We start from the raw sequence: 57,671 nt of genomic DNA on the forward strand, positions 1-57,671 counted from the left end.
ATCGCAATGGCGTCGATCCAGTCAGGAGCTTCTCTTGCCAAAAGCATGTTTCCCATCGTAGGCGCTCAAGGCACAACCACCCTGCGCCTGACGTTCGCCAGCGTGATCATGCTGGTATTGCTGAAACCCTGGCGGGCGAAGCTGTCCGCCAGATCTCTGCGCACGGTCATTGTGTACGGAATGGCACTGGGCGGCATGAACTTCCTCTTCTATATGTCTTTGCGCACTGTGCCACTGGGCATTGCGGTTGCACTGGAGTTTACCGGGCCGTTGGCTGTCGCAATCTACGCGTCCCGGCGTGCGATCGACTTTCTCTGGATCTCCCTGGCCGCAGTCGGGTTGTTGCTATTAATACCAACGGGCGCAACAACGGCAGGTATCGACCTTACTGGCGCAGCCTATGCACTGGGCGCTGGTGTTTGCTGGGCTCTTTATATTCTCTTCGGCCAGAAGGCCGGCGCTGACAACGGCGTGACGACAGCAGCATTGGGAGTGATGATCGCTGCGTTGTTCGTCGCACCCATCGGGATCGTCCATGCAGGCGCTGCCTTGCTGACGCCGTCATTGATCCCGATAGCCATTGGAGTTGCCATTCTCTCCACAGCCCTGCCTTATACCCTGGAAATGGTCGCCCTCACCCGCATGCCGGCTCGCACTTTCGGCACGCTCATGAGCATCGAGCCGGCATTTGGTGCGCTATCAGGCCTACTGTTCCTGCAGGAGTACCTCTCCTTGTCACAATGGATGGCGATCCTGTGCATTATTCTGGCTTCCGTCGGAGCAACGATGACCATGGGCAGCCATGCCAAGCCCGCGATTGCAGCGGATTGATAGCGGTTGTAACGAAGGTCTGGCATTTGCCGCTCATTTAGGCCATGTTTAGCTTCGCAACTCAGTGCCATATATGGACTTTTTCGGATAAGGACATCGGAACGCGTCAAGCGAGAGCGAATGCAGGCAGACCCGAGCGCCAGACTCGAGGCCGCCATAAGGACTGTAATGAAACGATTTTTAATACTGATCGCCGTACTCGCCATTTCGGGATGCGCGGCGACATCCACATCTCAGGTAAAGCACGGCAAAAAGGGACTGCACATTAACTGTTCAGGGCTCTCTTCCTCCTGGGACAAGTGCTACACCAGTGCCGCCAACTCCTGCGCGCCGAAGGGTTATAAAGTCATTGCCAAATCCGGTGATGCGGTAGAAGAGCCGGGTGATTATCCCTTCGGTCTCAACCCAGCTGGCTATACCAGCCGTAGCATGATCGTCATCTGCAAATAAACCGCCGCCGCTATTGCGCTCGCTGAACGGCGAGCTGGCGGCCGATTTCTTCGTGACTGGACTCCAGCACCCGCTGTTGGATCTGCGGAGACGCCAACATCCGCGCCACCACCAACGCCCCCACACATTGCGACAGAATGGCCCAGGCCAAGGTGTCGCTCTCCAGAATCTGCGCCCAACTTTCCTGAAGCCGACAAATCCACAACTCGGCCTGTTCCCGCACAACAACATCCGAGCGCGCAATCTCAGCGCCCAGCGCAGGTAACGCGCAACCCAGCTCAGGTTGCTCGACATGAGCCATGTTCAGATACAGCTTCAGGCATCGCTCCAACCGCTCACGATCCTGCTCCCCCCGCCCGCCCAGCCGCTCCAGGCTTTGGCACAACTCGCGCTCGACGATAGCGGCGAACAAGGCGTCCTTGGACGAGAAATGACTGTAGAACGCCGCGCCACTCAGACCGATCGTCTTCATCAGACCATCGACACCCATCGTTGAAAATCCGCTTTTTTTCGCAGACAGCGAGCCGCTTTGCAGCAGCTTTTCTTTGGTTTCAAGCTTGTGACCGGCGGAGTACCGCATGCATTCATCCTCGCAATTGACTGCCTTGACGCTGAGTGAATCCTAGCATAACGTTCGTTCACTTAACGATCGTTTACTAAAGGGCTCCACCCATGAATAACAAGAAGGTCGTATTGGTTGTCGGTGCAGGTGATGCCACGGGCGGCGCCATCGCCAAGCGGTTCGCCAGGGAAGGTTTCATCGCTTGCGTCACACGGCGCAGCGCCGACAAATTGCAGCCATTGGTGGACGCCATCCAGGCAGACGGCGGGGAAGCCAACGGTTTTGCCTGCGACGCGCGTAAGGAAGAAGACGTGATTGCGCTGATCGAAGATATCGAAACCCGCCTCGGGCCGATCGAAGCGTTTGTTTTCAACATCGGCGCCAACGTGCCTTGCAGCATTCTGGAAGAAACGGCACGCAAGTATTTCAAGATCTGGGAAATGGCCTGTTTCTCCGGATTCCTCAATGCCCGCGAAGTCGCCAAGCGCATGGTCACACGCAAGCGCGGCACCATTTTGTTCACTGGTGCTACCGCCGGACTGCGTGGTGCTTCCGGTTTTGCCGCATTCGCCGGCGCCAAGCATGGCATCCGTGCACTGGCGCAGAGCATGGCTCGGGAACTCGGCCCGATGAACATTCACGTCGCCCACATCGTGGTCGACGGCGCCATCGACACCGACTTCATCCGCAGCCATTTCCCCGACAAGTACGCCACCAAGGATCAGGACGGTATTCTCAATCCAGAGCACATCGCCGAGAACTATTGGTACCTGCACAGCCAGCCAAAGGACGCCTGGACCTTCGAACTGGATCTGCGCCCCTGGAACGAACGCTGGTAATCCTTTCCAATAACAACAATGAGTGCAGCGACCATGAGCAAAACCGTGGAGTTCTACTTCGACCTCGGCAGCCCCGCCACCTATCTGGCGTACACCCAGCTGCCAGGAATCTGCGCCAAGACCGGCAGCCAGTTGATCTATATCCCGATGTTGCTGGGCGGCGTGTTCAAAGCCACCGGCAATGCTTCACCAGCGATGATCCCGGCCAAGGGCCGCTACATGTTTCAAGACCTGAACCGCTACGCCAAGCGATACGGCGTGCCCCTGAAATTCAACCCGCATTTCCCGATCAATACCCTGATGCTGATGCGGGCGGTGACCGGCATTCAATTGCACCACCCGGAGCGCTTCCTGGCGTTCATCGATTGTCTGTTCACAGCGCTGTGGGTTGAAGGGCGCAGCCTTGATGAACCGGCAACGGTTGCAGCGGTGCTGACCGAACACGGCTTCAATCCTGAGCAGGTACTGGCACTGACCAATGATGAAGCGGTCAAGAGCGCCCTCAAGGACAACACCGAGACGGCCGTCAAACGGGGCGTCTTCGGTGCGCCGAGCATGTTCATCGACAATCAGTTGTTCTTCGGTCAGGACCGGCTCGACTTCGTTGAAGAAGCCCTGCGCTAGATCTCTACCACCAGACGTCCCCGGGCTGCTTTGGATGAAAGCAGCTCATGGGCTTCACTGGCCGACTCAAGCGTAAACCGACGCGCATCAAGCAACGGCTTGACCTTCCCGGCCTCAATCAACAGCGCGGTATGGCGCAAAATCTCGCCATGGTGCTCTCCGCCCTTCCCGGTCAGCAGAGGCATCAAGGTAAACACACCAGAGTAGGTCGCGCCGCGAAAGGACAGCGGCGCCAGACTATGCTGCCCCCAGCCCAGGCAACTCAAGACATGCCCGTGGTAGATCCGAGCAGCCTTGAAGGACGCATCCAGCGTTTCACCACCTACCGTGTCATAAACAATGTCGAACCCCTCCCCGGCCGTGTACTCACGTACATAGTCGTCAACCGACATTTCTCGGTAATCAATGAACGTTGCGCCATACCCTTCGATGATCCCTCGTTGCCCTGCAGATCCCGTCGCAAAAACCTCGGCACCGAACGCCTGGGCAATTTGCACCGCCACGTGTCCGACCCCACCCGCCCCACCATGAATCAATACCTTTTGCCCGGCACTCACCCGTGCCCGATCAACCAGTCCTTCCCACGCCGTAATCAACACCAGCGGTAAAGCCGCCGCCTCACGCATGCTCAGATTGGTCGGCTTGCGCGCCAGAAGTCGCGCATCAACTACTGCAAATTCGGCCAGCGAACCCTGCTCGCCGCCAATGCCGGTCGCCAACGCATAAACCTCATCGCCCGGTACCCAGCCCTGCACCCCCTCACCCACCGCTTCAATCACACCCGCTAGATCCAGCCCCAACACTGCCGGCAACGGCTGTCGAGCATGGGCGGCCTGCCCCGCACGGATTTTCAGATCCAGCGGATTTACACCACTAGCCTTGATCCGTACCAATACCTGTCCGGCACCCGCCACGGGGCGTTCAAGAGAAACCAAGCGTAGCGGCCCTTTGGCGGTGTCCACTATCAGGGCATTCATGTGTTGTGAGTCAGTCATTTCGGTCATTCCTGTGGGAGAAAGTGAAGCCATGTTCTCCCAACCGACTCATGCCGATAAGAAGCCTAAAGACTATAGTGATCATGCCAATCCGGCATGAATGAGGCGCTTCGTGGACAAGCTAAACGCAATGGCAATCTTCGTCCGGGTGGTCGAGCGCGGCAGCTTTTCTGCCGTGGCCCGAGAGCTGCAGACCACCCAACCCACCATCAGCAAAGTTCTGCGCGCCCTGGAAATCCAGCTGGGTGGAAAGCTGATTGCCCGCAGTACACGCAAGCTATCGCTGACCGATGAAGGTCAGCGGTACTACAACGAATGCCGGAATATTCTTGCAGCGGTGGATGCCGCCGAACACAGTTTCCAGTCCGGTCGGGAAACTGTCGCCGGGGCATTACGAATCGGCTCATCAGTCAGCTTCGGCCGCCTGCAGATCGCTCCAAGACTCCCCGATTTTCTCCAGCAATACCCACAGGTTCAGGTCGACCTGCACCTCAACGATCAGAATCTGGATCTGGTCAGCGAAGGCCTGGATGTCAGCCTGCGCATTGGCGAGTTGAACGACAGCGGCATGATCGTCCGACGAATCGGCACCACCCACCGCGTCACCGTTGCGGCGCCTGCCTACCTGCAACGCCATGAGCATCCGCAATCGCCGCAGGATCTCGCGCAGCACAACTGCCTGCAATTCAACCTGCTCGAATCGCAAAACCTGTGGACTTACGAAAAGGACGGCCAGCGCCACGAGGTGCGCATCAAAGGCAACGCCCAGAGCAACAACTCCGAAGCGATCCGCGAAATGGTCCTGGGGGGATTGGGGATTTCGCTGTCACCGGTCTGGCTGTTCAGCGAGGATTTGAAGGCCGGTCGAGTGATCGCCCTGTTGCAGGACTACCAGACCCGATCACTGCCGATACATGCCGTGTCCCCTGCGAACCGTCGCCAGTCCGCCAGGGTCAACGCGTTTGTCGAGTACATGACCCGGGCGCTGGCAGGAGCGCCCGAGCTTCAACCCATCAAATAGCGGCAGTGCGCGTATTCAGCCACGCCAATGCCTCACCGCTGAGCAACGGGCTCAAACGCTCGCGCACTTCCGCGTGATAGGCGTTGAACCACTGCTTCTCTTCCTGCGTCAGCAAGGACGGTTCCAGGCAACGGGTATCGATCGGGCACAGGGTCAGGGTTTCGAACTTGAGGAACTCACCGAACTCGCTGCTTCCGGCAACTACGTTCATTGCCAGGTTCTCGATCCGTACACCCCAGCGGCCCGGACGATAAGTACCCGGTTCGATGGAGGTGATCATCCCCGGTTGCATGGCGGTTTGTGGCGCCGGCGCAGCCTGGTAGGCGATCACCTGCGGACCTTCATGCACGTTGAGGAAATAACCTACGCCGTGACCGGTGCCATGGCCATAATCGACGTTTTCGGCCCAGATCGGCGCACGGGCAATCGCATCCAGCAGCGGCGACAGAATGCCTTTCGGGAAATGCGCGCGGGACAATGCGATCACGCCCTTCAACACGCGGGTGCAGTCTCGTTTCTGTTCTGCGCTTGGCGTGCCGACCGCCACCATGCGCGTGATGTCGGTGGTACCGCCCAGGTATTGCCCACCGGAATCGATCAACAGCAAGCCATCACCTTCGATCACCGCGTGCTCTTCCGGGGTGGCGTGGTAGTGCGGCATCGCACCGTTGGCGTTGTACGCGGCGATGGTGTTGAAACTCAGCGACACATAATCCGGGCGACGCTCACGGGCCGCCGTGAGTTTCTCGTCAATGGTCAGCTCGGTAATACGCTCGCGCCCCCAGGCCGATTCCAGCCAGGTGAAGAACTCGCACAGCGCCGCGCCGTCCTGCTCCATCGCCTGACGAATGTGCTCGGCATCCGCCGGGCTTTTTTGTGATTTGGCCAACGTAGTCGGGTTCAGGCCTTCGACCAGTTTCACGCCATTGTCGAGATTGCCCAGCAGCCCGCTGGTCACCCGCGCCGGGTCCACCAGCAGGCTCGCGCCGTTCGGGATAGCACGCAAGGCGTCACCAACTTCGCTGTAGTCGCGCAGTGTCACGCCGTCCTTTTCCAGGACTGCGCGCAGCTCAGCATCAATTTTGCTCAACGCCACAAACAGCGTGGCCTGCTGCTGATTGATCAAAGCGAAGGAAACAAATACCGGGTTGAACGACACATCGCCGCCGCGCAGGTTGAACAGCCAGGCGATGTCGTCGAGGGTGGCAATGAAGTGCCAATCGGCGCCGCGTTCCTGCAGGGTTTCACGCAGCTGGGCGAGTTTCTCGCCACGGCTGACGGTCGCCTGCGGCGGCAAGTGTTGATAGATTGGCGCGTTCGGCAGGCCCGGACGGTCGCTCCAGACTTCATTCAGCAGGTCGAGGTCGGTACGCAGACTGGCGCCCCGAGCTTCAAGCTTGCTGCCCAGCGTACGCGCCGACGCAACGGCCATCACCGCGCCATCGACCGCAACCACGCCACCTTCCGGTGTCTGCTCGGCGAGCCAGTCCAGCGGGCTCGGCTGACCCGGTTGCAGTTTCACCAGTTCGATACCGCTGCCCTTGAGCTCCTTGGTCGCCTGTTCCCAGTAACGACTGTCGGCCCAGACCCCGGCGAAATCGGTGGTAACAATCAACGTGCCGACCGAACCATGGAAACCCGACAGCCACTGCCGCCCCTGCCAGTAACCCGGCAGGTATTCCGACAGGTGCGGGTCGGCGGACGGCACCAGCAGTGCGTGAATGCCTTCGCGACGCATCAGTTCACGGGTGTGCGCCAGGCGCTGGGGAACCGTTCCTTCGGTCAAAGTCTGGGTACTCATCATGTCTCCTGCCAATCACTTCATCGTTATTGTTCGGTGCCGTTCGAAGCCGGCTCGTTAAAGCCCCGTCGCCCAGAATGCCGGAGCACTGGCGCAGGCGGTCTTGATCAGATCTACAGCCTTGTCGATGTCCTCGGCGGTGGTGAAACGACCGAGGCTCAGACGAATGGTACGGCCGGCCAGATGCGCGTCGTGCCCCAGTGCCAGCAGCACGTGGGACGGTGTGTTGCTGGCGGAATTGCAGGCCGAAGTCGCGGAAAACGCGATCGAATGGCTCAGCGCCGCCGGGTTGAACTCGCCTTCGCTGAAGGTCAGGCTCAAGGTGTGCGGGATACGCTGGGTAACGCTGCCGTTGAGTCGCACGCCGGGCAGGCTCAACAGTTGTTCGAGCAGACGCTCGCGCAGCGCGACGATGGTTTTCTTCTCGTCATCAAAAGCCTCGGCGGCCAAGGCAAAGGCCGAGCCCATGGCAGCAATCTGGTGAGTCGCCAACGTCCCGGAACGCAAGCCGCCCTCGTGGCCGCCACCGTGAATCTGCGCCTGCAAGCGCTGCTGCGCACGCGGGCCGACGTACAGCGCACCAATGCCTTTGGGACCGTAGAGTTTGTGCGCCGAAAACGACATCAGGTCCACCGGCCATCGCGCCAGATCGATCGCGACCTTGCCGGCGCCCTGGGCCGCATCAACATGGAACAACGCCCCGCGCCCACGCACCACTTCGCCGATGGCCGGGATGTCGTTGACGGTGCCGAGTTCGTTGTTGACCAGCATCAGCGACACCAGAAAGGTGTCATCGCGCATCGCTTCGCTGACCGCTTGCGCAGTGATCAGACCTTCAGCGTCCGGCACCAGATAGGTCACGGCGACACCGGCGTCCTGCAATTGCCGGGCGGTGTCGAGGATGGCCTTGTGTTCGATCTGACTGGTGATGATGTGGCCGCCGGACACACCACGGGCCTGGGCCACGCCTTTGAGGGCGAGATTGTTGGATTCGGTGGCGCCGGAGGTCCAGACGATCTGTTGCGCCTGGGCGCCGACCAGTTCGGCGACTTGCCGGCGAGCGTTCTCGACCGTTTGCCGGGCCTGCTGGCCGAAGGCGTGGGAACTGGAGGCCGGGTTGCCGAAGTTACCGTTGAAACCCAGACACTCGATCATCACCTGGATGACCCGCTCGTCCACCGGGGTGGTGGCGGCGTAATCGAAATACAGCGGACGTGTGTTCATAAAAAGACTCGCAGAGCGTGTTCCGGGATCAGGAAGCTCGTGTCTACAAACGGCACGACGCAGCCTTGTGAGCTGCGTCCGGGTTCGAGAGCGTCATCAATACCTGATCGGATGCCGTTAAAGAAGAACAACTTCATTTAAAAGTGCGTAGGAACGCTCCTGAACGCGACTTTAACAGGCATCGGGCCGACGGTTGTAGCACTGCGTCAGCTAAAGCTTTCCAGGAGTAACGGGTACAGCGAAATCACCAACAGCGCCGCCATGCCCCAGTTGAACACCCGCAACCAGCGGCGATCCTTGAGCACATTGCGCAACAAGGTCCCGCACGCCGCCCAGACGCCTACGCTCGGCAGGTTGATGATGGCGAACACCGCAGCGATCACGATCACATTGGTGAAGTAACCCTGCATCGGCGTGTAGGTGCTGATGGCTCCGATTGCCATGATCCACGCCTTGGGATTGACCCACTGGAAGGCGGCTGCGCCGAGGTAGCTGATCGGTTTCGCCTCGCCGGATTCGCTTTCGCCAACCGGGCCGGAATGGGCGATTTTCCACGCCAGGTACAGCAAGTACGCCGCGCCCACATAACGCAGAACCGTGTAAAGCAGTGGATAAGTCTGGAACACCGCGCCCAGACCAAAACCCACCGCCACCACCAGCACAAAGAAGCCGCAGGTAATGCCGAGCATGTGGGGAATGGTGCGGTTGAAGCCGAAATTCACGCCCGATGCCAGCAACATGGTGTTGTTCGGCCCCGGTGTGATCGAGGTGACAAGGGCAAACAGGGCAAAGCCCAGCAACAGGTCGAGCGAGAGGGTCATGGCAGGCAATCCGTCAGGGTCATTCAGGTGTTGACCCTATCCCAAGGCGCCGCGCAAACCCATGGACAGCTGGGTAAAACTTCGAGCAGTACAGTTGCGAATCAGCTAGGACGTCCGTGCAGCTGTATGGTTCGCTCCGCGCTCATTTCACCCTTGTTATCAAACCCGAAAGGCTTCTGTGGCTGGCCGAGCAATTCGGCTTTTTTCACTTGGTATTCCTCGAAGGACAAGCCGCGACGGTTCAGGCTTTCGAGGGCCAGTTCGCGAGTTTCTTCCGCCGTGTAGGGGCGAAGTTCCGGGGAAACGTGGCTCGCGCAACCGGCGAGAACGGAGACAGCGAGCATCAGGGAAACAGTCAGTAAACGATTCATGGGAGCGTCCTGGCGTGGCGGGTGTTGGTCGATGGAGAAAGGCTACGCCCGGGCTCGTCGTGGCAGAAATCAACGCTCTCAATAGTGGCTATCAGGTTTCCGACAGATCGGTTTCGAATATTCTAAAATAATCTATCAATATCAATTAACAGTCTTTTACGGAATAACAGACAGCCTTTATAAATCCTTCATCGCGTTCGGCACTGTTGCTCCAGCAACTGTTTCCCAGGCAACAGCGGTTCAACAAACCAGCCTGAAAGTCACAGGACCACAGCCACCGACAACGCTCAAAGCGCCGGAATACGGGCCTTACAGGAATTGGTACAGCGCTTGCTCTGCTCCGGTGACTACTCACTGCTCGCCGAGCAACTGTTGAAAAAGGAACTGACCATGTCGCGTCCATTGAAAGTCGTCGCCCTGTCCGGCGGAACCTGGCGTCCATCGCGCACCCTGGTGCTGACCCAGGCTCTGCTGAGCGAATTGTCCGGGCATTTGCCCGTCGAGAGCCATCTGATTGAACTCGGCGACATCGCCCGCCCGCTCGGCGCCGCACTGTCCCGTCAGGAATTGCCGGCAGAAATCGAGACCGAGCTGCAAGCCATCGAACAGGCTGACCTGTTGATCGTTGCCGCGCCGGTGTATCGCGGCTCCTATCCGGGACTGCTCAAGCACCTGTTCGATCTGATCGATCTCAATGCGTTGATCGACACACCTGTGCTACTCGCTGCCACCGGTGGCAGTGAACGCCATGCGCTGGTCCTCGATCACCAGTTGCGCCCCCTGTTCAGCTTCTTCCAGGCCGTGACCCTGCCGATCGGCGTGTACGCCACCGAAGCCGATTTCGCCGATTACCAGATCACCAGCGAGCCGCTCAAGGCACGCATCCGTCTGGCCGCCGAACGCGCCGCGCCGTTGTTCGGTGCACACCTCAAACCGTTGCTGAAAATCGCTTAAGGAGCTGTTCATGGATGTTTTCTGGTTCCTGCCGACTCATGGCGACGGCCACTATCTGGGCACCACCCAAGGCGCGCGTCCGGTCACCCTCAATTACCTGAAACAGGTGGCGCAAGCCGCTGACAGCCTCGGTTACCACGGTGTGCTGATTCCGACCGGGCGTTCCTGCGAAGATTCGTGGGTGATCGCTTCGGCGCTGGTGCCGCTGACCGAACGCCTGCGTTATCTGGTGGCGATCCGTCCGGGGATCATCTCGCCGACGGTCTCGGCGCGTATGGCCGCGACCCTGGATCGACTGTCCAACGGACGCTTGCTGATCAACGTCGTGACCGGCGGCGACCCGGACGAAAATCGTGGCGACGGCAGTTTCCTCAGCCACAGCGAACGCTACGAAGTCACCGATGAATTCCTCAAGATCTGGCGCCGGGTGTTGCAAGGCGAGGCGGTGGATTTCGAAGGCAAACACCTGAAGGTGCAGAACGCCAAAGCCCTGTATCCACCGGTGCAGAAACCCTATCCACCACTGTATTTCGGCGGTTCCTCCGAAGCGGCCCACGATCTGGCTGCCGAGCAAGTCGACGTGTACCTGACCTGGGGCGAACCGCCGGCCGCCGTCGCCGAAAAACTTGCCGACGTACGTGAACGCGCCGCCCGTCACGGCCGCAAAGTGAAGTTCGGCATTCGCCTGCACGTGATCGTGCGCGAGACCGCCGAAGAAGCCTGGAAAGCGGCGGACAAACTGATCGAGCACATCAGCGACGAAACCATTGAGGCCGCACAGAAATCCTTTTCGCGCTTCGATTCCGAAGGCCAGCGACGCATGGCTGCCTTGCACGACGGGCGCCGCGACAACCTGGAAATCGCCCCCAACCTGTGGGCCGGCGTAGGTCTGGTGCGCGGCGGGGCCGGCACTGCATTGGTCGGCGATCCGCAGCAAGTGGCAGCGCGAATCAAGGAATACGCAGACCTTGGCATCGAGAGCTTCATCTTCTCCGGTTACCCGCATCTGGAAGAGGCCTACCGCTTCGCCGAGCTGGTCTTCCCGCTGCTGCCCAAGCCGTATGCAAGCCTGGCCGGACGCGGCATGACCAACCTCACCGGGCCGTTCGGCGAAATGATCGCCAACGATGTTCTGCCCGCCAAAGCCAACGCCTGAGGAAGACCGAGTGACTGCCAAACCGCAAAGCACCCTGCTCTCCCCCTTGCAGACCGCCCGTCAACTGGCTGCCGAATTCGCCCTGACCGCCGTCGAACGCGACGAACGTGGCGGCACGCCGAAAGCCGAACGCGATGCCCTGCGCGACAGCGGTCTGCTGGCCCTGAGCATTCCTGCCCGTTACGGCGGACTCGGCGCGCGCTGGAGCGAAACCCTGGAAGTCGTGCGCGAATTCGCCAAGGTCGATAGCTCGATCGCCCACGTCTTCGGTTTTCATCACTTGATGCTGGCCACCGTGCGCCTGTTTTCCCGCCCGGAACAATGGCAACCGTGGTTCGAACAGACCGCGCGACAGAACTGGTTCTGGGGCAACGCGCTCAATCCGCTGGACACCCGCACCGTGGTCAAGGATCTCGGCGGCTGGCGCGAGTTTTCCGGCAAGAAGAGCTTCTGCTCCGGTGCCAGCGATTCGCAGATGCTGATCGCCTCGGCGGTGGATGAAAGCAACGGCGGCAAACTGCTGATCGCAGCGATCCCCAGCGGCCGTAGCGGCATTACCCTGCACAACGACTGGAACAACATCGGCCAGCGCCAGACCGACAGCGGCAGCGCCACGTTCGAACGGGTGCGGGTCGAGGAATCGGAACTGCTGCTGGATCCGGGCCCTCTGAGCACACCATTCGCCTGCTTGCGCCCATTGATCGCGCAACTGACGTTCACCCACATGTTTCTCGGCATCGCCGAAGGGGCCTTTGAAGAGGCGCGGCAATACACCCTCAGCGAAACCCGTGTCTGGCACAAATCCTCGGTGCGCGAGGTGCGCGAAGACCCTTATGTGCTGGCCCATTACGGCGAGTTCTGGGTCGCCCTCGAAGGCATCCGTCTGCTGGTGGAACGCGCCGCTGCGTTGCTCGACGAGGCCTGGGCCAAAGGCCCGAATCTGAGCGCCGAAGAGCGCGGTCACCTGGCCACGGCGATTGCCACGGCCAAGGTCGCCGCCAGCCGCCAGGGCCTGGAGATTTGCAGCCGACTGTTCGAAGTCACCGGCGCCCGTTCGACCCACGCGTCGCTGCGCCTAGACCGCCACTGGCGCAACCTGCGCACACAAACCCTGCACGACCCGCTGGATTACAAACTCCATGAGCTGGGCGACTGGGCGCTGAACCAGTCCCTGCCGGTGCCGACGTTCTATTCCTGATTTCCTTTCGTGGAGCGAGACCCATGCAACTGCTGACCCTGCCGCCCTCACCCGCCCTGGCCACTTCGATACGCGCCACTGCCCAGGTCTTCGAAGACCCGAAGTCCCAGGCGTTACTCGCGCATCTGCAACAAGTTGCGCCGAGCGAAGCCAGCGTGCTGATCATCGGCGAAACCGGCACCGGCAAAGAGTTGGTGGCGCGGCACATCCACAACCTGAGCAACCGGCGCAACCGGCCATTCATTGCGGTCAACTGCGGGGCGTTTTCCGAATCGCTGGTGGAGGCCGAATTGTTCGGCCATGAAAAAGGCGCCTTCACCGGCGCCCTCAGTGCCAAGGCCGGGTGGTTCGAAGAGGCAGATGGAGGCACCTTGTTCCTTGATGAAATCGGCGATCTGCCGATGGCGATCCAGGTCAAGTTACTGCGGGTGCTGCAGGAACGTGAAGTGGTGCGCCTGGGTTCGCGCAAGAGCATTCCCATTGATGTGCGGGTGCTGGCGGCGACCAACGTGCAACTGGAGAAAGCCATCAACGCCGGGCATTTTCGCGAGGATCTGTATTACCGGCTGAACGTGGTCAATCTGGAACTGAGCCCGTTGCGCGAGCGGCCCGGCGACATCCTGCCGCTGACCCGGCATTTCATCGAGGCCTACAGTCAGCGCCTGGGTTACGGGCGCATAACCATCAGCCCCGGAGCCGAGCACAAACTGCGCGGCTACAGCTGGCCGGGCAATATCCGCGAACTGGAAAACGTCATCCATCACACACTGCTGATCTGCCGCAACGGCGTGATCGAGCGCGACGACCTGCGCCTGTCCAACTTGCGCATCGACCGTCCCGACGATCAGCACGGCAGCGTCGACGATTCACCGGAAGCGCTGCTCGAACGCGCCTTCCAGAAACTCTTCGAACAACAGGCCGGCGCCCTGCATGAAAAGGTCGAGGACGCGTTGCTGCGTTCGGCCTATCGCTTCTGCCACTACAACCAGGTGCACACCGCCGCGCTGCTCGGCCTGAGCCGCAACGTGACCCGCACGCGGCTGATCAAGATCGGCGAACTCGCGGTGAACAAGCGGCGACCCACGGAAAACCTGCAGGGCGAGCGCTTGATCCAGCTGTCGATCTAGCCCACCAACTGGCAGTGCAAGCCGTCGTCGTGACTGCGGGCGATGCTGCTCAGCACCTGGAATGAACCGAAGGTCACGGTTCGCGCCTGATGGGTGCGGATCAATTGCCAGAAATCCTGCTCGCCGGTTTCGAAACTCTGGAACGCCGCCTCCCCCGCCTCGCGAGATTGCCATTGCAGGAAACCCAACACCCGCCGGCCATCATCGCTGGCCTGAACGCTGGCGCTGACGAAACCGGCATAACGCTGGGCCAGACGCTCGGTCTGTACGGTCAGTGCCGAGACCAGCGCCGATTGTTGGCTGGGCTCGATTTCGAATTCGATCAATTGGGTGAAGCTGCGGTTTTTCGCTGGTGCTTGCATGACATCCCCACTCTGTCAGGTGAATCTTGCGATTCGAAGGTCTGCAGGGTAAAACCTCTAGTTAACTAGAGGTCAAGGAACAATTTTCAGATGATCACTGCGGAAAACCTGCACAGGCAACTGACCGTCGGCGAAGTCGCGGCCCGCAGCGGTGTGGCGGTCACCGCGCTGCACTTTTATGAATCCAAAGGCTTGATCAAAAGCCAGCGCAATGCCGGCAATCAGCGCCGTTATCCACGGGAAGTGTTGCGCCGGGTAGCGCTGATCAAGGTGGCGCAACGACTGGGCATTCCGTTGGCGGAAATCGGCGAGGCACTCAAACAGTTGCCGGACAACCGCGCACCGACGGCAGCGGACTGGAAAGTGTTGTCGGAACAGTGGCGACGGGAGCTGGATGAACGAATCAATCAGCTGATGCTGCTGCGGGATCGGCTGACCGGTTGCATCGGCTGCGGCTGCTTGTCGATGGAAGCCTGCCCGCTGCGCAATCAGGGCGATGTGCTGGGCGAGCAAGGGCCGGGAGCGCACTTTCTCGATGTCCCGGATTGACGGTTCCCTCGGCGTGGGAACCGTCGGTTCGATCAATCAGAAGCCCGGTGCAATCTGCCCTTTGTAGCGGGTCAGAATGAACTGGCGCACTTCATCGGAGTTCAACGCCTTGGCCAGTTTCTGCAGGCCCGGGTCGTTGATGTTGTCAGGACGCGCGACCAGAAACTCGATGTACAGGCTTTTGCCCTTCTCGACGATCAGCGCGCTGTTGGTGTCGATCCCGGCTTCCAGCGCGTAGTTGGCGAACACGAAAGCCAAGTCGACCTGGCTGACGGAGCGGGCCAGCAACGCACCTTCCAGTTCACGGATTTTCAGGTGTTTTGGGTTTTCGACGATGTCACGCTGGGTGGCCAAGGTGTTGCTCGGATCCTTGAGTTTGATCAGCCCCGCCTCATGCAACAGCACCAAGGCGCGACCGGTATTCACCGGGTCGTTGGGGATCGACACACTGGCGCCGTCCTTCAGCTCCGAGATGTTCTTGATCTTGGTCGAGTAGGCGCCGAACGGTTCGATGTGCACGCCGACCACCGGCACCAGATTGGTGTGGCGGGTCTTGTTGAAATCATCGAGAAACGGCCGGTACTGGTAGTAGTTGGCGTCGAGGTTTTTCAGCGCCAATTGCTGGTTGGGCTGGATGAAGTCGGTGAAGACCTTGATGTCCAGATCCACGCCTTCCTTGGCCAGGGTCGGTTTGACGAACTCGAGGATTTCCGCGTGTGGTACCGGAGTGGCGCCGACGATCAGTTTTTCGTTGGCGTGAGCGCCGAACGACAGCACGGCAGCCAGAACGGCCAGGGTCTTTTTCATGGTTTGCTCCAAGGCAGATTTGAGTGGCCGTCGTGGGGTGGACGTGGGGCCTTTATGGGATGAATTGTTTTTTTCAGCGGCGGCTGTAATGCGCCACCAGTCGATCGCCGGTCATTTGCAGCGCTTGCACCAAAATCAGCAGCAACACCACGGTGACCACCATCACGTCGGTCTGAAAGCGCTGATAGCCGAAGCGAATCGCCAGATCGCCGAGCCCGCCGCCACCGATCACGCCGGCCATCGCCGTGTAATCCACCAGCACGATGGCGGTCACCGTCACCGCCGCCAGCAACCCGCCGCGGGCTTCCGGCAACAGGGTGTGGCGGATGATCTGCCAGGTGTTGGCGCCCATGGCCTGGGTCGCCTCGACCACACCGCGATCGACTTCGCGCAACGCGGTTTCCACCAGCCGCGCAAAGAACGGTGTGCAGCCGACCACCAGCGGCGGAATGGTTCCGGGCACGCCCAGCGAGGTGCCCACCAGCAACGTGGTCAGCGGAATCAGCACGATCAGCAAAATGATGAACGGCAGCGAACGCAGCATGTTCACGATCACCGACAGCACCCGGTACACGCCGACTGTTTCATGCAACTGGCGCTTGCCGGTGAGAAACAGCAACAGCCCCAGCGGCAGGCCCAGCAACACCGTGAACAGCAACGCCGCGCCGAGCATGCTCAACGTATCGAGACAGGCCTGGGCGATGTCGGCCCAGTAAATGTGTTTGAACCACTCGGCCATGATCAGGACCAGTCGTGGCGCGGTGGTTTGACGCCGTTGAGCAGCCAGTTGCCGACCACGTGGTATTTCCAGCGCACCGGGTCATGCAGGGTGTGGACCCGGGCATTGCGCCAGTGGCGGTCGAAGTTGTGCTTCTTCAGGGTCGAGCGGGTGCCACCGAGTTCGAACAACTTGTTGCTGGCCTCGATGGCGATTTCGGTGGTCAGCACTTTGGCCTTGGCCACGGCGAGGGACGCCAGCGCGACGTTGTCTTCATCGGGTACAGGGCGCGCGGCGTCGAGCGCCCAACCGGCACGTTCGAGCAGGGCTTCGGCGGCCTCCAGACGGATTTCCAGTGCGCCGATCTGAATGATCGTCAGCGGATCTTCACTGGCCTTGTCCACACCCGCATCGATCCATGGCCGGGCAAACTGACGGACGAATTCAACCGTGTCCCGCAGTGCAGCCCGGGCGATGCCGGCGTCGATTGCGGCGGTGGTCAACTGGGCGAATGGCCCGGCCAGGGTCGGGCTCTCGTAGGAGCGATACGTCGGGAACAGATTGAACGGCGCCACGTGAAGATCTTCCGCCAGCACGGTGCCGCTGGACGTGGTGCGCTGGCCGATGCTGTCCCAGTCGTCGACGATCACCAGCCCTTTCGTGCCGCGCTGGACGAAAGCCAATTGGCCTTTCTGTTCCTCATCCAGCGCCAGCACCGCCAGCCAGTGGGCGTAGAGCGAACCGGTGCAGTAACCCTTGCGGCCGTTGATCACAAAGCCATCGCCATAACGACGGATCGTTGTCTGGATGTCCTGCACATTCTTGCCGCCGGTTTCCGACAGTGCATTGGCGAAGCGATGACCTTGCAGCGCCAGTTCAAAAAAATGCGCCTGCTGCGCGGGCGTGCCTTGCAGACGGATGTCTTCTAGCAGGCAGTAGTGGTTTTGCGGAATCTGTCCGAGGGACGGATCGGCGGCGGAAATGATCGCGATCACCTGCGCCAGCACCGCACTGGACACCTGCGCGCCGCCGTACTCCTTTGGCACAGTGATGCCCCACAGGCCACTGCTGGAATACAGGTCGACGATTTCGGCGGGCACTTCACGGTGGCGGTCACGCTCGGCGGCGTGTTCCTGCAGGACGGCGGCAACCTGTGCGGCCACGCGCAAGGCTTCGGCGTCGTCGGCGATCCGATGGGCGGCCGGCGGGTTGATCGGATAAACGGCAGATTCAGACATGGATGACTCTCGGTATCGGTGTTGTACCGGGTCATTGCACCTTCTGTGCCTGACTGGCAGCCCTTGTCTGACGCGGCTTTCAATGGCTATCAACAGACTCCGGCAATAAAAACCCGCGCATTCTGTTGCTTCACTGTCCATGGCTGAACACTGCTCGTCGGCTACTCGTTCATGGCAGCGCGACGGATCTATAGTTGAGCGACCGGAAACCCCGGCGAAGGCAAACCTTCAGTCACTCATAAAAAAAGGGAGTACCGCCATGAGCGTCCAACCCATCCCGGAGGGGTACCACAGCGTGACCCCGTATCTCGGCATCCATAAGGCCGCCGAGGCCATCGATTTCTACAAGAAGGCATTCGGTGCCACCGAAGTCATGCGCCTGAGCATGCCTGACGGCCGCGTCGGCCACTGCGAACTGCGCATCGGCGACAGCGCGATCATGCTGGGCACACCGTGCGACCAAGGGCCATTGAGCAATCCGGACAGCGCCGTGTCCGTCGGTTTACATCTGTATGTAACCGATGTCGACAAGTCGTTCCAGCGCGCACTGGATGCCGGGGCGAAGGCAGTGTCCGAGGTCAAGGATCAGTTCTACGGGGATCGCAGCGGTACGTTGAAGGATCCCTATGGGCATCTGTGGTTCCTGGCCACGCGCAAGGAAGACCTGACCCAGGAGCAGATCGAACAGCGGGCGAAGGAAATGTTTCAGCAGTCTCAGTAACGACGATTCTCCATTCCCGCGCAACGCGCGGGATGGACGAACACGATTCATGAACCGTCGAACCACGCTTCACGCCTTGTCATGAACGCCCGGCGATTTCAGGATGCAGGCCAACCGCCTGAATAAAGGATCACCCCCGATGTTTGCCGGATTCGTCAAAGACCAGCGCCACGTCAACGGCGTGGACATCACCTACCGCATCAAAGGCTGCGGGCCGGGCCTGCTGTTGTTGCACGGGCACCCGCAGACTCATGTCATCTGGCACAAGGTCGCCGAGCAGTTGGCCGAGCACTTCACTGTAGTTGCCGCCGACCTGCGCGGTTACGGTGACAGCAGCCGACCGCCGGCCAATGAGCGGCATGCCAGCTATTCCAAACGCGAAATGGCCCGCGACGGTGTGGAATTGATGCAAGCGCTGGGCTTTACGCAATTCTCGATCCTCGCCCATGACCGTGGAGCGCGGGTCGCCCATCGCCTGGCCCTCGATCATCCCGCCGCCGTGCAACGCATGGTGCTGTTGGACATCGCACCGACCCTGGCGATGTACAGCCAGACCAACGAGACCTTCGCCCGGGCCTACTGGCACTGGTTTTTCCTGATCCGCCCGGCGCCGCTGCCGGAAACCCTGATCGAGGCCGATCCCGAAGGCTATCTGCGCAGCGTCATGGGCAGCCGCAGTGCCGGGCTCAAGCCGTTCACTGACGAAGCGTTCGCCGAATACCTGCGTTGCCTGAGCCTGCCCGGCAGCGCCCGTGGGATCTGCGAAGACTACCGGGCCAGCGCCGATATCGACCTGGAACATGACCGCGCCGACCTCAAGGCCGGCCATCATCTGAGCTTGCCGCTGCTGGTGCTGTGGGGCGCCGAAGGTACGGTCGGTCGTTGCTTCGACCCGCTCAGGGAATGGCAACAAGTGGCCACCAACGTACGCGGCAAGTCTCTGCCCGCCGGCCACTACCTCGCCGAAGAAGTCCCAGAACTGTTACTCGCCGAAGCGCTGGCGTTCCTGCGCTGAGCCATCCCTCCATCCGCTCATCACGACTCCAAAAGGTGTCGTGATGAGATTGCGGTCGCGAAACATTTACTTTCACATCCTTCATCGGGATTTGCTTCGGTCATCCGTCTTATAGAGATGCGGGCCAGTCGCGTAGGCAAAAGCCACGACCGGCCCTTTTGGGACTCCCGTGCTGCGAAGCCCGTAGCACCCAGTCCTCTCACCGAACCAAGACTCGTCATCATGTCGAAGAAATCCCGCTCGAAACTATGGTTCCTCATACACAGCTGGTTGGCGTTGCCGATCTGGTTTTTTGTTCTGATTGTCTGCGTCACCGGCACCCTGGCAGTGGTCAGCCAGGAAATCGTCTGGCTGGTAAACCCGCAAATGCGCGCCACCCAACCCTCGGACGATGCCCCGCTGCTGGGCTACGACCAGGTCATCGCCGCGATCAAGACTGCCGAACCGCAGTTGCTGGTTGAACGCATCAGTCGCCCCGACGAATCGCATTTCGCGCTGGAGGTGAACGTCAGTCAGCCTGACGGGCGCTCGGTGACGGTTTACGTCAACCCTTATACCGGTGTGATTCAGGGCACCGCGCCAGCCTTCAATTTCCGTGCCTTCACCCGTGCCTTGCACGGCTGGTGGCTGGTGCCGTTCACCAATGGTTACAGCTGGGGCTGGTATCTGGTGTCCTTCCTGGCGCTGCCGATGCTGGCTTCGCTGGTGACCGGGCTGGTGGTCTACAAACGTTTCTGGAAGGGCTTTTTCAGCCCGACCCTGCGCCTGCGTCACGGTGCGCGGATCTTCTGGGGCGATTTCCACCGCCTCAGCGGCATCTGGTCGATCTGGTTCATCGCAGTGATCTCCGTAACAGCCGTGTGGTTCCTGATCGAAGCCATTCTTTCCGACAACCATATTTCCATCTCCAGCGAGCCGATCATCGCGGCGATGTCCCGTGAAGGCGTGCCGTTGTCCGCCGATGGTTCGCCTCCGCCACGGGTCAGCCTGGACCACGCCATCGAAATTGCTCAGCAACGAATTCCGGGGTTCGAAGCCAGCACCATCAATCTGCCCGGCAACGCCTACAGCCACCTCGATATCCGAGGACGAGGCTGGTATCCGTTGATGTTCCAGTCCGCCACGCTCAACCCCTACAGCGGTGAAGTGGCCGCCTCGCGCCTGCTCTCCGATCGGACCTCCCTGGAGTTCGTCACCGAATCCATGCGTCCGCTGCACACCGGCGACTTCGGTGGACTGTGGATCAAGCTGATCTGGTTCTTCTTCGGGCTGGTGCTGAGCATGATGGTCCTCAGCGGGCTGTTGATCTGGACCAAGCGCACCGCGCTGGCGACCGCCAACGCGCTCAAGCGGGAGAACAAGAAACAACGCGTTCAGGCACAACCAGCCCTGCACCGTGAACCGTCGGAGGCCAATCTGTGAGCAAGTCCCCCCCCATGGCTCAGCCTTCGCGGCTGAGCGTGATCTGGCATAAATGGCGCTTCCACATCAACGTGTTGCTATTGCTGATTCCGCTGGGTTTCATGCCCAGGTATTTCGCCGATCAGGCGTTGTTTCGCGGCGACAGCGGACTGGGTGAACGCGAGATCGGCGAAGTCCAGGTGGGCCCGTGGAGCCTGCGTCTGGCCGAATTTCGCAATGAGGCACCGCTTCCCGATGGCGCAGCCGGCTATCTGAAAGGGTTTAGCGCCGCGCTGTGCGAGGCCTGTGTCGAACAGGTCAAGGCCACTTACCTGCGCATCGGCAAGCCACGCAGTCTGCGCGCCGCCGGTTCGATCTTCTTCGGCACGCCTTACAGCATGGGCACGCAGATGCCTGTCCCGGACAAAACCAAAGCCGACGCCGAACTCTGGATCACCATGGAAGGCTGGGACGGCAGCATGCACCAAGCCTCGATTCCGCTGAGCCAGGCCTCCCCCGCCACCGTTGCCTGGCTGAACAAACAAGGAGCCAAACCATGAGCCGCCCTTCCCGCCTGAACATGAGCGCTGCATTACTGGTGCTCAGTGCCGGTTTCAGCGCCAGTGCCCTGGCCCACAACCCGATGTGTGAGTGCAAGGCCATCGATGCCGAGCAGATCAAATGCACCGGTGGTTTCTCCGACGGCAGCGGCGCGCCGGGGGTGACCCTCGACGTGATCGGCTACGACGAAACCATTCTGGTGCCGGGCAAGCTCGGCGCCGATTCGACCCTGACCTTCAAGAAACCCGGCGCCGAGTTTTACGTCCTGTTCGACGCCGGCCCCGGCCATGTCGTCGAAATCGACCAAGCGGATATCGAAACCCCATGACCACACCGACCACCCAAGTTGTTCGCCCCGCCGGTGCCGGCCATGAAACACTCAATGTGCTGCTGATGTGCCTGCTGATCGTCGCGGTCGCCGGCTCCGTTGTGGCGTGGCGCGGGGTGTCCCACGAACCCGAGCCGGTTTCCAGCCATCAGCTCGACGCCCGTCGTGACCTCAGCGCCAGTGAGCAAGGCATCTACGCCGACCTGCGGGTGACCCTCGACGAAATCCACCTGTTGCGTGAGGAACAGCAAGCGTTGCCAACTCCGCAGAACCTGGCGGATGAAGGTTTCGCGCCGTTCGCCCAGGACTCCAGTTCCGTGAGCCGTGGCGGCCACGCCTGGCAATTGCTGGCCGACAACGCTTACTTCGGCCACAGCCAGGCACCGGCCGTGGCCGGTTCATTTCTGATGCGCCTGAACGACGACGCGCCGGACATCTGGCTCAACCGCGCCACCGATCTGCAAGCGCCGACAGACCTGTCCGACGCGGCACTGACCGCTGGCGGATGGAAACAGATCGTCGCGCAATTCGATGCCGGGGTGACCCGAGAACATCGTCATTGAACCCTCGCCTTCATCCGAGAGAAGACCGCTTGCCCATGCCTAGTTCATCTCAACGCCGTCCTTTCCTGCGCCTGCTACTGATCGGCCTGTGCGCCTGCCTGCTGAGCCCGCTGGCCAGCGCCGATCCGGCCAAGCGCCTGCGCATCGGCATCACCCTGCATCCTTATTACAGCTATGTGGCGAACATCGTCGGCGACAAGGCCGATGTCGTGCCGCTGATTCCTGCCGGCTTCAACCCGCACGCCTACGAGCCGCGCGCCGAAGACATCAAACGCATCAGCGGGCTGGACGTGATCGTACTCAACGGCGTCGGCCATGACGACTTCGCCGACCGCATGATCGCCGCCAGCGAAACGCCGAACATCAAGACCATCGAAGCCAACGAAAACGTGCCCCTGCTGGCCGCCACCGGGGTCGCCGCGCGCGGTGCCGGTAAAGTGGTGAACCCGCACACTTTCCTGTCGATCAGTGCCTCGATTGCTCAGGTCAACAACATTGCGCGGGAACTGGGCAAGCTCGACCCGGACAACGCCAGGACCTACACCCAGAACGCCCGCGCCTACGGCAAACGCCTGCGGCAGATGCGCGCCGACGCCCTGGCCAAACTGACCCAGGCACCGAACGCCGAGTTGCGCGTCGCCACCGTTCACGCCGCTTACGACTACCTGCTGCGCGAGTTCGGCCTGGAAGTGACGGCGGTGGTCGAGCCGGCCCACGGCATCGAGCCGAGCCCAAGCCAGTTGAAGAAAACCATCGATCAACTGCGCGAACTGGATGTGAAGGTGATCTTCTCCGAGATGGACTTCCCGTCCACTTACGTCGAAACCATTCAGCGCGAATCCGGTGTGAAGCTGTACCCGCTGTCGCACATTTCCTACGGCGAATACACCGCCGACAAGTACGAAAAGGAAATGACCGGCAACCTCAACACCGTGGTTCGGGCGATTCAGGAGTCCGGCGCATGACGGCTCAGGAAAACCTCTCGAACATCAGCAGTGGCCCGACCCTGGAATTTTCCGAGGTCAGCCTGACGCTGGGTCGCACGACGATTCTGGACAAGGTGACCTTCCAGGTGCAGCCCGGCAGCGTGCACGCATTGGTGGGCCCCAACGGCGGCGGCAAGAGCTCGCTGATCAAGACCCTGCTCGGACAGATGCCGCATCAGGGCCGGCTCAGCCTGCAATGGCCCGGCGAGCCCGGCACCATCGGCTATGTGCCGCAGGCGCTGGAATTCGATCGCGGCTTACCGATGACCGTCGACGACTTCATGGCTGCCATGTGCCAGCGCCGGCCGGCGTTTCTCGGTCTGAGCAAACGCTATGCCGGCGCCATCGGTGATGCGTTGGAGCGGGTCGGCATGCAGGACAAGCGCAAGCGCCGGATGGGCGCGCTGTCCGGCGGTGAACGCCAGCGAGTGCTGCTTGCTCAAGGCCTGATTCCCGCTCCGCAATTGCTGGTGCTGGATGAACCGATGTCGGCCCTCGATGAAGCCGGGATCCAGGTGTTCGAACGCCTGCTCGGCGACTGGCGCGCTGCGGGCATCACCGTGCTGTGGATCGAGCACGATCTGGAAGCCGTCGGGCGTCTGGCCAATCGCGTCACCGGCCTCAATCGCCGGGTGCTGTTCGACGCCACGCCGCAGCAGGCGCTGACCCCGGAACGCCTGCTGACCCTGTTCTCGACCCATCCACGGAGCGCTGCCTGATGAGTTACGAAGCCTTTCGTTTGATGGTTCAGGGCTGGGCGTCTTCCGGTTACCTGCCGGAAGCGCTGGCCTATGGTTTTGTGGTCAACGCGCTGCTCGCCGGCCTGTTGATCGGCCCGGTGCTGGGCGGCCTCGGTACGCTGGTAGTGGTCAAGCGCTTCGCGTTTTTCTCCGAAGCCGTCGGCCATGCGGCACTGACCGGCGTGGCCATCGGCATTCTGCTCGGCGAACCCTACACCGGGCCGTATGGCAGCCTGTTCGGCTACTGCCTGTTGTTCGGCATTCTGCTCAACTATTTGCGCAACCGCACCGGCCTGGCCCCGGACACGCTGATCGGCGTGTTCCTCTCGGTATCTCTGGCGCTGGGTGCCAGCCTGCTGCTGATCCTGGCGGGCAAGATCAACGTGCACATTCTGGAAAACGTACTGTTCGGCTCAGTGCTGACAGTCAACGGCAATGATCTGGCGGTGCTGGCGATCGTCGGCTCGCTGGTGATGGCTCTGGCCCTACCGCTGTACAACCGCATCATGCTCGCCAGTTTCAACCCGCAACTGGCAGCGGTGCGCGGCGTCGCCGTGAAGACCCTGGATTACCTGTTCGTGATTCTGGTGACCCTGATCACCGTCGCGGCAGTAAAAGTCATTGGCGCGATTCTGGTGGGTGCCCTGCTGGTGATTCCGGCAGCGGCGGCACGCCTGCTCAGCCAGTCGCTCAAGGGCTTTTTCTGGTGTTCAGTACTGATCGCCACGGTCAGCACACTGTGCGGGATTCTCGTGCCCATTGTGTTCGACCTGCCGATTCCGTCCGGCGCCGCGATCATCCTCGTCGCCGGTATCGGCTTCGCCCTCGCCGCCATTGCCCGGGGCGTCGTCCCGAGTCTGAAAGGGAACCTTGGATAAATGACTTTCTCACTGCGACAACTGACCCTGGCCATCGCCCTGTGCAGCGTGACTTCGACGACTGTGCTGGCCGCAGAAAGCGCCAAACCGCTACGGGTGCTGGCCTCGTTGCCCATCACCTACGGCCTGGGCGAAGTGCTACTCAAAGGCACCGACATCAGCCTCGAACGGGCAGCACCGGCAAATCTGCCGGGCAGCCGCCAGACCGCGTACTTCACCGGGCGCGGTGCTCCGGAGCTGAGCAAACTGGCAACCGGCGCCGATGCGGTGATCGGCGTGCGCTCGCTGTGGGCCGATGATCCGCTGTACCCGATTGCCCGACGCAGCAACATCCGCATCGTCGAAGTCGACGCCGCCCGACCGGTGGACGGCGCCCTGCCCGGCATCGCGGTGCAGTCGGGGCTGAACGTCGATGGCCTGAACAGCCAGCCGTGGCTGGCCAGCAACAACATGGGCCGCATGGCCGACGTGATGGCAGCGGACCTTGTGCGTTTGGCACCCAAGGACAAACCGAAGATCGAAGCCAACCTGGCCGCTCTGAAACAGCGCCTGCTGAAACTCAGTGCCGACAGCGAAGCGCGCCTGGCCAATGCCGACAATCTGAGCGTGATGAGCCTGAGCGATCACTTCGGCTATCTGATCGGCAGCCTGAACCTGGAGTTGATCGGACAGGACCCGCGACCGGATGCAGAATGGACACCGGAAGACCTGAAGAAATTGACCACAACGCTCAAGGACAACAACGTGGCGGTGGTGCTGCACCATCGCCAGCCATCGGACGCGGTAAAAGCGGCGATTGCCGAATCTGGCAGTCATCTGCTGGTGCTGAGCACCGATGCGGCGGATCCAGTGGCTGAACTGGAAGGGAATGTGGATGCGCTGCTCAAGGGCTTGAGCGGCGCCTAAGGAGAAGTGATCGTTCCCACGCGCTGCGTGGGAACGATCAACCCCTGATCCTCCAGACATGAAAAAACCCGCTGACCGTTTCCAGTCCAGCGGGTTTCTTTTAGGCCGAAAACTTACTGTGCAGCCGCTTGCGCTTCCATCTTCTGGCGCAGGCTCAGCGGACGCATGTCGGTCCACGTTTCTTCGATGTAGGCCAGGCATTCCTTTTTCAGGCCGCTCTTGCCCACGGTGCGCCAGCCTTCCGGGATGGCCTTGTAATCCGGCCAGATCGAGTACTGCTCTTCGTGGTTGACCACGACCTGAAAGAGGATGTCCTCGCGGTCGAATACTGACGTCATGCTGTGTCTCCATCGTTGTAGGGGTAGGCTGCACGGTGGGTGCAGCCGGGTATGTAGAAGGAACGTTCGGCGCGGCGAAAAATTTACAGTGCGGCAGTCGCGACGCTCAACGCACGGCCGAATATCTCGGCGACGCGGTCGATTTCAGCGGCGGTGATCACCAGCGGCGGCAGGAAACGCACCACTGCGCCATGGCGCCCGCCCAACTCCAGAATCAGGCCACGCTTGAGGCATTCGCGCTGCACCAGCGGCGCCAGACGGGCGAAGGCCGGTGGATGGCCCAGCGCGTCCGACTCACCGTTCGGATCGACCAGCTCGACGCCCAGCATCAGACCACGACCACGAATGTCGCCCAGTTGCGGGAAGTCGCGCTGCAGGATGTACAGGTGCTCGCTCAGGCGTTCGCCCATGGCGGCGGCGTGCTCGCAGACCTTGTGCTCGACCAGGTAGCGCATCACCGCAGAACCGGCGGCCATCGCCATCTGGTTGCCACGGAACGTACCGGCGTGGGCGCCTGGTTGCCAGGTGTCTAGCCAGTCGCGGTAAACCACCACCGCCAGCGGCAGGCTGCCGCCGATGGCTTTGGACAGCACCACTACATCCGGCGTGATGCCGGCGTGTTCGAAGGCAAACATCTTGCCGGTGCGGGCGAAACCGCTCTGGATTTCGTCGACGATCAGCGCAACACCCGCCTTTTCGGTGATGCGACGCAGACCGCGCAGCCACTCGATGTCCGCCGGAATCACACCGCCCTCGCCCTGCACCGCCTCGACAATCACCGCCGCCGGCAATTGCACACCGGCCTCCGGGTCGTTGAGCAGGTTTTCCAGGTAACTGAGGTTGGCCTTCACACCTGCCGCGCCACCGATGCCGAACGGGCATCGGTAGTCATACGGGAACGGCATGAACTGCACGCCATTGCTGAGCAGCGCACCCAGCGGCTTTTTCGGCCCCAGACTGCCCATCAGGCTCAGCGCGCCCTGGCTCATGCCATGGTAACCGCCGGAGAACGACAGCACAGTGCTGCGCCCGGTGGCGGTGCGTACCAGTTTCAGCGCGGCTTCCACCGCGTCGGTGCCGGTCGGGCCGCAGAACTGGATTTTCGCTTCCTTGGCCAATGCTGACGGCAGCAACCCGAACAGATCCTGAACAAACTGATCCTTCACCGGCGTGGTCAGGTCGAGGGTGTGCAGCGGCAACTCATCGGCCAGCACCTGCCGGATAGCCTCGATCACCACCGGGTGGTTATGCCCCAACGCCAGGGTGCCGGCACCGGCCAGGCAATCGATGAAGATGCGGCCTTCAACGTCCTCGACATACAGACCCTTGGCACGCTTCAGCGCAAGGGGAATGCGTCGCGGATAGCTGCGGGCATTGGATTCCTGCTGGCTCTGGCGGGCCAGCAACGGCGATTCATTGAACTGATACAGCGTTTCCGCCGGCGCGGAGGCGATCCGGCCCGACGACTCTTCGATAAGGCTGGTGGCGACTGACATCTCTCGACCCCTCAATTCGCTATGGATAGTGACCAAAACTGCACACCGCACAGGTGCGCGTTCCGGTCCCGGGGCGCACATGCAGGTTTTCCTGTTCTGGAAACGCACCAGCCCCTCAAGGATTTACACCCTAGAGCGAGTTGTCATACCGACAGCGGTAGCGACTTGTGCATCGGCAGGCTGCGCATGCCGTGGCGAATGAGCGGCGGCGCCGATTCGCGATACCCCAGACACCGATAAAAGGCTTCACCGGTGCGGGTGCTGGTGAGCACGGAACGGGCGCTGCCGCGCGTCAGCAGCCAGCCTTCCAGGTCTGTCATCAGCGCCCGGCCAACGCCCCGGCGAAACCATTCCGGCTGCACATGACAAAGGGTGACATCGCCGTCGGCCAGCGCCATGCCGACGCCAATGGGTCGACCCTGCATCAAGGCAATATTCAGATAGCGCTGCGGATCGGCGAGCCAGGCACTGATGTGTTCCGGCGATTGCTGGCGAATCCAGGCATCGACGAGGCGGGGGTCGTTACGATGATCAAGCGCGCAACCGACGCGGATCGAACGCTCGATAATGCGGCTGATGATGCCGGCATCGGCCGGGGTAGCCGGGCAAATGTAGATGGATGCATCCATGGCGCTGTTTCCCTCAATCCATTGAGTCAAATGGCTGGGGCGACAATAGCGTCGTGGCCGGCGGATGACCAATGGAGAGAGGTTACATTTGATGTGCCGGGCTCAGGCTGGTTGCAGCGGCATGGTCAGCTCGACCCGCAAGCCATCCGGGCGGCTGTCGAAATGCAGGGTGCAGGCGCAACGCTGGACAATCGCCTGGACAATCGCCAGCCCGAGCCCGCAGCCGGTGCTCTGGCCGTTGCGCCAGAAGCGTTGGGTCAGGTGTTGCAAATCGTCCGGTGCAATGCCCGGCCCGTGATCGCGAACGACGAAACGCACACGATTGCCGATGGTTTCCATACTCAGTTCCACGGCCCCTTCCGACGGGGTATGACGCAGCGCGTTATCCAGCAGATTGCGCAGTGCGGCGATGGACAACACCGAGGGCATTTGCAGTGGCGCGTTGGACAGGTGCTCCGGCAGATGCAGCCTGATCCGCTGCCGCTCGCCGCTGGCGGAGTCCTGAATCGCCAGTCTTGCCACTTGCTCGGCGCTGCACTGCACGCCGTCGTCGAACGACAGACTGCCCTCGACCCTGGCCAGCAACAGCAATTGCTCCAGAGTCCGATGCAGGCGGTCGGCACCCTCCTCGGCCCGGGCCAGGGACTGATCACGGGCACTGCCTTCGGTCATGCGTGCCACTTGCAGGTGGGTCTTGATCGCCGTCAGCGGGCTGCGCAGTTCATGGGCGGCGTCACCGGTCAGGCGACGTTCGCGCTCGATGGTCTTGCCGATACGCTGGAACAGCTGATTCTGGGTCTCGAGCAAAGGTTTCAGTTCGCTGGGAAATGATTGCAACTGCAAAGGTTCGAGGGAGTCGGCATTGCGGCGCATCAGGGCTTCGCGCAAGCGATTGAGCGGCGCCAGGCCCTGACCGATCCCCAACCACAGCAGGCACAGACAGCCGAGCAGCGCCACACCCACCGGCACCGACGCCGCCAGCAGGATCGACATGTTCAAGGCTTCACGCTCAATCACCCGGTCGGCGGTGGTGATCCGCACATCGCCCCGGGCCAGGGTGAAGGTGCGCCACGGTGCGCCGTCGATCATCTGGTCGTGGAAGCCCATTTTCTGTGCTTCCAGTGCCTGTTCCGGGTTGTTGTGGCTGCGGGCAAGGATCTCGCCACGCAACGAGCTGACCTGACAGGCCATGCCGCCGGGGATGTTCAGTTGTTCGGCGCTGAAGTGAGTGCCGTCGCCTTTGCTCGGTATCGCCGGCAATTGCTCCAGCAACCCGGCGACCATCCGCGCCGAAGCCACCAGCCGCTGGTCGAGGGAAAACATCATCTGGTTGCGCAGGTCGCTGAGCATCCAGGCGGCCGCCAGGGCCCAGATCAGCGCGAACGCGGCGCCGAGGGTCAGGCTCAGGCGCAGGCGCAGACTCATCACTTTTCAGGTTCTCCACCATCGGCCGGGCCGAGGCGATAGCCCAGACCGCGCACGGTTTCGACGATACCTTTACCGAGTTTGCTGCGCAGGTGATGGATGTGCACGTTGAGGGCGTTGCTCTCCAGCTCATCGCTGAAGCCGTAGACGCTGTCCTTCAATTGCTCGGTGGACAGCACCCGGCCACGGTTATGCAGCAAGGCTTGCAGCAGGGATTGTTCGCGACGGGAAAGGTCCACCGAACGGCCGGCCAAGGTGGTTTCGCGGCTGCTCGGGTCGTAGGTCAGCGCGCCGTGCTCGATCAGGTTGACGCTGCGCCCGGCCACCCGGCGCAGCAGGGTTTGCAGACGGGCAAACAATTCACGCAGGTCGAACGGTTTGAGCAGGTAATCGTCGGCACCGGACTGCAAACCGTCGACCCGGTCAGTCACCGAGTCCCGCGCGGTGAGGATCAGCACCGGAATTTCCAGGCCCTGCTGGCGAAGTTGCTGCAACAGTTTGAGGCCATCTTCGTCCGGCAAGCCGAGGTCGAGCACCATCACGTCGAATACGGCAACCTTGAGGATCGCCCGCGCCTTGGAGGCGGTGTTGACGTGTTCGACCGTCAAGCCCTGGGCCGTCAGCCCGGCGACGATGCCACTGGCAATCAGGTCATCGTCTTCGCAGACAAGCACATGCATGGGGAGCTCCCTGAGCAAAAACATGAGTCAAACAGGTGAGGATTAAGCTCAAATTATGACAAGTGATTCAACGCACGAGAAGTGTATTCGTCCCAGCCCCTCCCCTGCAAAACTTTCGACAATATGGATATACCTGAAAAATTAAATAACTAACAAAGCCAACACACTTCAGTCTCAACCCGAAACACACACACCACCCGCGCCACTTCCAAACTTAAATATCACACACTAACCTTAATTCACCAAACAACAAACAAGCCATTAAAACCCTATTACTTGCTTTAATCCTTTTCACCAGCCAGAACAAAAGAGAGCCATACCATGAAAAATTTCGTAACCACCGACTGGCGCCATGGAGCCGATCGTATCTTCTTTTTCTTCAAGGACACTAATACTTACACACGCTTTAACCTGGGTGACAACCATATCGAAAAAACCCACCCTACTTCTGTTTACGGTCACTGGGACGACTTCGAGCAACACGTGAAAGACCTGAAGTTCGGTTTCAACACTAGAAGCCCTGATTGGCACCAAAACGGCGGCGGAGACATTTCCTGGTTCTTCTACTATGAGCAACAAACACCGATGGCCTGCAAATATTCCCAAATCAATGACAAAGTCTTGTTCAAAAAGAAACTGTCAGATACTGATTGGTGGCCACTGGGAAATTACTTCGACAAAATCGTCGGCGTCATGCTGGACACTACGGCAAGTTCCGCCCACGATTATTGGGTTCTACTGAACGACGGACGTTATTTCATATACACCCCCCGAGTGCCGAGACCGCCTAAAGTCAAGCCACTCGCAAACTCCGCATGGAGCGAACTGGAACAATACAAAGGCCGCATGATCACCGCCGCCTCGAATGATTACCCAATCCTCAGCACTTACTTCTATATCTTTTTATCCAACAACGAATATCTAAGGTTTGATATTAAAAAAAGAACACTCACTGCCCCTCGCCCGGTCGATGATGGAACATGGCCAGGATTGATTACAGAATAAACACGCCATGCACAGATGACCGGGGGGGGACGTCTTGATGTGAGGATCAACTGAGGAAGCGATATCCGATCCAGCTTTCTCGGCGACCACGTTTGAGGCAGACGCAAACCGGAACGTACAGGGTGAGTCCCGTAGAAAAAAGCCGATTAGGCGGTTGGCCGTTTAAGCTGACATTATGCCCCGAACACCACAGCGACAAGGGTGCCGCGGTTAATCATCGGTTAATCGCCGCCGCCCATTGTGCTCATCACTTGCACAGGGACAAGGCTCCACCATGCGTCATATTTTTTTATTGTTTGCACTGTTGATTTCGGGTCTGGCCCAGGCAGGGAACGATCCTTTTGCGACAAAACCGGAATTTCTCCCGGTCGACAAGGCCTTCGTCCTGACGTCCGAACGTCTGGACTCCGGCGAAACCCAACTGTTCTGGCAGATCACCGACGGTTACTACCTGTATCAGAAACGCCTGAAATTCGACGGGCTGCCAGCGGAAAACGCCCCTGCCCTGCCCGAAGGCGAATCCCATAGTGACGAGTATTTCGGCGAACAACCGGTCTACCGTCAGGGTCTCGAGCTGAAAATCCCGGCGGCAGCCAAAGGCCAGATCAAGGTCAGTTATCAGGGCTGCGCCGATGCCGGCCTGTGCTACCCGCCACAGACCCGCGTGATCGACCTCGGTGGCAAAGCGGCCGCTGCGGATGAGGCGCAGGATCAAGCGTTGGCCAGCGGCTTGCAACAGCACTCGCTGGGCTGGAGCCTGCTGGTGTTCTTCGGGCTTGGCCTATTACTGGCCTTTGCGCCATGTTCGTTGCCAATGCTGCCGATTCTGGCGGGCATGGTGGTCGGCAGCGGTGCCACGCCACGTCGTGGTTTCGCGCTGGCCAGCAGTTATGTGATTTGCATGGCGCTGGTTTATGCAGCGATGGGCGTCATTGCATCCCTGTTGGGCGCGAACCTTCAGGCGTGGTTGCAAAACCCATGGCTGCTGGGCACTTTCGCAATCGTATTTGTGATCCTCGCACTGCCGATGTTTGGCTTCTTTGAACTGCAACTGCCAGTAGCCGTGCGTGATCGGCTGGAGCACGCCTCGCGCAGTCGCAGCGGCGGCAGCCTGGTCGGCGCGGGTGTGTTGGGCGCGTTGTCCGGTCTGCTGGTCGGGCCATGCATGACCGCACCGCTGGCCGGTGCCCTGCTCTACATCGCGCAAAGCGGCAATGCGCTGCATGGTGGCTTGATCCTGTTCGCCCTCGGTATCGGTATCGGCATCCCGCTGTTGGTGTTGGTGACGGTCGGCAATCGCTTCCTGCCGAAACCCGGCGCGTGGATGAACCTGCTCAAAGGCATATTCGGTTTCCTGTTCCTCGGCACGGCGGTGTTGATGTTGCGTCCGGTACTGGACTCGTCACTGTGGCTCGCGCTGTGCGGCGCGCTGTTGCTGATCGCCGCCTACAGCGCCTGGAAACAGTCCGAAGGCTTCGGCAGGGTCGCCCAGTTGTTCGGTGCCAGCTCGCTGTTGTTGGGGCTGTGGGGCAGTTTGCTGATGGTGGGTGCAGCGGGCGGCAGCGATGATCCGTTCCAACCGTTGCAGGTGTATAGCGCCGGTCGCACCGGCACGGCTGCACCGAACGGTCACGAAGCGTTCATTACGATCAAGGATCCAGCGGTCCTGCAACGCGAACTCGACATCGCCAAGGCTCAAGGCCAGTGGGTGCTGCTCGATTACTACGCCGACTGGTGCACGTCGTGCAAAGTCATGGAGAAAAAGGTGTTTGGCCAGGCGCGGGTGATGCAGGCCCTGAGTGATGTGCGCTTGCTGCGCCTCGACGTCACTGGTGACAATGCCGCCAGCCGCGAACTGCTCGGCCGCTACAAAGTGCCGGGGCCACCGAGTTTTGTGTGGATCGGTGCCGACGGTGAAGAGCGCCGCAGCCAGCGCATCACAGGCGAGGTCGATGCCGACACCTTCCTGCAACACTGGACCACCACCCGAGACGCCCGTTAATGCTGACCTTCACCCTGGGCACTTTTGCCATTGCGCTTAACCACCTGTTGCTGATCAGCGCTCTGGCGCTGGCGACCTTCGTCGGCTGGCGGGTGGCCAAGCGCGGTGGTGATAACCCTGAGTCGGCGCTGTTCAGTCTGTTCCTGCTCGGGATGCTCGCGGCGCGCGTTGCGTTTGTTGCCGTGTACTGGGGACATTACCGCAACGATCCGTGGCAGATCATCGACCTGCGCGACGGCGGTTTTCTCGCTTGGCCGGGGGTGATCGTGCTGTTGCTGGCGGCGCTGTATCGCGGCTGGCGCCGGCCGGGTTTGCGCCGACCGCTGGGTTTCAGCGTGGTCAGCGGTGTGGCGTTCTGGGTGCTGGCGACGCTGTCGCTGAACATTTACGAGCAAGGCACGCGCCTGCCGGACATCACCCTGCGCAACGCCGCCGGGGAAACCGTGAAACTCGCCGACTATCAGGGCGGGCCACTGGTAATCAATCTGTGGGCCACCTGGTGCCCGCCCTGCCGCCGGGAAATGCCGGTGCTGGAAAACGCCCAGCAGCAACGCCCGGACCTGACATTCCTGTTCGTCAACCAGGCCGAAAGCATGCAAAGCGTCGCGACCTTCCTCGAAACCCAGGGCCTGAGCCTGAGCAACGTGCTGTTCGACCGCAGCGGTCGTCTGGGTCAGGCCGTGGGTTCCATGGCATTGCCGACTACGCTGTTCTATAGCCCTGACGGTCAATTGCTGGCCAGCCATCTGGGCGAGTTGTCGAACGCCAGTCTGGCCCGGGCCCTGGAAAACTTCGACGTACCGAATTCAAATACGAACGCCGCACCGGCCACCTCTGCAAGGAAACTGCCATGCCCCGCCTCCGCCACCTGCTGACGCTGACTCTGGGCGCCGCCCTGCTGCACTTGCCGTCGGTACAGGCTGCTGAAGAATTGCCTGACGCGATCAAGAAGATCGAAGCCAAGGGCGCAAAAATCGTCGGCCAGTTCGACGCGCCCGACGGCCTGCGTGGCTACGCCGCGCAATACCAGAACCGTGGCATGGCGCTGTACCTGACGCCGGACGGCAAGCACGTGCTACTGGGCAACCTGTACGACGCCGATGGCAATGACCTGAGCAGCGCACCGCTGCAAAAACTGGTCTACGCGCCACTGGCCAAGGAAGTCTGGGCCAAGTTCGAAGCGAGCAACTGGATTCAGGACGGCAACAAGGATGCACCGCGCACGGTGTACCTCTTCAGCGACCCGAACTGCCCGTACTGCAACATGTTCTGGGAACAGGCCCGCCCATGGGTCAAGGCCGGCAAAGTACAGTTGCGACACATCATGGTCGGCATCATCCGCGAAGACAGCCCGGCCAAATCCGCTGCGCTGCTGGCCGCCAAAGACCCGGCCAAGGCCCTGGAAGAACACGAGAAGGCCGGCAAGGCCAGCACGCTCAAGGCCATGAAGGACATTCCGGCCGCCGTACAGACCAAACTCGCAGCGAACATGCAGTTGATGGAAGACCTGGAATTACAGGCCACCCCGGCGATCTTCTACATGGACGACAAGGGTGAACTGCAACAACAGCAAGGCGCGCCGACGCCGGACAAGCTGGCGAAGATTCTCGGGCCGAAATAAGCAGGATCAAAAGATAGCCGCGCGTCGCAGCGCCTACAGGAAACACATCCCCCTGTAGAAGTTGCGGCACGCGGCGATCTTGTTAATGGCGCTCCGCCAGGAAGCTGAACAACACCTCCGTCACAAACTCCGGATTCTCCAGATTGGAGATATGCCCAGCCTCGGGCACCAGCACACATGGACAGCCAATCAGCTCAGCCATTTCCCGAGCTTCCGACGGCGGGCGTGGTTTGTCCTGATCACCGCAAACAACCAGCGTGGTGGCCGCATTCAGCTCGCCCAGACGCGGCAACAGATCGTCACGGCCAAAGGTGAAGCGCCCCATCGGCACGATGCTTTGACGCAAGCGTTCGGCGGAATAACCGGCGAGTTTTGCGCGGAAATCCTGATACAGCGCCGACTCTCGATCGATGCCCGGACGGAAGAAGATCGGCACCACGATATCCAGCAGTTGCTCGGAGATCCCACCGCTCTCCTCGATCTGTTTGAACAGCGAGAAATAGTACTGGCGAGTCGGCTCCGGCTCGACACCGACGTAAGTGTCCATCAGCACCAGACCGTTGAGCCGCTGCGGTGCCGACAGAGCGAGGCGCACCCCCCACATGCCGCCGACCGACAGCCCGACCAGTGTCACCCGGTCAATCTCCAGATGATCGAGCAAGGCCAGTGCCTGGCGTGCGATGTCATTCAGAGACGTGGTGCCATCAGGCAGACGCCCGGACTCACCGTGGCCCCACAGATCCATTGCAATTACCCGATAGTGAGGCGACAACGCGGCAATCTGCGGCGCCCACATGGCCTGATCCCACAGGTAACTGCCGGCCAGCAACACCGCTGGGCCTGTGCCTTGATCAATGTAATGAAGCGCTTGTCCGTCCACCGTGAAGAAAGGCATCGACTACCCCCCGCGACAAAAAAAGAGAACCGGCAGACTGAGCTGCCGGTTCTCGATCGTCAACCCTGGAAATGTACGCGAATGTACCGGTTGAATTGTGTTGAACGCACAGGCACTGAAGACTACAAACCTTCCAGCTCCGCCATCAGATCATTCAACCGGTCCACCTTCTCCTCGGTAATATCACTGGCCGCCAGCCCTTCGATATATTCGGCCAGTTGCTCCACCGTGCTGCATTCGAACATGGCCCGCAGCGGCACATCCCGTTGCAGGGCTTTCTGCACCCGCGAGGCGATCTGCGTGGCCAGTAGCGAGTGACCGCCCAGTTCGAAGAAGTTATCGCACACCCCGACCTTCTCGACCTTCAGCACCGTGGCCCAGATATCGGCCAGGGTCTGCTCCAGTTCGCTGCGCGGTGCCAGGTAATCCTGGCTCTGCAACTGGCCGATCTCCAGCGCCGGCAACGCCTTGCGGTCGAGTTTGCCGTTGGCGTTGAGCGGCAATCGGTCGAGCCACAACCAGTGCAGCGGCACCATGTATTCCGGCAGTTCGGCGCGCAGGCGTTGCTTGATCCGCTCCAGGCGTTCGCTTTGATTCAGTGCGGAATCTGCGGCGACCAGATAGCCGACCAGATGCTTGCCGTTGACGCCTTCCTGCACGCCGACCGCGCCATCGCGAACTTCCGGTTGCTCATGCAGACGCGCCTCGATTTCACCCAGCTCGATCCGGTAACCGCGAATCTTCACCTGATGGTCGACCCGGCCGACGTATTCCAGCACGCCATCACTGCGGCGGCGCGCCAGGTCACCGGTGCGATACAGACGCTCGCCCGGCGCACCGAAGGGGTTCGGCACGAACACCGGTGCGGTGCGCAGCGGATCGCTGACATAACCACGACCGACCCCGGTGCCCGCCACACACAACTCACCCACTGCACCCAGCGGCACCAGATCCAGCGCACCATCGAGCAGGTACAGCAAGTTGTTGTCGGTCGGGGTACCGATCGGCAGGTAACTGCCGCGAGTCGAGGCCAGGTCGACGCGGAAGAACGCCACATCGTCCGAGCATTCCGCCGGGCCATAGGCGTTGACCAGACCAATCTCCGGATACCGCAGCAGCCATTGATGCGCCAGTTCCGGCGGCATCGCTTCACCGGTCGGCAACATCCAGCGCAGGCCATCGAGGCTCAGGCGATCCGAAGCGAGCATGCCCTGAATCAGCGACGGCACGCTCTCCAGCACGGTGATGCCCTGCTGCTGCACATGCACCAGCAAACCTTGCGGATCGTGGGCGATGGTGTTCGGCACGATGTCCACCCGCGCCCCGAACAACGGTGCAGCGAGGAACTGCCAGACCGAAATGTCGAAGCTTTGCGAAGCGGTTTGAGCGATCACATCGGCGTCGCTCAAGTTCAGATACGGCACCTTGCTCAACTGGTTGTTGAGCATGCCGCGCTGCTCGACCATTACGCCTTTCGGCAACCCTGTGGAACCCGAGGTGTAGATTACGTAGGCCAGGTTGTCCGGACCGCTGAAGATGCCCGGATTCGCCGAAGACACCGCACCGGTCTGAACCTCTTCCCACACCAGCAGGCGTGGGCGGTTGGCGCAGCTGAATTCATCCAGCAAGGTCGTCGCCTGTTCACGGCAAGCCTCGGAGCATACCAGTAACGGCGTGCGACTGAGCTCGATGATCCGTTGCAGACGCTGGCTCGGCAGGCCCGGATCCAGCGGCAGGTAACCGGCACCGGCCTTGAAGCTGCCGATGATCATGCCCAGCAGATCCAGATTGCGCTCGCCCAGCAGCGCTACCGGTTGATCCATCTGCACACCCGCAGCAACCAGCGCATGGCCGAGACGGTTGGCGTTCTGGTTCAGTTGCTCGTAGCTCAACTGCTGATCGAGGCAACTGGCGGCAATGCGTTGCGGATGTTGCGCGACCTGCGCTTCAAACAGTTCGACGTAGCTCTGTTCCAGCGGATACTCGTGCTCACTCTGGTTGCAACCGTGGAGCAGGAAATCCTGTTCCTCATGGCTCAGCAGCGGCAGGTCGGCCATGTCGCCATGGAAGCCGTCGACCAGCGCCAGCAACAGACGCTTGAACTCACCGAGCATTCGCTCGATGGTCGATTCGTCGAAATAACGCTGGTCGTAGGACAGGTGCAGGCCGAGGTCGTCGCCCGGATAGCAAACCGCCGTCAACGGGAAGTTGGTGTGGGTACGGCCCGAGTCCGAGGTCGCATTAAGGCTCTGCGCACGGTCCAGCACCGAGACTTCCACCGGGGCGTTTTCGAACACGAACAGGCTATCGAACAGCGGCTGGCCTTTCGGCAGTTCGCTTTGCTCCTGGATGTTCACCAGCGGCAGGTATTCGTACTCGCGCAGTTGCATGTTGCTGTCGAGCAGACCGCTCAGCCACTGACGCACGCTGGCGCGCTGATCGTCCGCCGGAATCTGCACCCGCAGCGCGATGCTATTGATGAACAGGCCGACGGTGCGTTGCATCTCCGGCATCTCCACCGGACGCCCGGCAACAGTCACACCGAACAGCACGTCGCGATCACCGCTCAGGCGTCGCAGCACCAGTGCCCACGCCGCCTGGGCAAAGGTGTTGATGGTCAGTTGATGGGCCTGGGCCAGCTCACGCAGACGGGCGCCGTCCTCGACATCCAGTCGGGTGTAGCGGTCGCCGACGATCATGCCGCCGCTTTCACCGGCGTGTTCACGCAGGAACGGACGGTCGCTCGGGATCGGCGTGGTGCGCTCGAAACCTTGCAGGTTCTGCTGCCACCACTGGCGCGCTTCGGCCAGGCTCTGGCGTTGCAGCCAGCCGATGTAATCGCGGTATCGCGGCGGCACCGCCAATTGCGCTTCGCGACCTTCGCCAAGGGCGGTGTAGATCTCGAAGAAATCGTTCATCAGCAGCGAACGGCACCAGGCATCGATCAGGATGTGGTGGTTGCTCATCATGAACCAGTAACGCGCGGCGCCGACCTTGATCAGGCGCAGGTGGAACGGCGCCTGATTGAGCAGATCGAACCCGGCTTCGCGTTCACTTTTCAGCAACGCTTGCAGTTTCGGCTCCTGCTCGGCGTCAGCGATCGCGCTCCAGTCCAGATACTCGATCGGCGTGCGACCCGGTGTATGAATGACTTGCAGCATGTCTTCGCCGACATTCCAGCAGAACGACGCACGCAGCGCTTCGTGACGGGCGACCACCGCTTGCCACGCCTGGGCGAAACGCTCGGGGTCGAGCTCGCTGTTGATGCGGTAGCGATCCTGCATGTAGTACAGACCGGTGCCCGGTTCGAGCAAGGTGTGCAGCAGCATGCCTTCCTGCATCGGCGTCAACGGGTACACATCTTCGATGTGCGCCGCCGGCACCGGCAGCGCATCGAGTTGCGCCTGGGTCAGTTTCGCCAGCGGGAAGTCCGACGGCGTCAGACCGCCGGCCTCGTCTTGCAGGCAGTGTTCGATCAGGCTCAGCAACTCACCGACGTAGGCATCCGCCAGCTCGTTGATGGTCTGCGCGTCGTAACGTTCGGCGCTGAAAGTCCAGCGCAGCAGCAGTTCCCCGCCGTACACCTGACTGTCGACGCTCAACTCGTTCGGCAGCGGTGCGTGCGGATCGTGGGCCGCGCCGACCGGCTCGTCCAGCGGACGGAACAGCGCATCGCTGCCGAAGCTCTGGTCGAACTGGCCGAGGTAGTTGAAGGTGATCGGCGCGTTCGGCAATGCCGCCATGCTTTCACGACTGGCGTCATCGGCCAGATAACGCAGCACGCCATAACCAAGGCCTTTGTGCGGCACGGCCCGCAGCTGTTCCTTGATCGCCTTGATCGAAGCGCCCTGCCCGGCGGCCTCTTCGATGTTGTGCGGGGTCAGGCGCAGCGGATAGGCGCTGGTGAACCAGCCGACGGTGCGGGTCAGGTCGATCTCGTCAAACAGGGTTTCGCGGCCGTGGCCTTCCAGTTGAATCAGCGCCGACGGCTGCCCGCTCCAGCGGCACAGCACGCGGGCCAGTGCGGTCAGCAACAAGTCGTTGACCTGCGTGCGATAGGCGCTCGGTGCCTGTTGCAGCAGTTGTTTGGTGCGCTCGGCATCCAGACGCACGCTGACCGTTTGTGCATGACGATTCTCGCGACCGCCCTCAGGACGTTCGCACGGCAAGTCGGCATTCGGGCCAGCCAGTTGCGCTTGCCACCAGCTCAGTTCTTCACGCAGGGATTCGCTGCCGGCGTAGGCCTGCAAGCGCGCTGACCAGTCCTTGAAGGCGCTGGTTTTCGCCGGCAGTTTCACCGACTGATCGGCGTCGAGTTGGCGATACACGGTTTGCAGATCGTCGAGCAGCACCCGCCACGACACACCGTCGACCACCAGGTGATGAATCGCGATGAACAGCCGTTGCTGAGCGTCCGGCCCATCGATCAGCACGGCGCGCAGCAGCGGGCCTTGCGCGAGATCGAGACTGCGCTGGGCATCGGCGAACAGTGCGGCACATTTGTCCATCGACGGCACGCGAACTTGCCAAAGCACCGCTGCATCGGTCACCGGTTGATGGGTTGCTTGCCATCTGCCGTTGGCCTCGATGAAGCGCAGGCGCAAGGCGTCATGCTGCTCGATCACCGCCAACAGTGCTTGCTCCAGACGGTGCGGTTCAAGCGCCACAGTCGGCTCCAGCAGCAACGACTGGTTCCAGTGCTGACGCTCGGCAATCTCGGTATCGAAGAACCAGTGCTGGATCGGCGTCAGACGCGATTCGCCAGTCACCAGACCTTGCTCGGCGGTCACGGTTTCACTGCGGCTGGCGACAGCGGCCAGGGTCTGCACGGTCTGGTGCTGGAACAGATCGCGCGGGCTGAAGTGAATGCCCTGCTGGCGCGCGCGGCTGACCACTTGAATCGACAGGATCGAGTCGCCGCCCAGTTCGAAGAAGTTGTCGTTGAGACCAACCTGCTCGACGTTGAGTACCTCGCACCAGATCTGCGCCAGGGTCTGCTCAAGCTCGTTGCTTGGCGCCACGTAATCCTGACGATTGAGGTCCAGATCCGGTGCCGGCAACGCGCTGCGGTCGAGCTTGCCGTTGGCGGTCAGCGGCATGCTCGCCAGCAGAATCAGATGGGTCGGCACCATGTAGTCCGGCAGTTGCGTCTTCAGGTGCGCCTTCAGCGCTTCGCGCAGTTCGACCTGCTCAGCTTCGCTTCGCGAAGCGACCTCGGTCACCAGATAGCCAACCAGTTGCTTGCCGCTCGGCGCATCCAGCGCCAACACCACCGCTTCACGGATCGAATCGTGATCGAGCAGGCGGGTTTCGATCTCGCCCAGTTCGATACGGAAGCCACGGATCTTCACCTGATGGTCGATCCGCCCGAGGTATTCCACCAGACCATCGGCACGCTGGCGCACCAGGTCGCCGGTGCGGTACATGCGCCCGCCATCGGCAGCAAACGGGTCGGCGACGAAACGTTCGGCGGTGATGCCGGCGCGGTCGTGATACCCCAGCGCCAGACCGGCGCCACCGACGAACAATTCACCGGTCGCACCTTGCGGCACCAGCGCCAGATCGGCGTCGAGAATGTAGGCCACGCGATCACCGATCACGCTGCCGATCGGCACGCTGCCAGCGCCCTCTTCCAGAACATCCGGCGCGAGACTGGCCAGCGGCATGACCACGGTTTCGGTCGGGCCGTAGGCATTGAAGAACATGCTCGGCTTGAACGCCGCGCGAATCCGTTGCAGATGTTCGCCGGTCAGCGCTTCGCCGCCGGTGATGATCATGCGCACCGGCAGGATGTCGTTTTGCGTGGCGAGGAACTGCGCCAACTGGCTGCCGTAACTCGGGGTGAAACCGAGGATATTGATGCGATGTTCGCGGATCAGGCCGCAGATTTCTTCCGCGTCCCACTGTCCTTGTGCACGCAATACAACTTGCGCACCGCTGAGCAGCGGCACCAGCAGGCGCTCGGTGGCGGCGTCGAAATTGATCGAATAGAAGTGCAGCTCGCAGTCGTCCGCACGCATGCCGAAACGCTCGATCACAGCCTGGCAGTGCATGGCGATTTCACCGTGGGACACCACCACGCCTTTCGGCTTGCCGGTGGATCCTGAGGTGTAAATCAGGTACGCCTGATGCTGCGGCAGGCTGATAAATGGCAGCTCTGTGGACGGGTAATTGGCCAGCGCGGCGCTATCGTCCTCCAGGCACCAGCGCGCCACGTGCGGCGGCAGTTCGCCGAGGGCTTTGAACATCACGCGGTCGCTGAGCAGCAGGCCGACGCCGCTGTCTTCGATCATGTAATGCAAACGGTCGAGCGGGTATTCCGGGTCCAGCGGCACATAGGCGCCGCCGGCCTTGAGGATCGCCAGCAGGCCGACGACCATTTCCAGCGAACGCTCCAGCGCCAGACCGACCCGCACTTGCGGGCCGACACCGCGCTCGCGCAGAGCCCAGGCCAGGCGATTGGCGCGGGCGTCGAGTTCGGCATAGCTCAGGGTCTGCCCGGCGAAGGTCAGGGCTGGCGCATCCTTGCGCGCCAGTGCCTGTTCGGCGAACAGGTGATGAATGCACTGATCGAGACGACGCTCGCCCGGCTCGACGCCAAGGCTGTCGAGCAATTGCTGTTGCTCAGGCGCATCGAGCAGCGGCAGTTCGCTGAGGCGCTGTTGCGGGTTGGCGATCAGCGCTTCCAGCAGGTTGCGCCAATGGCGGGCCATGCGCGCAATCGTCGGCTCATCGAACAGGTCGGTGCTGTACGTCAGGCAGCAACCGAGGCGATGGTCGAGGTCGGTGACTTCCAGGTTGAGGTCGAATTTGGTCGCCCGCGCATCGTTGGCCAGGTACTCGACGGTCATCCCGGCGAGCATGCGGCTTTGCTGGAACTCCCAGCGCTGCACGTTGCACATCACCTGGAACAGCGGGTTGTACGCGGCGCTGCGCGGTGGCTGCAACGCTTCAACCAGATGATCGAACGGCAGGTCCTGATGGGACTGACCTTCGATCACGGTGTGGCGCACTTGCTCGAACAACTCGCCGACCGACATCTGGCCGTCGAGCTGGCAACGCAACACTTGAGTGTTGAGGAACGCGCCGATCAGGCCTTCGCTTTCCGGGCGGATACGGTTGGCCACCGGCGCTCCGATGCGCAGATCGGTCTGGCCGCTGTAGCGGTAAAGCAGGGTCGCGAGTGCGGCAGTCATGGTCATGAACAGGGTCAGACCGTTCTGCGCATTGAACGCCCGGACGCGCGCGGCGAGATCGTCGCTCAGGTCGAAACGGAACAGTTCACCCTGATGACTCTGTACCGGCGGACGCGGACGGTCGCCCGGCAATTCCAGCAGCGGATGTTCGCGACCCAGTTGCGCAGTCCAGTAGTCGAGCTGACGCTGACGCTCGCCGGATTCCAGCCAGTTGCGCTGCCACACGCTGTAGTCGAGGTACTGCACCGGCAGCGGCTCCAGCGGCGATTCGCGATCATCGACGAACGCTTCATACAGTGCGCTGAGTTCGCGGGCAAAGATGTCCATCGCCCAGCCTTCGGTGACGATGTGGTGCAGCGTCAGGACGAAGTAATGCTCCTGCTCAGCAGTCTTGACCAGGCAGGCGCGCAGCAGTGGGCCGGTTTCCAGATCGAACGGCAGGTGCGCTTCGTCGTCGGCCAGTTGCTGGACTTTCCGCTCGCGCACGTCGGCGGCGAATTTCGAAAAATCCTTCCAGTCCATGCGCACGCCGGTCTCGGCATGCACGTGCTGACGGGCCACGCCGTCGACGCTCGGGAACGTAGTGCGCAGCGTTTCGTGACGCAGGATCAGCGCTTGCAACGCTGCTTCGAAACGCCCGACATCCAGCACGCCACGCAGACGCGCCATGCCGCCGACGTTGTACGCCGGGCTGTCCGGTTCCATCTGCCAGAGGAACCACATGCGCTGCTGGGAATAGGACAGCGGCACCGGTTTACTGCGATCAACCTTGTCGATCGGCGGCTGTTTGTTGGTGCGGCCGCTGGCCTGGATCTGGCGGATCTGCTCGGCGAAATCTCCCAGTTCGCTGTGTTCAAACAAGGCACGCAGCGGCAGCTCGACGTCGCAGGCCTGACGGGTGCGGGAGATGATTTGCGTGGCCAGTAGCGAGTGACCGCCGAGGGCGAAGAAGTCGTCGCGCAGGCCGACCTGTTTCAGGCCCAGCACTTCGCGCCAGATCGCGGCGATCTGCTGCTCCAGCTCGGTGATCGGCTCGACGTGTTCGCGCACCTGCCATTGCGGTTCGGGCAAGGCGCGGCGGTCGAGTTTGCCGCTCGGGCTCAGGGGCATTGTGTCCAGACGCATCAGTTGCGCCGGGACCATGTACTCCGGCAGCTCGGCGGCCAGTGCGGCTTTCAGGCGAGCGGATTGCGCGTCCTGATCTTCGCTGGTATCGGTTGCAGTGAAGTAGCCGATCAATTGCGGGCCGGCGACGGTTTCACGCACCAGCACGGCGGCCTGAGCCACGCCGTCCTGAGCCAGCAGACGCGCCTCGATTTCTTCCGGCTCGACGCGGAAGCCGCGCAGTTTGACCTGCTGATCGAGACGGCCGAGGTATTCGATCACGCCATCGTGGTTCCAGCGCGCGCGGTCACCGGTGCGGTACAGACGCGCGCCCTGCTCGCCCAGCGGATCGACCACAAAACGTTCGGCGGTCAGCGCCGGGCGGCCGAGATAACCACGGGCCAGGCCGATACCGCTGATGCACAGTTCACCCGGCACACCGGCCGGCACTGGATTGAGATCGCCGTCGAGCAAGCGGCAAACCACGTTGCCCAGCGGACGGCCAATCGGCGAACGCTCGCCATCGTTCACGGTGCAATGCCAGTGGGTGACGTTGATCGCGGTTTCGGTCGGGCCGTAGCGGTTGTGCAGTTGCACCGTCGGCAGTTGCGCCAGCACGCGGTTGCGCAGCTCCGCCGGCAGCGCTTCACCGCCGGAGAACACGCGACGCAGGCTGGTGCAGCCGGTGCTCAAAGGCTCATCGATGAACAGGGAAAGCAGCGGCGGCACGAAGTGCAGCGTGGTTACGCCGTACTGCTGAACCAACTGCGCAATGCGATGCGGATCGCGATGTTCACCGGGGCCGGCGATCAACAGGCGCGCACCGGTGATCAGCGGCCAGAAGCACTCCCACACCGACACGTCAAAACTGATCGGCGCCTTCTGCATCAGCACATCGGTTTCATTCAGGCGATAGGTGGTCTGCATCCATTGCAGACGCTCGGCCAGCGCCGCGTGAGTGTTGCCCACGCCTTTCGGCTGGCCGGTGGAGCCGGAGGTGTAAATCACGTAGGCGAGGTTGTCGCCGTGCAGGTGCAGGCCCGGTGCCTGGCTCGGCCAGTTCTCAAGGTGCAGCGTGTCCATGGCGATCACGCTGACGCCTGCGCTGGCCGGTAAGCGGTCGAGCAATGCAGTCTGGGTCAGCAGCAGTTCGACGCCGCTGTCGCTGAGCATGTAGGCCAGACGCTCGGCCGGGTAATCCGGATCAAGTGGTACGTAGGCGCCGCCGGCCTTGATGATCGCCAGCAGGCCGATCAAAAGTTGCGGCGAACGCTCGGCGGCAATGGCCACGCAGACGTCCGGGCCGACACCCTTGTCGCGCAGGTAATGGGCGAGACGGTTGGCCTGGGCGTGCAGTTCAGCGAAGTCGAGGCTGCCGCCGTCCCATACCAGCGCGGTGCGATCAGGCGTCTGGCGTGCTTGTTCATTCAGCAATTCCGGCAGCCATTGTTGCGCCGGGGTGCACGGGGCAACGCTCCACGCATTTTGCTGAGTGTGTTCGGTGGCGGTCAGCAGCGGCAGGTCGCCGATGGTTTGTTCCGGACGTTCGCAGACAGCACGCAGCAGGTTGCTGAAATGCTCGGCGAGACGCTCGATGGTCGCAGCGTCGAACAGCTCATCGGCATAGTCGAAGGACAGCGTCAGGCGACCGTTGCGGTCTTCTTCGCTGTGCAGTTGCAGATCGAACTTGGCTTCGCGGCTGTGCCACGGCAGTTCTTCGGCGAGCAGACCCGGCAGACGTTTGAGCGCGCCCAAGTCGCGTTGCTGATGGTTGAACATGACCTGGAACAGCCCCTGTTCGCGGGCCTGCGGGAAGGCTTCGAGCAGTTGTTCGAACGGCAGATCCTGATTGGCCAGGGCACCGAGCGCAGCCTGTCGGGTTTGCGCCAGCAGTTCGGTGAACGGCAGACGCGAATCGACGTCGGCGCGCAGTACCTGGGTATTGATGAAGAAGCCGATCAGGCCCTGGGTTTCCAGACGCGGACGGTTGGCGTTGGGCACCCCGACGCGGATGTCACGCTGGCCGCTGTAGCGATGCAACAGACTCTGGAAGGCCGAGAGCAGCAGCATGAATGGTGTGGATTGGTAGGCCTGGGCAGTCTGGCGGATGGCGTCGCTGAGGCTGATCCCCAGACGAACGCTGTGGCGTGCGGAGCTGTGCTTTTGCTTGGCGGAACGCGGATGGTCGGTCGCCAGTTCAAGCGTCGGATGCTCATCACCCAACTGCGCTTTCCAGTACGCCAGTTGCCGCTCACCCTCGCCTTGCGCCAGCCATTGGCGCTGCCAGCTGCCGTAGTCGGCGTATTGGGTTGGCAGCGGCGCAAGTTCCGCGCGCTGGCCGTGGGAAGCGGCGGCGTACAGGCGCGAGAACTCGTCGATCAGCACGTTCAGCGACCAGCCGTCGGCAATGATGTGGTGCATGGTCACCAGCAACTGGTGATCCTCGTCATCGAGGCGAACCAGCGTTACCCACAGCAGCGGACCTTTCTCCAGATCGAACTGGGTGCGGGCTTCGTCTTCGCGGATCTGTTGTGCGCGGGCTTCACGCTCGCTGGGCGGCAGATCACTGATGTCGATCAGTTGCAGGTTGAACTCAGCCGCCGCTTCGACCTGTTGCAGGGCCACGCCGTCGCGCTCGAAGAAACGCGTACGCAGGGATTCATGACGTTCGATCAGTTGCTGGAAACTGGCGCGCAGGACGTCTTCGTCCAGTTCGCCGCGCAGGCGCAGGGCACCGGGAATGTTGTAGGCGCTGCTGTGCGGATCGAGCTGCCAGGTGATCCACAGACGGTTTTGCGCCAGCGATTGCGGCAAGGCTTCGTTGCGCGAAAGCGCGGTGATTTCACCCTGGGCGCGGCCGCCATCCTGTTGCTGTTGCGCCACGGCGGCGGCGAATGCGGACAGGGTCGGGGCTTCGAACAGCAGGCGCAGGTTCAGCTCCAGGCTCAGCTCTTCGCGAACCTTGGCGATCACTTGGGCGGCTGCGATCGAGTTGCCGCCGAGCAGGAAGAAGTGATCGTCGGAGTTGACCTGTTTGACGTTGAGTTGCTCAGCCCAGATTTTGCCGATCAACGCTTCCAGTTCGGAGGTGGACGCGGTCGACTCATGAGCGGTTTCAGCGGTGGCCGACGGGAACACCGCGTAGCTGTCGAGGCTGCCGTTGGCCAGACGATTGCGGCAGGCCGAACGTTGCAGCTTGCCGCTGGAGGTCTTCGGCAGCGCACCCGGGTTGAGCAGCACCACCACGCTCGGTGCTTCCTGATAAGTCTCGGCCACCGCCTGACGGATGGCTTTGATCAACGCTTCGGGCGGAAGGATTTTCTGCACGCTGCGGCTGATTTCCGCTGCGATGCCGATGCCTTCCTCACCATTCCGATTGACCGCGAACGCGGCGACGCGGCCCTTGCGCACCACCTCCACTTCGTTCTCGACCGTCTTCTCGATGTCCTGCGGATAAAGGTTGTGGCCGCGCACGATCAGCATATCTTTCAGGCGACCGGTGATGAACAATTCGCCGTCGCGGATGAAGCCCAGGTCACCGGTGCGCAACCAGGTCTGGCCGGCGTACTGGACGAAAGTCTTGGCGGTTGCCTCGGGGTTGCGCCAGTAGCCGTGGGCGATGCTCGGGCCGGCTGCCCAGACTTCGCCGACGGTGTTGTCGGTCAGTTCTTCGAGACTGCTCGGCTCGACGATCAGCACCGCATGTTCCGGCTGGCTGATGCCGCAACTCATGATCGGGCTGCCCTCGCCCGGTTTGGCACGGTTCTGGGCCAGGGCTTGATCATCCACACGTAGCGCCGGAATGCCGGTGCCGCGCGGTGTGCCGGCGACAAACAGGGTCGCTTCCGCCAGACCGTAGGACGCCATGAAACTGCTTTCACTGAAACCGCATGCGCTGAATTTATCGGCAAAGCGCTCAAGGGTGTCGAGACGGATCGGCTCGGAGCCGGAATAGGCGACGCGCCAGCGGCTCAGATCAAGACGATCCAGCGCCGATTCGCTGACGCGTTCACTGCACAGTCGATAGGCAAAGTCCGGCCCGCCGCTGATGGTGCCGCCGTATTGGCTGATCGCTTCGAGCCAGCGCAATGGCCGGCCGAGGAAGTACGCCGGCGACATCAGGATGCACGGCACGCCGCTGAAGATCGGCTGCAGCAGGCCGCCGATCAGGCCCATGTCGTGGTACAGCGGCAGCCAGCTGACGATTACGTCGTCGGGGTTCACGTCGATGCCGAAGCCGTGACGGATCAACAGTTCATTGGCCACCAGGTTGCCGTGGCTGACCTGCACGCCTTTGGGCAGCGCCGTCGAACCGGAGGTGTACTGCAGGAAGGCGATGTGGTCTTGCGGCAAGGTCGGTTCGACCCAGCGTTCGGCCAGCGCGTTGTCGAGGGTGTCGACGCACAGCAGCGGTGGTGCGCTTTCGATTTGCTGCAGGGCGTCGCGCAGGTCGGCGCTGGTCAGCAGCAGACGCGGTTCGGCGTCGGCGATGATCGACAGCAGGCGCTCTTGATGGTGACGTTTGGCCGACTCCGGCGGATAGGCCGGCACCGCGATCACGCCCGCGTACAGGCAACCGAAAAACGCCGCGACGTAATCCGGGCCACTCGGAAACAGCAACACGGCGCGATCACCGAAGCCGGCCTCGGCCTGCAACGCCGCCGCGATGGTCCGCGCGCGCTGATCGAGTTCGCGATAACTGAGCACCACAGCCTGCTCCTCGGTTTCAGCGAGAAAGCGCAAGGCCAGCCGGTCCGGCGTCAGAGCCGCGCGGCGCTGGAGGGCTTGGACCAGGGTGCTGGGGAGTTCGAACGCGTCGGTCATGAGGTTTCCTGCCTGAATTCGGCTTGCTGGTGGAATCGGGTTGGCTGCGGCATGCCCGTGCAAGGCATGCGGGACACGGTCTTTGCCGACCGTGCAAGGCATTGGAATGCGGTAGGTCCGGGGCTGCGAACCCGGATCCATTCACCAATGAGAACGGATGACGTCTTGAAATAATTAGTCGGCAGGCTGGATCGCCAACGGGGCTGCGCGCTTGGGCGAGTGCGGCGGCGTGTCGCAGTTCACGGATCGCACCGTTATGGATCATTAGTTCTCTTTCTCAATTGACAATCATTATCATTCAACATAATTTGTCGCTCGATGTGTAGGACGGCCCCGCCCCCCAGGCGTCCCACTAACCTATTGGCAGCAAGGTGATTTCCATGACGGAACAAGTATCCACAAGCAGGTGCGATTCACCGCTACTTCAGGCATTCGTCGACAATCGACTGATTCTGGTCAAGATTGCAGCCCGGATTACCGGCTGCCGGTCACGCGCCGAAGATGTGGTGCAGGATGCGTTCTTCCGACTGCAATCGGCGCCGCCGATCACGTCGTCGATCAAGGCCCAGCTGAGTTATCTGTTCCAGATCGTGCGCAATCTGGCCATCGATCACTACCGCAAACAGGCGCTGGAGCAAAAGTACGCCGGCCCCGAGGAGGAAGGGTTGAACGTGGTCATTCAGGGCGCCTCGCCGGAAACCTCGCACATCAACTTCTCGACCCTGGAACACATCGCCGACGCGCTGACCGAGCTGCCGGTCCGCACGCGCTACGCCTTCGAGATGTATCGTCTGCATGGCGTGCCGCAAAAGGACATCGCCAAGGAGCTCGGCGTTTCGCCGACCCTGGTCAACTTCATGATTCGTGATGCGCTGGTGCACTGCCGCAAGGTGTCGGGCAGCCGGGCCGATGCCATGTCCGCGAACCGTCGCTGATAAAAATCGGCCGCAAAAAAAGATCGCAGCCTTCGTCGAAGGGCTGCGATCTTTTTTGTTTTCAGCGAAATGTCACACCAGCGTGCAGCGGTCGAAAAACCGCTCGCGACCAAGGATCATCAGCGCCGCGCGCTTGTGCGGGAAATCGAACTCCTTGTCGCAGTGGAAGCACTGATTGTGCATATGGCCGATCATCTTCGCGTTGTCGGCACGCGGTTCGGCCACCACTCGCTGGGTGCGCGGATCATCCAGGAACAGGTAGTGCACCAGCGCCGACAGCCAGCTCGCCACTTTGTGCGGGCCGCGATGGTCTTCTTCCCCGACCAGCATGTGGATGCCGCGATCGTAATTGTCGGCATCGTAGAACGGCGCGATGCGGTCTTCCTTGGCCCAGTAAGCTTCGAAATAGGCAAACGGCTGATCATCGAAACAACCGATCAGGGTCAGGGTGTGCGGATCGGCGTCAAGCTTGTTCAGGTACTCGCGATGCTGTTCGAGGCTGCCCTCCTCCTGCCAGAAACTGGCGACTCGCGGACTGTTCTGCCAGCGATTGAAACGCGCAAGATCCTGCTCGATCTCCACCGTTCGCAGGGAAATCCAGGCACCGAGATGCGCATCGAAACGCCGGTACACCTCACCGCGCGGCTTCACCGGCCGTAGCGGATGGCGCTTGCCGTTGCTGATGACCATCTGCTGCGGATAACTGCCCGTCAGCGAATTGCCCAGCCACGGTTGCGGCAGTTGCCAGAACAACGTGCGCTCGCAGCGATATTCACCCGCCACTTCAGTGCCCACCAGCAAACCGCTGCGCAAGGCTTCGGTCGGCGCCTGATCCAGTTGCCAGATCAATCGCTGACGCGCCGGATCCCGGGCAAACAGCCAATAGCAGGCTGCCCACAGCGCCTGGCCTGGTGGCAATGCATAGTGTTCATCGATCTGGATCGGCCCCTGGCCTTTACGATCAAGACGCAGGCGAATCAGCGGTTGCCCGTCCAGGCTCAGGCTCAGACGGCTTTCGGTTGCATCAGCTACCAGCTGGCTGCCCGAAGGCAGGGCCAGGGCAGTCAGGTCATTCAGATTGGACATGGGGCGGGCTCACGATAATCGTCGACAGTTCAACGATGGGACGTGAGCCATCGGTGGAAATTTAGCGTTTCAACGAAATTTCCACCTTTTTCCAACCTGCTTCAAAGCTCTCTGAGTCGCATCCGAGTTACATCCGAGTCATTTCCACCGACCGAATCCACATAGCTCACAAGCCTGAGTTGCGCATCGCTGGAATTTGCAACGAAAGTCCCACTGACCGTAAGCCATGCAGGTGAGACTAAATCGAAAGGTTGAACAATGATCGACTGGTTTGTTTCAAGCGAAAACCTGGGGACCGGGTTAGCGCTGGAGTTTCTTCTAAGCTCCAGACTGAACTCATATTGAGTACCAGGTTTCAGATAGTCGTAATCTTTGAATAGATGCAATCCGATGTTGGGTGACGTATATCCCCAATTGAAAAGATAAGGCCCCGTGACATCGTTCTTAAGGACAAGATCCAAAGGACTTGCCGCGGCAAGCCCCTTCTTCCACCCATTCCAGTAGCTATATTTAAAGTCTGTGTAATCATTGAATTTTTCAGGCTTACCCTGCCGAAGATTACAGGTGGTGTGCGGTAGCTCATGGGCATTATTGAAGTTGGGATCACCGTCAAACGATACGTAGGGGCGGATCATCATCGCTGAATAGTCGTCCAGAGACCGAATCCATGGGCCGGTGATTTTCAAGCGGAGGCCATTTTTAACGTCATCTTCGTTAATCTTGTATGCGTCGAGCAACAAAAGCTCCGTTTCCGATGGATAGTTCCGTTGACCAATAGCCACCATCCACAGTCGCTGACCTGCGTTTATAAACGGCCACGGCGGCAGAGTAACTTCCGGATCATGGTCGAATGTACCAAGGTTTAGCACCCTATCCCCATCGTCGTTTTCCGTCTGATCAGGAAGGTCGGCTGCAGGCAGGGCAGAAGGTTCAAAGAACTGAACTTTGAGCTCAAGTGCGAGCGAAGGTGTTGTTTCACTATCTTCTACAACTACATATTCAACCTGAATCGTTTTTCCGATGCAGGCACCGATAGTTTCTGCACGAACAAAAAACTCCACAATTCCGGTTTCACTCCCTGACAATACGTCAAAGACCGGACTGCCCACTCCTGCTGCTCCCTTCCATCTGAGATGAATTTTCTGCGCGCTATTCATTCCAGGGAATTTCACGAATACCCGAGTGCCTTCCAGAGCATGCATTGGGTAAAGCGTATTGTTGGCTAACGCCCCTTCAACGATCGGCGGTGGATAATCCTGCTTTTCGGTGCTTGCCATCATGAAAACTCCTCAATCATCCGACTGATGATTCAGTCAGTTACTGTGGAGACCAGTGAAGCATCGGAAATCCACGAGCGAACCTGTCAGATCTGACAGGTGAGAAGTGATTCAGACGAACGGTGATCGTGCTTTGGCCGCCTGGCGGGGTCAGTTTGCGGACACCGGCACCACGGCAATCTTGTACGGATCGAATATCTTCAGCATCTGCCCGCTGTCGCGCAGCCCTTGTAGCAGCTTGCCAAACGCCTCGCCGGTGATCGGCGCTTTCGGACTTAGAATCGCGTAGTGGTGGTAGATCTGGTCGATGCGCTGGGACACCAGTAACTCGTCGCGCACCTTGTCGTTGCGCAGCAGGTAATCGAACAGATACGAGCGAGTGACCAGCGCAATGTCCGCCCGCCCGCGCAGCACCATCAACAGGTTGCTGTCGTGGGAATAGGTCAGCGTGGCATTGTAGGTTTCTGCGAGGTATTTGGGGTCGGCATTGAAGTTGGCGAATTCGTAGTGATAGCCGCTGTACAACGCCAGGCGTTTACCCTTGAGGTCAGCGAAGTAATTCTGCTGGCGACCGGGCTCGTTTTCCGCGACGAAAATCTCCGCGTCCTCCAGCCCCATGTCGACCGTGGTATGGGGAATGTCTTTCCAGCCCCAGTCCGGATTCTCGAAGATCGCCATGTCCGTACGGCCTTCCTTGAAATCGCCGAACCGTCGCGGAATCGAGGTGGGGACAAGCTCGAAACGGTATTCGCTCTGCGAGCTGTTCAATGCAGCGACCAGTTCCGGCAGCAGCCCGGTGTCGGCACCGTTTTCCGGGCGAATGGTGTAAGGCGGAAAATGCGCTGCCCCCACCCGAACCACTTGCACCGCCTGAGCAGGCAAAACCCAGGATGCAGCCAGCGCTGCGAGCATCAGCCCGGCGGCCATCCGATTTGACGAAGACTTCAAAACACCCCACTCCCCGAAAAAGTACCGTTCCATGCATTCAAGCTAGGCGGTTTCGCCCAGTTAGCCAGTTTCCCGGGCCGATAGAAAGTGATCAGCGTTCTTCGAGCACCAGGATCAGCGCTTCTTCTGCCAGTTGATCGAGACTCAGACTGCCGCCGGCGCGGAACCAGGTGGTGGTCCAGGACAATGCGCCCGTGAGAAAACGTCGAGTAATGAACACGTCACCACGGATGAAACCTGCCTCTTTGGCCTCGCCCAGCACTTGCAGCCAGAGGTCTTCGTAGATGTCCCGCAGCGCCAGCACCCTGGCCTGACCGTCTTCGGACAGCGAGCGCCACTCATACACCAGCACCGCCATCGCTTCGCCGCTGCCGCCCATGATCGACTGCAATTCGCAGCGGATCAGCGCCAGCACCCGCTCACGCACATCGTCCGCTTCGGCCAGGGCTGCACGCATCAGTGCCGTGTTGTAGCGGATGGTTTCTTCCATCACCGCCCGCAGGATTTCATCCTTGCTCTTGAAGTGATGAAAGATGCTGCCGGACTGAATCCCCACGGCACCGGCAAGATCGCGCACCGTGGTGCGCTCATAGCCTTTGTTGCGGAACAGGTGGGCCGCCACTTGCAGCAGTTTGCCGCGAGCGCTGTCCGGATCGGTCAGCTGGCCGGCATCGACCAGTTCACGCATGACCCTCAGGGCTTTTTGCTCGTCCACCCGTTCTCTCCTACAGTCGATCAGTCAAATGCGCCGTACGCTGCAGAAACGGCGGCGTTGCGCGGGCAATTTAAGCCGCCGGCGGTGACCAAGCAAGCGCTTGGGCAGAAGATAATTTCGCCTGTTTACAAACCAAGCGCTTGCTTGGTAGCCTCGATACACTTCTGTCACAGGCTTCTGAGTCGGAGATCAAAATGCCCACCACGGTTCGCATTGGATGCGCCAGCGCATTCTGGGGAGACACCTCGACCGCCGCCGCACAGCTTGTGGCCGGAGGACAGCTGGATTATCTGGTCTTCGACTATCTGGCCGAAATAACCATGTCGATCATGGCTGGCGCGCGCATGAAGGACCCGCAGGCGGGATTTGCCGGCGATTTCATCGAAGTCCTCGCGCCTCTGTTGCCGCAACTGGCCGAACAGAAGATTCGCGTCATCAGCAATGCCGGCGGGGTCAATCCAAATGCCTGCGCCGCCGCGCTACAAGCGGCCTGCGACAAGGCCGGCGTATCGCTGAAAATCGCCGTGCTGTCGGGCGATGACCTGCAACCGCACTTCAAACAGCTCGCCACCCAGGGCATCACGGAAATGTTCAGCGGCGCCCCGCTGCCGCCGATGTGTGTTTCGACCAACGCCTACCTCGGCGCGCCGGGCATTGTCGAAGCGCTGCGCCTGGGCGCCGACATCGTCATCACCGGTCGCGTGGTCGACAGCGCAGTGGTCAGCGCTGCGCTGGTGCATGAATTTGGCTGGTCATGGCACGACTACGACAAACTCGCGCAAGCCGCCCTGGCCGGGCACATCATCGAATGTGGCGCGCAATGCACCGGCGGCAATTTCACCGATTGGCGCGATGTGCCGGATTACGAGCACATCGGTTTCCCGATCGTCGAAGTCAGCGCCGACGGCCAGTTCATCGTCAGCAAACCCGAGGGCTCCGGCGGGCTGGTGACCCCCCTGACCGTCGGCGAACAGATGCTCTACGAAATCGGCAATCCGCAGGCCTATCTGTTGCCCGACGTGGTCTGCGATTTCAGCCAGGTCAAACTCCAGCAACACGGCAAAAACGCCGTGCGGGTCCACGGTGCCAAAGGCCTGCCGCCCAGCGACCAATACAAGGTCAGTGCAACCTGTCCGGACGGTTTCCGTTGTACCGCCAGTTGCCTGATAGCCGGGATTGACGCGGTGGAAAAAGCCCGACGCGTCAGCCAGGCGATCCTCGACAAAACCTCGGAAATGCTCGACCACCAAGGCTTCGGGCCATACACCGAAACCCACGTCGAACTGCTTGGCAGCGAAGCCACCTACGGCCCTCACGGCCAGCGCCGGGACAGTCGCGAAGTGGTGATCAAACTCGCCGTGCGCCACCCCAACAAACAAGCGCTGATCCTGTTCTCCCGAGAAATCGCCCAGGCCGCGACCGGCATGGCGCCGGGGCTGACCGGCATCGTCGGCGGACGGCCGACGGTGTATCCGCTGATCCGTCTGTTCTCCTTCCTCATCGACAAAAGCGCCTGCACATTGCAGATCGACATCGCCGGCGAATCTCACCCGTTCGCCCTGCCCGCCCCCGCCACCCTCGACAGCCAGGATCTGCCCCTGCCCCACGAAACGCCCAAACCCCAGGGCCGCGCCGACGCGAGCGTGCCGTTGGTCAAACTGGCGGTGGCGCGCTCCGGCGACAAGGGCAATCACAGCAACATTGGCGTCATGCCACGTCGTCCCGAATACCTGCCGTGGATCGCCGAAGCACTGACCCCGGCGGTGGTCGTCGACTGGATGAGCCATGTCCTCGACCCAATTCACGGTCGGGTCGAACGCTGGTATCTGCCCGGCACCCACAGCCTCAACTTCCTGCTGGAAAATGCCCTTGGTGGCGGCGGCGTGGCGAGTTTGCGCATCGACCCGCAAGGCAAGGCCTTCGCCCAACAACTACTGGAAATCCAGATCCCGGTGCCGCAGAGCATCGCCGAACAGTTCGACTAGAGGATTGGCACCATGGCGTATGAATCGATTTTCAGAGCCGATCTGTTCAGCGGCCAGACCGTCATCGTCACCGGGGGCGGCAGTGGCATCGGACGTTGCACCGCCCACGAACTGGCGGCGCTCGGGGCCAACGTGGTGCTGGTCGGACGCAAGCCGGAAAAGCTGCAAACCGTCGCCGCTGAAATTGCCGAGGATGGCGGGCGCGCACACTGGAAGGTCTGCGATATCCGTGACGAAGAGGCGGTAAAGGCGCTGGTCAGCGAGCTGATCCGCGAGCACGGTCCGATCCACGGACTTGTCAACAATGCCGGGGGGCAGTACCCGTCGCCCTTGGCCTCGATCAATCAGAAAGGTTTCGAAACCGTGCTGCGGACCAACCTGGTTGGCGGTTTCCTGATGGCCCGGGAAGTGTTCAACCAGTCGATGAGCAAACACGGCGGCAGCATCGTCAACATGCTCGCCGACATGTGGGGCGGCATGCCCGGAATGGGTCACTCCGGCGCTGCCCGTTCGGGCATGGACAACTTCACCAAGACCGCGGCATTCGAATGGGGTTACGCCGGCGTTCGGGTTAACGCAGTGGCGCCGGGCTGGATCGCTTCCAGCGGCATGGACACTTACGAAGGTGCGTTCAAAGCCGTGATTCCGACCTTGCGCGAACACGTGCCGCTCAAGCGCATCGGCACCGAATCCGAGGTCAGCGCGGCGATCGTGTTTCTGCTCAGCCCGGCAGCCGCGTTCATCAGCGGCAGCACCTTGCGCATCGACGGCGCGGCCAGCCTGGGCAGTCGCGCCTGGCCTCTGCACAAGGCGACCCACAGCGAATCCTTCAACGGCTTCCACCGGGCCTATATGCCGGACGTCTTGAAGGACAAGGAGTAAGCCATGCCGGTCATTCAATCCCAGCTCGATTCGCACAGCGAAGCCTTCGCCCGCAACCGCGCAGCCATGCTCGCCGCTATCGAGCAAGTTCAGCAACTTGAGCAGAACCTGCTGAACAAGGCCGCCGAAGCCAAACCGAAATTCGACAAGCGCGGACAACTGCTGCCCCGCGAACGCCTGAACCTGCTGCTCGACCCTGGCGCACCGTTCCTCGAACTGGCGAGCCTGGCCGGCTACAGACTGCACGACGACAAGGACGGCAGTTCGGCAGGAGGCGGCTTGATCGCCGGCATTGGTTACGTGTCCGGTGTGCGCGCCTTGATCGTGGCGAACAACAGCGCGATCAAGGGCGGGACGATTTCCCCGTCGGGTCTGAAAAAATCCCTGCGCCTGCAACAGATTGCCCAGGAAAACAAACTGCCGGTCATCACCCTCGCCGAAAGCGGCGGTGCCAACCTCAATTACGCGGCGGAGATTTTCGTCGAAGGCGCACGCAGCTTTGCCAATCAGGCGCGCATGTCGGCCATGGGTTTGCCGCAGATCACCGTGGTTCACGGCTCGGCCACGGCCGGTGGCGCGTATCAGCCGGGGCTGTCGGATTACGTGGTGGTGGTGCGCGGCAAGGCCAAGCTGTTTCTTGCCGGCCCGCCGTTGCTTAAAGCAGCGACCGGTGAAGTCGCCACCGACGAAGAACTGGGTGGCGCCGAGATGCACGCGCAAGTCGCCGGCACCGCCGAATACCTGGCCGAAAACGATGCCGATGGCGTGCGTCAGGTGCGGGAAATCGTCAGCCTGTTGAACTGGAATGAACAACTGCCGTGGCTGCCCGAACCGCAATTCAAAGAACCGTTGTACCCCATAGACGAACTGCTCGGGCTGAT

The 57,671-nt window shown here is 61.2% G+C and carries 49 protein-coding genes (2 of these 49 cut by a window edge); 28 read left to right on the forward strand and 21 right to left on the reverse strand.

Going from position 1 to position 57,671, the window contains the following annotated elements:
- Both rhtA and NH234_RS20760 read left to right on the forward strand, forming a co-directional pair.
- Positions 1 to 831, forward strand: the 3' portion of a protein-coding gene (rhtA, locus tag NH234_RS20755) for a threonine/homoserine exporter RhtA (protein ID WP_085730662.1). 57 nt of this gene lie to the left of the window's left edge; only the last 831 of its 888 coding nucleotides appear in the window; its start codon lies beyond the left edge, outside the window; it ends in the stop codon at positions 829 to 831.
- A gap of 168 nt (positions 832 to 999) precedes the next feature.
- Positions 1,000 to 1,281 carry a hypothetical protein gene (locus NH234_RS20760; protein ID WP_085730680.1) on the forward strand — a complete coding sequence of 94 codons (282 nt, stop codon included), beginning with the start codon at positions 1,000 to 1,002 and terminating at the stop codon, positions 1,279 to 1,281.
- 10 nt (positions 1,282 to 1,291) lie between these two features.
- On the opposite strand, the gene NH234_RS20765 is transcribed toward NH234_RS20760, so the two are convergent.
- Positions 1,292 to 1,861, reverse strand: coding sequence for a TetR/AcrR family transcriptional regulator (locus tag NH234_RS20765; RefSeq protein ID WP_367254139.1), 570 nt, complete (start codon positions 1,859 to 1,861; stop codon positions 1,292 to 1,294).
- A gap of 92 nt (positions 1,862 to 1,953) precedes the next feature.
- Here NH234_RS20765 and NH234_RS20770 point away from each other — a divergent pair, with 92 nt between their 5' ends.
- On the forward strand, positions 1,954 to 2,682 hold the full coding sequence (locus NH234_RS20770; protein WP_367254141.1) for an SDR family oxidoreductase: 729 nt from the start codon (positions 1,954 to 1,956) through the stop codon (positions 2,680 to 2,682).
- A gap of 33 nt (positions 2,683 to 2,715) precedes the next feature.
- The gene (locus NH234_RS20775; RefSeq protein WP_085730659.1) at positions 2,716 to 3,306 is read left to right on the forward strand and encodes a 2-hydroxychromene-2-carboxylate isomerase; all 591 of its coding nucleotides are present in this window, start codon (positions 2,716 to 2,718) and stop codon (positions 3,304 to 3,306) included.
- Here the strand turns inward: NH234_RS20775 and NH234_RS20780 are convergent.
- A complete protein-coding gene (locus NH234_RS20780; RefSeq protein ID WP_367257219.1) occupies positions 3,303 to 4,301 on the reverse strand; it encodes a zinc-dependent alcohol dehydrogenase family protein in 999 nt (332 codons plus the stop codon). The genes NH234_RS20775 and NH234_RS20780 overlap by 4 nt on opposite strands.
- Positions 4,302 to 4,413: 112 nt before the next feature.
- On the opposite strand from NH234_RS20780, the gene NH234_RS20785 reads away from it, so the two are divergent.
- Positions 4,414 to 5,322, forward strand: a complete 909-nt coding sequence (locus NH234_RS20785; RefSeq protein ID WP_367254143.1) for a LysR family transcriptional regulator — start codon at positions 4,414 to 4,416, stop codon at positions 5,320 to 5,322.
- Here NH234_RS20785 and NH234_RS20790 read toward each other — a convergent pair.
- The 4 genes from NH234_RS20790 to NH234_RS20805 form a co-directional block, all read right to left on the reverse strand.
- Positions 5,315 to 7,123, reverse strand: a complete 1,809-nt coding sequence (locus tag NH234_RS20790; RefSeq protein ID WP_367254145.1) for an aminopeptidase P family protein — start codon at positions 7,121 to 7,123, stop codon at positions 5,315 to 5,317. The genes NH234_RS20785 and NH234_RS20790 overlap by 8 nt on opposite strands.
- Positions 7,124 to 7,180: 57 nt before the next feature.
- Positions 7,181 to 8,347 (reverse strand): aminotransferase class V-fold PLP-dependent enzyme, encoded by a 1,167-nt coding sequence (locus tag NH234_RS20795; protein WP_367254147.1) that lies wholly within the window; start codon positions 8,345 to 8,347, stop codon positions 7,181 to 7,183.
- Between the two features lie 206 nt (positions 8,348 to 8,553).
- A complete protein-coding gene (locus NH234_RS20800; RefSeq protein ID WP_085710685.1) occupies positions 8,554 to 9,168 on the reverse strand; it encodes a LysE family translocator in 615 nt (204 codons plus the stop codon).
- A 101-nt stretch (positions 9,169 to 9,269) separates the two neighbouring features.
- Positions 9,270 to 9,539, reverse strand: a complete 270-nt coding sequence (locus NH234_RS20805) for a hypothetical protein (RefSeq protein WP_085710686.1) — start codon at positions 9,537 to 9,539, stop codon at positions 9,270 to 9,272.
- 390 nt (positions 9,540 to 9,929) lie between these two features.
- Here NH234_RS20805 and msuE point away from each other — a divergent pair, with 390 nt between their 5' ends.
- From msuE to NH234_RS20825, 4 genes are read left to right on the forward strand one after another with little or no spacing between them, the layout of a single operon-like run.
- On the forward strand, positions 9,930 to 10,493 hold the full coding sequence (msuE, locus tag NH234_RS20810) for an FMN reductase (RefSeq protein WP_085730679.1): 564 nt from the start codon (positions 9,930 to 9,932) through the stop codon (positions 10,491 to 10,493).
- A 10-nt stretch (positions 10,494 to 10,503) separates the two neighbouring features.
- Complete coding sequence (gene ssuD / locus NH234_RS20815) at positions 10,504 to 11,649, forward strand: FMNH2-dependent alkanesulfonate monooxygenase (RefSeq protein ID WP_367254150.1); 1,146 nt, start codon at positions 10,504 to 10,506, stop codon at positions 11,647 to 11,649.
- A 10-nt stretch (positions 11,650 to 11,659) separates the two neighbouring features.
- A complete protein-coding gene (locus tag NH234_RS20820; RefSeq protein WP_367254152.1) occupies positions 11,660 to 12,847 on the forward strand; it encodes an acyl-CoA dehydrogenase family protein in 1,188 nt (395 codons plus the stop codon).
- 23 nt (positions 12,848 to 12,870) lie between these two features.
- Positions 12,871 to 13,974, forward strand: a complete 1,104-nt coding sequence (locus tag NH234_RS20825; protein WP_085710689.1) for a sigma-54-dependent Fis family transcriptional regulator — start codon at positions 12,871 to 12,873, stop codon at positions 13,972 to 13,974.
- Here NH234_RS20825 and NH234_RS20830 read toward each other — a convergent pair.
- Complete coding sequence (locus tag NH234_RS20830) at positions 13,971 to 14,336, reverse strand: antibiotic biosynthesis monooxygenase (protein ID WP_085730652.1); 366 nt, start codon at positions 14,334 to 14,336, stop codon at positions 13,971 to 13,973. The genes NH234_RS20825 and NH234_RS20830 overlap by 4 nt on opposite strands.
- A gap of 90 nt (positions 14,337 to 14,426) precedes the next feature.
- Between NH234_RS20830 and soxR the strand changes: the two genes are divergently transcribed.
- On the forward strand, positions 14,427 to 14,885 hold the full coding sequence (gene soxR, locus NH234_RS20835; RefSeq protein WP_085730651.1) for a redox-sensitive transcriptional activator SoxR: 459 nt from the start codon (positions 14,427 to 14,429) through the stop codon (positions 14,883 to 14,885).
- 36 nt (positions 14,886 to 14,921) lie between these two features.
- Here soxR and NH234_RS20840 read toward each other — a convergent pair whose 3' ends face one another.
- The 3 genes from NH234_RS20840 to NH234_RS20850 form a co-directional block, all read right to left on the reverse strand.
- A complete protein-coding gene (locus NH234_RS20840; RefSeq protein ID WP_085710692.1) occupies positions 14,922 to 15,692 on the reverse strand; it encodes a MetQ/NlpA family ABC transporter substrate-binding protein in 771 nt (256 codons plus the stop codon).
- 73 nt (positions 15,693 to 15,765) lie between these two features.
- The gene (locus NH234_RS20845; RefSeq protein ID WP_114884461.1) at positions 15,766 to 16,431 is read right to left on the reverse strand and encodes a methionine ABC transporter permease; all 666 of its coding nucleotides are present in this window, start codon (positions 16,429 to 16,431) and stop codon (positions 15,766 to 15,768) included.
- 2 nt (positions 16,432 to 16,433) lie between these two features.
- A complete protein-coding gene (locus tag NH234_RS20850; RefSeq protein ID WP_367254155.1) occupies positions 16,434 to 17,648 on the reverse strand; it encodes an SfnB family sulfur acquisition oxidoreductase in 1,215 nt (404 codons plus the stop codon).
- A 259-nt stretch (positions 17,649 to 17,907) separates the two neighbouring features.
- On the opposite strand from NH234_RS20850, the gene NH234_RS20855 reads away from it, so the two are divergent.
- From NH234_RS20855 to NH234_RS20900, 10 genes are all read left to right on the forward strand, one after another.
- A complete protein-coding gene (locus NH234_RS20855) occupies positions 17,908 to 18,369 on the forward strand; it encodes a VOC family protein (protein ID WP_085730648.1) in 462 nt (153 codons plus the stop codon).
- Positions 18,370 to 18,508: 139 nt separating this feature from the next.
- Entirely contained in the window at positions 18,509 to 19,384 is an 876-nt protein-coding gene (locus NH234_RS20860; protein ID WP_367254157.1) for an alpha/beta fold hydrolase, read from the forward strand.
- Between the two features lie 222 nt (positions 19,385 to 19,606).
- Positions 19,607 to 20,806 (forward strand): PepSY domain-containing protein, encoded by a 1,200-nt coding sequence (locus NH234_RS20865; protein WP_085730646.1) that lies wholly within the window; start codon positions 19,607 to 19,609, stop codon positions 20,804 to 20,806.
- A complete protein-coding gene (locus NH234_RS20870; RefSeq protein ID WP_085730645.1) occupies positions 20,803 to 21,345 on the forward strand; it encodes a thiamine pyrophosphate-binding protein in 543 nt (180 codons plus the stop codon). Before NH234_RS20865 ends, NH234_RS20870 begins: the two co-directional genes overlap by 4 nt.
- Positions 21,342 to 21,674 carry a hypothetical protein gene (locus NH234_RS20875; protein WP_085730644.1) on the forward strand — a complete coding sequence of 111 codons (333 nt, stop codon included), beginning with the start codon at positions 21,342 to 21,344 and terminating at the stop codon, positions 21,672 to 21,674. The genes NH234_RS20870 and NH234_RS20875 overlap by 4 nt, the downstream gene beginning before the upstream one ends.
- The gene (locus tag NH234_RS20880; RefSeq protein WP_085730643.1) at positions 21,671 to 22,237 is read left to right on the forward strand and encodes a DUF6162 family protein; all 567 of its coding nucleotides are present in this window, start codon (positions 21,671 to 21,673) and stop codon (positions 22,235 to 22,237) included. The genes NH234_RS20875 and NH234_RS20880 overlap by 4 nt, the downstream gene beginning before the upstream one ends.
- Before the next feature lie 35 nt (positions 22,238 to 22,272).
- Positions 22,273 to 23,202, forward strand: coding sequence for a metal ABC transporter substrate-binding protein (locus NH234_RS20885; protein WP_085730642.1), 930 nt, complete (start codon positions 22,273 to 22,275; stop codon positions 23,200 to 23,202).
- Entirely contained in the window at positions 23,199 to 23,942 is a 744-nt protein-coding gene (locus NH234_RS20890) for a metal ABC transporter ATP-binding protein (RefSeq protein ID WP_367254160.1), read from the forward strand. Before NH234_RS20885 ends, NH234_RS20890 begins: the two co-directional genes overlap by 4 nt.
- Positions 23,942 to 24,841: a metal ABC transporter permease gene (locus NH234_RS20895; protein ID WP_367254162.1), complete on the forward strand. Its 900-nt coding sequence runs from the start codon at positions 23,942 to 23,944 to the stop codon at positions 24,839 to 24,841. The genes NH234_RS20890 and NH234_RS20895 overlap by 1 nt, the downstream gene beginning before the upstream one ends.
- Positions 24,842 to 25,747 carry a metal ABC transporter substrate-binding protein gene (locus NH234_RS20900; RefSeq protein ID WP_367254163.1) on the forward strand — a complete coding sequence of 302 codons (906 nt, stop codon included), beginning with the start codon at positions 24,842 to 24,844 and terminating at the stop codon, positions 25,745 to 25,747.
- Between the two features lie 113 nt (positions 25,748 to 25,860).
- Here the strand turns inward: NH234_RS20900 and NH234_RS20905 are convergent, their stop codons facing one another.
- The 5 genes from NH234_RS20905 to NH234_RS20925 all read right to left on the reverse strand — a co-directional run bounded on the left by NH234_RS20905 (position 25,861) and on the right by NH234_RS20925 (position 30,315).
- A complete protein-coding gene (locus NH234_RS20905; RefSeq protein WP_085730638.1) occupies positions 25,861 to 26,085 on the reverse strand; it encodes an MbtH family protein in 225 nt (74 codons plus the stop codon).
- Positions 26,086 to 26,168: 83 nt separating this feature from the next.
- On the reverse strand, positions 26,169 to 27,581 hold the full coding sequence (locus tag NH234_RS20910) for an aspartate aminotransferase family protein (RefSeq protein WP_085730637.1): 1,413 nt from the start codon (positions 27,579 to 27,581) through the stop codon (positions 26,169 to 26,171).
- A gap of 143 nt (positions 27,582 to 27,724) precedes the next feature.
- Positions 27,725 to 28,210 (reverse strand): GNAT family N-acetyltransferase, encoded by a 486-nt coding sequence (locus tag NH234_RS20915; RefSeq protein WP_085730636.1) that lies wholly within the window; start codon positions 28,208 to 28,210, stop codon positions 27,725 to 27,727.
- Between the two features lie 102 nt (positions 28,211 to 28,312).
- Positions 28,313 to 29,635: an ATP-binding protein gene (locus tag NH234_RS20920; RefSeq protein WP_085730635.1), complete on the reverse strand. Its 1,323-nt coding sequence runs from the start codon at positions 29,633 to 29,635 to the stop codon at positions 28,313 to 28,315.
- Positions 29,635 to 30,315, reverse strand: coding sequence for a response regulator (locus NH234_RS20925; RefSeq protein ID WP_367254165.1), 681 nt, complete (start codon positions 30,313 to 30,315; stop codon positions 29,635 to 29,637). Before NH234_RS20925 ends, NH234_RS20920 begins: the two co-directional genes overlap by 1 nt.
- 321 nt (positions 30,316 to 30,636) lie before the next feature.
- Between NH234_RS20925 and NH234_RS20930 the strand changes: the two genes are divergently transcribed.
- The 4 genes from NH234_RS20930 (at position 30,637) to dsbG (ending at position 34,943) form a co-directional block, all read left to right on the forward strand.
- A complete protein-coding gene (locus tag NH234_RS20930; protein ID WP_085730633.1) occupies positions 30,637 to 31,320 on the forward strand; it encodes a hypothetical protein in 684 nt (227 codons plus the stop codon).
- 274 nt (positions 31,321 to 31,594) lie between these two features.
- Positions 31,595 to 33,322, forward strand: coding sequence for a protein-disulfide reductase DsbD (gene dsbD, locus NH234_RS20935; protein ID WP_367254166.1), 1,728 nt, complete (start codon positions 31,595 to 31,597; stop codon positions 33,320 to 33,322).
- Entirely contained in the window at positions 33,322 to 34,197 is an 876-nt protein-coding gene (locus NH234_RS20940; RefSeq protein WP_367254167.1) for a prolipoprotein diacylglyceryl transferase family protein, read from the forward strand. The genes dsbD and NH234_RS20940 overlap by 1 nt, the downstream gene beginning before the upstream one ends.
- On the forward strand, positions 34,173 to 34,943 hold the full coding sequence (gene dsbG, locus NH234_RS20945; protein WP_085730630.1) for a thiol:disulfide interchange protein DsbG: 771 nt from the start codon (positions 34,173 to 34,175) through the stop codon (positions 34,941 to 34,943). The genes NH234_RS20940 and dsbG overlap by 25 nt, the downstream gene beginning before the upstream one ends.
- A gap of 82 nt (positions 34,944 to 35,025) precedes the next feature.
- On the opposite strand, the gene NH234_RS20950 is transcribed toward dsbG, so the two are convergent.
- Together NH234_RS20950 and NH234_RS20955 are read right to left on the reverse strand one after the other, a co-directional pair.
- Positions 35,026 to 35,838 (reverse strand): alpha/beta fold hydrolase, encoded by an 813-nt coding sequence (locus tag NH234_RS20950; RefSeq protein WP_367254169.1) that lies wholly within the window; start codon positions 35,836 to 35,838, stop codon positions 35,026 to 35,028.
- Positions 35,839 to 35,960: 122 nt separating this feature from the next.
- Complete coding sequence (locus NH234_RS20955) at positions 35,961 to 48,962, reverse strand: non-ribosomal peptide synthetase (RefSeq protein WP_367254171.1); 13,002 nt, start codon at positions 48,960 to 48,962, stop codon at positions 35,961 to 35,963.
- 380 nt (positions 48,963 to 49,342) lie between these two features.
- On the opposite strand from NH234_RS20955, the gene NH234_RS20960 reads away from it, so the two are divergent.
- Positions 49,343 to 49,897: an RNA polymerase factor sigma-70 gene (locus NH234_RS20960; protein ID WP_085700118.1), complete on the forward strand. Its 555-nt coding sequence runs from the start codon at positions 49,343 to 49,345 to the stop codon at positions 49,895 to 49,897.
- Between the two features lie 72 nt (positions 49,898 to 49,969).
- Here the strand turns inward: NH234_RS20960 and NH234_RS20965 are convergent, their stop codons facing one another.
- The 4 genes from NH234_RS20965 to NH234_RS20980 all read right to left on the reverse strand — a co-directional run bounded on the left by NH234_RS20965 (position 49,970) and on the right by NH234_RS20980 (position 53,923).
- The gene (locus tag NH234_RS20965) at positions 49,970 to 50,983 is read right to left on the reverse strand and encodes a GNAT family N-acetyltransferase (RefSeq protein ID WP_367254173.1); all 1,014 of its coding nucleotides are present in this window, start codon (positions 50,981 to 50,983) and stop codon (positions 49,970 to 49,972) included.
- A gap of 101 nt (positions 50,984 to 51,084) precedes the next feature.
- Positions 51,085 to 52,263, reverse strand: coding sequence for a hypothetical protein (locus NH234_RS20970; protein WP_367254175.1), 1,179 nt, complete (start codon positions 52,261 to 52,263; stop codon positions 51,085 to 51,087).
- Positions 52,264 to 52,410: 147 nt separating this feature from the next.
- The gene (locus NH234_RS20975) at positions 52,411 to 53,208 is read right to left on the reverse strand and encodes an ABC transporter substrate-binding protein (RefSeq protein WP_085730625.1); all 798 of its coding nucleotides are present in this window, start codon (positions 53,206 to 53,208) and stop codon (positions 52,411 to 52,413) included.
- Between the two features lie 91 nt (positions 53,209 to 53,299).
- Complete coding sequence (locus NH234_RS20980) at positions 53,300 to 53,923, reverse strand: TetR/AcrR family transcriptional regulator (protein ID WP_367254177.1); 624 nt, start codon at positions 53,921 to 53,923, stop codon at positions 53,300 to 53,302.
- 194 nt (positions 53,924 to 54,117) lie between these two features.
- Here NH234_RS20980 and NH234_RS20985 point away from each other — a divergent pair, with 194 nt between their 5' ends.
- The 3 genes in view from NH234_RS20985 to atuC are tightly spaced (at most 12 nt apart) and all read left to right on the forward strand, a layout consistent with a single transcriptional unit that may run on beyond the window.
- Positions 54,118 to 55,908 carry an acyclic terpene utilization AtuA family protein gene (locus NH234_RS20985; protein ID WP_367254179.1) on the forward strand — a complete coding sequence of 597 codons (1,791 nt, stop codon included), beginning with the start codon at positions 54,118 to 54,120 and terminating at the stop codon, positions 55,906 to 55,908.
- Between the two features lie 12 nt (positions 55,909 to 55,920).
- Positions 55,921 to 56,790, forward strand: coding sequence for an SDR family oxidoreductase (locus tag NH234_RS20990; protein WP_367254181.1), 870 nt, complete (start codon positions 55,921 to 55,923; stop codon positions 56,788 to 56,790).
- A gap of 3 nt (positions 56,791 to 56,793) precedes the next feature.
- Positions 56,794 to 57,671: the 5' portion of a geranyl-CoA carboxylase subunit beta gene (gene atuC, locus NH234_RS20995; RefSeq protein WP_367254183.1), read on the forward strand. 739 nt of this gene lie beyond the right edge of the window; the window shows 878 of its 1,617 coding nt (coding positions 1–878); its start codon is at positions 56,794 to 56,796; its stop codon lies off the right edge, out of view.

This window comes from Pseudomonas sp. stari2 (assembly GCF_040760005.1).
Lineage (GTDB): Bacteria > Pseudomonadota > Gammaproteobacteria > Pseudomonadales > Pseudomonadaceae > Aquipseudomonas.

Coding starts and splice junctions, on each gene's coding strand:
- NH234_RS20760 (WP_085730680.1), top strand. CDS start 1,000: ATGAAACGATTTTTAATACTGATCGCCGTACTCGCCATTTCGGGATGC.
- NH234_RS20765 (WP_367254139.1), bottom strand. CDS start 1,861: ATGCGGTACTCCGCCGGTCACAAGCTTGAAACCAAAGAAAAGCTGCTG.
- NH234_RS20770 (WP_367254141.1), top strand. CDS start 1,954: ATGAATAACAAGAAGGTCGTATTGGTTGTCGGTGCAGGTGATGCCACG.
- NH234_RS20775 (WP_085730659.1), top strand. CDS start 2,716: ATGAGCAAAACCGTGGAGTTCTACTTCGACCTCGGCAGCCCCGCCACC.
- NH234_RS20780 (WP_367257219.1), bottom strand. CDS start 4,301: ATGACTGACTCACAACACATGAATGCCCTGATAGTGGACACCGCCAAA.
- NH234_RS20790 (WP_367254145.1), bottom strand. CDS start 7,123: ATGAGTACCCAGACTTTGACCGAAGGAACGGTTCCCCAGCGCCTGGCG.
- NH234_RS20795 (WP_367254147.1), bottom strand. CDS start 8,347: ATGAACACACGTCCGCTGTATTTCGATTACGCCGCCACCACCCCGGTG.
- NH234_RS20800 (WP_085710685.1), bottom strand. CDS start 9,168: ATGACCCTCTCGCTCGACCTGTTGCTGGGCTTTGCCCTGTTTGCCCTT.
- NH234_RS20805 (WP_085710686.1), bottom strand. CDS start 9,539: ATGAATCGTTTACTGACTGTTTCCCTGATGCTCGCTGTCTCCGTTCTC.
- msuE (WP_085730679.1), top strand. CDS start 9,930: ATGTCGCGTCCATTGAAAGTCGTCGCCCTGTCCGGCGGAACCTGGCGT.
- ssuD (WP_367254150.1), top strand. CDS start 10,504: ATGGATGTTTTCTGGTTCCTGCCGACTCATGGCGACGGCCACTATCTG.
- NH234_RS20825 (WP_085710689.1), top strand. CDS start 12,871: ATGCAACTGCTGACCCTGCCGCCCTCACCCGCCCTGGCCACTTCGATA.
- NH234_RS20830 (WP_085730652.1), bottom strand. CDS start 14,336: ATGCAAGCACCAGCGAAAAACCGCAGCTTCACCCAATTGATCGAATTC.
- soxR (WP_085730651.1), top strand. CDS start 14,427: ATGATCACTGCGGAAAACCTGCACAGGCAACTGACCGTCGGCGAAGTC.
- NH234_RS20840 (WP_085710692.1), bottom strand. CDS start 15,692: ATGAAAAAGACCCTGGCCGTTCTGGCTGCCGTGCTGTCGTTCGGCGCT.
- NH234_RS20845 (WP_114884461.1), bottom strand. CDS start 16,431: ATGGCCGAGTGGTTCAAACACATTTACTGGGCCGACATCGCCCAGGCC.
- NH234_RS20850 (WP_367254155.1), bottom strand. CDS start 17,648: ATGTCTGAATCTGCCGTTTATCCGATCAACCCGCCGGCCGCCCATCGG.
- NH234_RS20855 (WP_085730648.1), top strand. CDS start 17,908: ATGAGCGTCCAACCCATCCCGGAGGGGTACCACAGCGTGACCCCGTAT.
- NH234_RS20860 (WP_367254157.1), top strand. CDS start 18,509: ATGTTTGCCGGATTCGTCAAAGACCAGCGCCACGTCAACGGCGTGGAC.
- NH234_RS20865 (WP_085730646.1), top strand. CDS start 19,607: ATGTCGAAGAAATCCCGCTCGAAACTATGGTTCCTCATACACAGCTGG.
- NH234_RS20875 (WP_085730644.1), top strand. CDS start 21,342: ATGAGCCGCCCTTCCCGCCTGAACATGAGCGCTGCATTACTGGTGCTC.
- NH234_RS20880 (WP_085730643.1), top strand. CDS start 21,671: ATGACCACACCGACCACCCAAGTTGTTCGCCCCGCCGGTGCCGGCCAT.
- NH234_RS20885 (WP_085730642.1), top strand. CDS start 22,273: ATGCCTAGTTCATCTCAACGCCGTCCTTTCCTGCGCCTGCTACTGATC.
- NH234_RS20890 (WP_367254160.1), top strand. CDS start 23,199: ATGACGGCTCAGGAAAACCTCTCGAACATCAGCAGTGGCCCGACCCTG.
- NH234_RS20895 (WP_367254162.1), top strand. CDS start 23,942: ATGAGTTACGAAGCCTTTCGTTTGATGGTTCAGGGCTGGGCGTCTTCC.
- NH234_RS20900 (WP_367254163.1), top strand. CDS start 24,842: ATGACTTTCTCACTGCGACAACTGACCCTGGCCATCGCCCTGTGCAGC.
- NH234_RS20905 (WP_085730638.1), bottom strand. CDS start 26,085: ATGACGTCAGTATTCGACCGCGAGGACATCCTCTTTCAGGTCGTGGTC.
- NH234_RS20910 (WP_085730637.1), bottom strand. CDS start 27,581: ATGTCAGTCGCCACCAGCCTTATCGAAGAGTCGTCGGGCCGGATCGCC.
- NH234_RS20915 (WP_085730636.1), bottom strand. CDS start 28,210: ATGGATGCATCCATCTACATTTGCCCGGCTACCCCGGCCGATGCCGGC.
- NH234_RS20920 (WP_085730635.1), bottom strand. CDS start 29,635: ATGAGTCTGCGCCTGCGCCTGAGCCTGACCCTCGGCGCCGCGTTCGCG.
- NH234_RS20925 (WP_367254165.1), bottom strand. CDS start 30,315: ATGCATGTGCTTGTCTGCGAAGACGATGACCTGATTGCCAGTGGCATC.
- NH234_RS20930 (WP_085730633.1), top strand. CDS start 30,637: ATGAAAAATTTCGTAACCACCGACTGGCGCCATGGAGCCGATCGTATC.
- dsbD (WP_367254166.1), top strand. CDS start 31,595: ATGCGTCATATTTTTTTATTGTTTGCACTGTTGATTTCGGGTCTGGCC.
- NH234_RS20940 (WP_367254167.1), top strand. CDS start 33,322: ATGCTGACCTTCACCCTGGGCACTTTTGCCATTGCGCTTAACCACCTG.
- dsbG (WP_085730630.1), top strand. CDS start 34,173: ATGCCCCGCCTCCGCCACCTGCTGACGCTGACTCTGGGCGCCGCCCTG.
- NH234_RS20950 (WP_367254169.1), bottom strand. CDS start 35,838: ATGCCTTTCTTCACGGTGGACGGACAAGCGCTTCATTACATTGATCAA.
- NH234_RS20955 (WP_367254171.1), bottom strand. CDS start 48,962: ATGACCGACGCGTTCGAACTCCCCAGCACCCTGGTCCAAGCCCTCCAG.
- NH234_RS20960 (WP_085700118.1), top strand. CDS start 49,343: ATGACGGAACAAGTATCCACAAGCAGGTGCGATTCACCGCTACTTCAG.
- NH234_RS20965 (WP_367254173.1), bottom strand. CDS start 50,983: ATGTCCAATCTGAATGACCTGACTGCCCTGGCCCTGCCTTCGGGCAGC.
- NH234_RS20970 (WP_367254175.1), bottom strand. CDS start 52,263: ATGATGGCAAGCACCGAAAAGCAGGATTATCCACCGCCGATCGTTGAA.
- NH234_RS20985 (WP_367254179.1), top strand. CDS start 54,118: ATGCCCACCACGGTTCGCATTGGATGCGCCAGCGCATTCTGGGGAGAC.
- NH234_RS20990 (WP_367254181.1), top strand. CDS start 55,921: ATGGCGTATGAATCGATTTTCAGAGCCGATCTGTTCAGCGGCCAGACC.